A 57,671-nucleotide genomic window follows, 5' to 3' on the forward strand; every position below is an offset into this window, starting at 1 on the left:
TGAAAGCCACAAAAAATGTATTAACGAATGGTTTTCAATGCTGCAACAAAGGTCATATCCTTTTAATGGTGGCACCCATAATGGGCGAAAATTACAAGCTGAATTACGTCGGGCGACATTACCTTTTGGGGTCATGTTACATGAAGGGTATTTTTGTTTAGCCAACGCATTATTTAACGATACTCACGGATTAACTCCAACCCCTGCTCATCAGCAGGCATTAGCAATATTTGTTGCAGTTGCTGCTTTTACACGTGCTAATAATGAGAAAGTTCCCTTTGCTGCACAATTAAGCGAAAGGGCAAAAGGCGGAGAGCGTAATATTCTGTCTCCTTTACGATTTCAGCAATTACAAGCCAGCGAAACACCTGAAGAGTTTTGTCGACGATTAATTCGTGCCGTCAAATTACGTGGTGAACAGGGGATAAACCTTTTTTCACTTGCTGATGGCATCTTTTTGTGGGTGCAAGAGCAGCATAATCGACCACGAAATTTATCTCCAGAAATCAATCCATTTGAACGCCTTTCCGTTCGTTGGGCGATGGATTACTATTCGACTAAAAAATTACCTAAGGAATAACAACAATGACAACATTTATTCAATTACACTTATTGACTGCTTATGCACCATCTAATTTGAACCGTGATGAACTTGGTCGACCAAAAACTGCAAAAATGGGCAACACTGATCGATTACGCATTTCATCGCAAAGTTTAAAAAGAGCATGGCGAACCTCGGATTACTTTTATCAATCATTAAGTGACAATATAGGTATACGTTCGCGTCGATTTGCGCGAGATTGGGTTTATAAAAATATGTTTGATCAAGGCATTTCTGAAAAAATTGCGAAAGCGAGTGCCATTAAAATTGCTGCACAATTTGGTAAAGTAAAAAATGAAAAATCCCCCAAAGATCCACTGGATAATTTGGAAATTGAACAATTGGTGCATATTAGTAGCAATGAAAAACAAGCCATTGATCAATTAGTAGACGTATTAATTAATGAAAATCGTGAGCCGACCGATGCAGAAGTTAAATTACTTCGCAAAGAAAATAGTAGTGTTGATATTGCTTTATTTGGACGAATGTTAGCCGATAGCCCGGCATTTAATGTTGAAGCTGCCTGCCAAGTCTCTCATGCTTTAGGAGTTAGTACCGTCACTATTGAAGATGACTTTTTTACCGCAGTGGATGATTTAAATAAGAATGAGGAAGATGCCGGCTCAGGGCATTTAGGTGAACGTGGTTTTGCTTCAGCCCTGTTTTATACTTACATCTGTATTAGCCGTGATTTATTGTTAGAAAATCTAAATGGCGATGAAGTATTGGTTGAAAAAACATTAAAAGCCTTAACCGAAGCTGCGACGAAAGTGGCACCAACCGGTATGCAAAATAGTTTTGCATCAAGGGCTTATACTTCTTACTTATTGATTGAAAAAGGTGCTCAGCAACCTCGTTCGTTAGCGGTTGCCTATTTTAACCCAATTCGTAGCGACGATATGGTTAATGATGCGATTGCGCATTTAGAACAACAACTTGATAAATTTGATAAAGTGTATGGTCAATGTGCTGATAGCCGTTACGTGCTCAATACTGAAAAATGTGAAGGAACCTTAACTGCTGCACTAGATTTTGTTGCACAAAAATAAGGAGCAACCAAGGTGATAAAACATCTTATTTTTCAAATTTATTCGCCATTAACATCATGGGGTGAACCTGCTATTGGCGAGGTTCGCCATAGCAACGATATACCTTCACGCTCGGCTTTATTAGGCCTAGTTGCGGCGGCATTAGGTATTCGGCGTGAAGACAATAAACTCGATATTTTTAATCAGCATTATCAATTTGCGATACGTCCATTTAAAGCAAAGAGCAGTTGGTTTAGAGATTTTCAAACCGTCCAAGTCCCCAGAGCAAATAAAAAACAGTTATTATATACCCGTTTTGATGAAATTCGTCGCAATCCTAATGAATTAGAAACCCTACTTTCACAGCGTGAATATTATAACGACATTTATTATCAAATTGTGATGACAGAAACCAAAGGTGCTCCCTACGGTGTGCAGCAAATACAACAAGCATTATTAACACCTATTTTTCCATTATATGTAGGCAGAAAAAACTCGCCATTGGCACTACCTTTATCGCCTGTGCTCTATGAAGGAACGCTTGGTGATGCGTTTATTTTTGCGGATAAACATTATCAACAATATCATCAACGCGATCCTGTCATTAGTGATTTGTTAAACAGTATTGCTGATGAGTATTATTGGGAACATAAAGATCAAGATGCCGATTTTGAGATAATAAAAATTCAGCGTCGGCAAGATCAACCAATAAAGCGTAATTGTTGGTATTTTGAACCACGCCTGCAATATTCAGGATATTTAAAAAGGAGCAAATAGATGTATTTTTCTCGAGTTACCCTAAAACTAGATCGGCTCCCTTACGTCATGCAGCAAAAGATGCAGTATGCTGGTCAATATGCGATTCATCAATGGTTATGGCAACTGTTCCCTAATCAAGAAAAACGGACATTCTTGTTTCGCGAAGAAGCAACAAGACAAAGTAGATACTACTATCTGTTATCTGAGGTTGCACCGATAAAAGATCATCAACTATTTGTTGTTGAAACAAAGCCCTATGCCCCACAATTAACCACCGGAATGAAATTAATGTTTTCACTGCGTGCTAATCCTATTATTTTTAAAAATGGTAAACGCAGTGATGTGATGATGAATGCCAAATTTTTGGCAAAACAGCAAGGGCAATCATCGTCAATAGAGATAAACGTTTTACAGAATCAAGCCGCATTAAATTGGTTAGTTAATCAAGGTGAAAAAAGAGGATTTTCACTTATGCAAAGGACAGGGCAACAACCTAAATGTAATATTATTGGTTATTATCAACATCGATTTAAAAAGAAAGCAGATGCTAAACCTATTACTTTTAGTAGTGTTGATTTTCAAGGGATTTTAACGGTCACGCATCCTGAACTTTTTTCAGATACGCTCTATCAAGGAATTGGTAAAAGTAAAGGGTTTGGTTGTGGCTTATTCTTGATCAAACGCTATCAATAGGGAAACTAAAATGGTATATGTTCCACTTAATCCTATTCCACTCAAAAATAGAACATCGATGATATTTTTACAATATGGACAAATTGATGTGTTAGATGGTGCATTTGTTCTGATTGATAAAACAGGCGTTAGAACCCATATTCCCGTGGGTTCTATTGCTTGTATTATGTTGGAACCCGGCACAAGAGTCTCTCATGCAGCTGTCAAATTAGCTGCAACGGTAGGAACATTGCTAGTTTGGGTTGGTGAAGCCGGCGTTCGAATGTATTCATCTGGACAGCCCGGTGGTGCGCGATCGGATAAGCTGCTTTATCAAGCAAAATTAGCGTTAGATGATGATTTACGTTTAAAAGTCGTCAAAAAGATGTTTGAACTTCGTTTTGGCGAACCGGCACCAACTAGACGCTCGGTTGATCAGCTCAGAGGTATAGAAGGGGCACGCGTACGCGAAACCTATTCATTGCTAGCTAAACGCTATCATGTGAAATGGCATGGTCGAAAGTATGACCCTAAAGATTGGGAAAAAGGTGATAAAGTCAATCAGTGCATTAGTGCCGCAACATCTTGCTTATATGGTATCACTGAAGCTGCAGTTCTGGCTGCCGGCTATGCGCCAGCGATTGGTTTTGTGCATAGCGGAAAGCCACTCTCTTTTGTTTATGACATAGCAGATATTATTAAATTTGATACGGTTGTGCCCAAAGCATTTGAAATAGCCGCTAAAAAAATCCCTGATCCCGATCGTGAAGTACGTATTGCATGCCGTGAAATTTTTAGAAGTCAAAAAACATTATCTAAATTAATCCCATTGATTGAAGATGTCTTATCAGCCGGAGGAATTGAACCGCCATTACCACCTGACGATGTTCAGCCTCCAGCTATTCCTGAACCTAAATCGCTTGCCGATACTGGCTTTAGGAGTCACTAATTATGAGTATGTGTGTGGTTGTGACCGAAAATGTACCGCCCAGATTAAGAGGTCGTTTAGCCATTTGGTTGCTAGAAGTTAGAGCGGGAGTTTATATTGGTGATATATCCAGACCAATTAGAGAAATGATATGGCAGCAGATAATTGAATTAGCAGAAGAAGGCAATGTCGTACTTGCTTGGGCAACGAATACCGAATCCGGATTTGACTTCCAAACCTATGGTACCAACAGAAGAGTTCCGGTAGAATTGGATGGGCTACGGTTAGTTTCTTTTTTACCTATTAAAAATTAATAAGTTAGAGTTCTTTAAAAATTAAAAAAATCTGGTAGAATTTACCAGTCGATATAACTCTAAATAAAACAAATAGCTATGTTTAGAGTGTTCCCTGTACCCACAGGGATAAACCGGATATATAACCAAGAGATTTTTACCAAAAAAGGTGTTCCCTGTACCCACAGGGATAAACCGCCAGAATGATTATTGATATAGCAGAAGCGTACGTGTTCCCTGTACCCACAGGGATAAACCGCCATCTAACTGTGCAATTGCACCTCCACCGTTGTGTTCCCTGTACCCACAGGGATAAACCGAATTGATTAGTGATGTTTGTGATAAAAATGTGGTGTTCCCTGTACCCACAGGGATAAACCGAATGGGTAGAACTGGAGAAAGAAAATGGCAAAGTGTTCCCTGTACCCACAGGGATAAACCGTCCTAAATTAATTAAATAGTTTTTCATAATCAGTGTTCCCTGTACCCACAGGGATAAACCGGGCGTACATTTGTTCGCCCTGATTTAGTTTGTGTGTTCCCTGTACCCACAGGGATAAACCGTCGAACAAATTAAAATGAAAGTGATAAACGAATCTTTTACCTATATGTAAGTCATTAGGTCATTAAATATATATTTTATTTGTCCGTCATATTTTTACTGATACATAATAGATTAATTGATACTAAATATAAAAAATTAAATAAAATCAATGGTATTTCTGACATTTTTTATTAATTATTCTATTGTTTCATTAAACATTTAAAATGAGGTAGTCATTATCTTAATTGTTTTTTAATAAAGTCTTTATATGAAAACAACGTATAATCAATTAATTAAAACCCTAAAGGCATTTTTTTATTTATTGTAATGTGAAACTGAAAGAAAGCATTAATAATGCTGGCTAAAATAATTGGCAAAAATAGCGTACAATAGTGCAATATTTAACACAGGTTTATCATAAATAGTTTAGGAATTTAGTATGGCAGGCAAATTTATTGTCATCGAAGGGCTTGAAGGGGCAGGCAAAACAACGGCTATTAATACCGTTGCTCGCATTTTAAATCAACACGATATTGGCGATTTGCAATTTACACGTGAGCCGGGTGGAACGCCGATTGCTGAAGCATTACGCCATATTATTAAAAATGGTTTAGATAACGAGCCTTTGACTGATAAAGCCGAATTGCTGATGTTATATGCTGCACGTATTCAGCTGATTGATAATGTGATTAAACCAGCACTTAAAGTAGGTAAATGGGTGATTGGCGATCGCCATGACTTATCGACGCAAGCTTATCAAGGTGGTGGACGCCAGTTAGATAAAGCCCTTATGACGACATTAAAAGAACACGTGTTAGGTCATTTTAAACCTGATCTTACTTTATATTTAGATATCGATCCTGAAATGGGTTTAATGCGTGCACGCTCTCGAGGTGAACTTGATCGCATTGAACAGCAATCATTGCCATTTTTTGAACGAGTTCGTCAACGCTATTTAGAGCTTGCCAAGCAAGATAATACCATCATGACTATAAATGCCGCAAAATCACTCGACAATGTGACTAGACAAATTGAACAAATTTTAACAACATGGTTAACAAAACAGGTTAATATTAAATGATCTTAAATGACTATCCTTGGCTTTGCTTACCTTATCAGCAACTAGCAGCTGGAATTATGCATAAACGGACTCATCATGCTTTATTAATTAATTATGTTCAAGGCAGTGGTGAAGATGAACTTATTTCAAAACTAGCAAATCGGTTATTATGCCAATCTGCCCAACAACTGGAACCGTGCTTAAAATGCCATAGTTGCCAATTGTTTTTATCTCACCATCATCCTGATTATTATGTGATAACCAATGAACAAGGTAAACAGTCAATAGGTATTGATCAAATACGTCATATATCAAGCAAGGTTTACGAAAAATCCCAGCAAGGTGGCAATAAAGTCATTTGGATAAAACGCGCAGCTTTAATGACCGAAGCTGCCGCCAATGCATTACTAAAAACGTTAGAAGAACCGCCAGAAAATACCTATTTTATTTTAAGTGATGAGCATAACAGCCAATTATTAGCAACCATTCATAGCCGTTGTTTTTCTTATTTTTTACCTATTCCTAAATTGGAACAGTCTATTGAATGGTTAAAAAAAAAATACAATCAGCAATATAGCGATAATGAGCTTGCCTCGGCGTTATTATTGAGTGAAAATGCGCCGCTAAAAGCGTTTGCACTATTAGTGCCAGAAAAGTGGCAACAGCGAAAAGCATTTTGTGAGTATCTATTAGAACTGGTACCACAAAATAATTATTGGCAGCTAGCTAAAATTTTTGATAATGAAGACTTCATTGAACGAATTGTTTGGTTTTGTGCCTTGTTAAGCGATGCGCTAAAAGCGAAGCAAAAAGTCGGGCGTTTTATTGTTAATCGTGATCAGGTTCCATTAGTTCGGCTACTTGCAACTAAAAGTAATGAAAAGATTTTTGCGCTTTATCATTTATGGTTGCAAGCAAGGCGTCAGCTGTTAACGATTACCGGGTTGAATAAGGAACTTATTGTTTATAATGTACTTGCTCAATCCGAATTAATTAGTGAAACAAACAGTTAAGTAGTTTATAAAGAGTTTTGGAAATAAGCTTCAGGAAAGTATACGTTAAAGTAACAAGGGATGTAGTGGATTCTTTATCTATTGAATTTGGTTTACTGATATATGGGTGATATTTTTTGTTGTCAGCAAGCGTATCATACCGATTTGTTTAATAATGCGCTTGCGGTTTAAAAAAGCTCAAGAATATGCAATAACACAAAAAACAACTTCCCCCTTGCTTAGCAGATCGATATTGTATTACCTATTACCGCAAATAAAACTTCTAAATTAGTAATAGCCAAACGTGAAGAGATAAAAGAAAATTAAAAGTTGAAACAATAACAAATAAAGAAGGTTGTGAAATCAGTTCCAATTTATAAAAACCTTTTGACCCTATCACTTACAATAAGCTAGAAATCTAGCCCATACGATATGATGAGCAAAAAAATACAAAAGGATATAGAGCTACACCATAGGCTAATGCAGTGTATTAACAAGTAATGATAAAGTGTTTTCAGCAAGTGATTCTTTAATACAAAGTGTTGCGCCATATGTTAAAAAATGCTATTTAAGCAGTATAAAATAGAAAGCCTTGATTTACGTAAACACAGATCAGTGCTTACTTATCCAAGTACTTTTGACGGGTCAAAAATAATGAGTGATAATTTAATTATTGAGCTTTCTATTAAGTTGTTTGTTATTTTTTCTTGGCGCAAAGTTGTTCATCGAAATTAAATTTTTTAATGTAAATGAATTCTTTAGGAAAAATAACTAAAAATTTTGATTAAAAGGAATAAATGAGTTATGGCATCACCAATTATTGTTGCAGTTGATTTTGCGGATGTTAAATCAGCATGGAATTTTATTGATCAAGTTGATCCCAAAGATTGCCGTCTTAAAATCGGTAAAGAGCTTTTTACGCATACAGGACCTGATTTTATTAAACAGATTATGCAAAAAGGTTTTGATGTTTTTTTAGATCTTAAATTTCATGATATTCCAAATACTGTTGCAAAAGCAGTTGCCGCAGCTGCTGACCTAGGTGTTTGGATGACTAATGTTCACGCTAGCGGTGGCTCACGCATGATGACAGCAGCTAAAGATGCACTTTATTCTTATGGTAAAGATGCGCCAATTTTGATCGCTGTGACAGTATTAACCAGTATGGAATCAACTGATCTTCAAGAAATCGGTATCAACGTATCGCCTTTAGAACAAGCCTCTAGATTAGCAATACTTGCTAAAAACTGCGGGCTTGATGGCGTGGTATGTTCAGCTAAAGAAGTACAAAGCTTTAGAACACGCTTGGGCAGTGATTTTAAATTGGTGACTCCTGGCATTAGGCCTGCAGGTGCTAATCCTGATGATCAACGTCGTATTATGACACCTCAACGAGCTCAAGCGGCAGGTTCTGATTATTTAGTTATTGGACGCCCAATTACTCAATCTGAAGAACCTGCTAGGGCATTACAAGCAATTTTAGCAACACTTAATTTAAGTAAGAGTTAATTACATTATGTCAGATAATCCACTTGTTTATTCAACCGATAAAGGTCGAATTAAGCCTACTGAAACAGTTATCTCACGTCCTAAAGGGGATGGTATTATTCGGATTCAACGACAAACATCTGGCCGTAAAGGTAAAGGCGTTTGTGTTATTACCGGACTTGATATGGATGATGCTCAATTACTACAGTTAGCCGCAGACTTGAAAAAACGCTGTGGTTGTGGTGGTTCGGTTAAAGATGGCATCATTGAAATTCAAGGTGATAAACGCGATTTATTAAAGTCATTGCTAGAAGATAAAGGATTTAAAGTAAAATTAGCAGGAGGCTGACTTAGATCTATAAAAATAGCGTCCACAATAAAAACGGACGCTGTTTATAAAATAATCGATGTTAATTAGTTCGATAGCTACGCATTTTTTTGCTAATTTCGCGGCGCTCTTTAGATATTTCGGCGTTTTTGATAATATAATCATCAACACGGTCATCATAATCGCTTTTCATATTAGCAATAATCGCTTGAAGCTCTTCGTAAGTCATATCTGGTTTAATATACTCGCTTAAGTTTTCAAGTAGTAACACTCGTTTTTGGTTGTCTCGAATTTTCTTCTCGTTATCTGATATTTCACGTTTTAATTTATTTAAACGACGTGATAAACGAATATATTCGAGTACATCTTGAAACGATGGTGCAGTTGCTTTTTCCTTGTCCATCTATAACCCCTTATCTCAAAAATGGAAAATAAACTTTTACCAATTATATATCAATAATTTGTTAAGATCATATTAATTATATTTTTAAATATAAATGATATTTTTTTAATTAGCTATTTTCATGTTTAGTGTTTTTAATTTGGGCTTTGATACAGAGTTTATCTTCAAATTGTATATTTAAATATCGTGACTTTTTGGAAAAATTACTTACAAAATAAGATAAAAATAAAAACAGCTATTAAGAATTAGTGTAAAGTATTGTACAATAGTAACCAATTTGTAAAAAGTGCCAGAATGCGAGAATCATAATGAGCTGGATTGAAAAAATTCTTAGTAAAAATAATATATCGTCAGAGCATAAAAAGGCGAATATTCCAGGCGGTGTTTGGACAAAATGTAGCCACTGTGATCAAGTCCTTTACCAAGCTGAACTTGATCTTAATTTAGCGGTTTGTCCAAAATGCGACCACCACATGCATATTCCTGCCCGAGTGCGTTTATACCGATTTTTAGACGAGGGTTCGGATGTTGAAATTGGTACAGATCTTATGCCTAAAGATATCTTAAAATTTAAAGATACTAAAAAATACAAAGATCGTTTAACGGCTGCTCAAAAAGAGACTCATGAAAAAGAAGCAATGGTTGTAATGAAAGGAACACTACTTGGCATTCCTGTAGTTGTAGCTTGTTTTGAGTTTGCGTTTATTGGTGGTTCAATGTCTTCTGTTGTTGGAGCACTATTCACTCGTGCCGCAGAGCAAGCCATTGCTGATAAATGTCCTTTAATTTGTTTTTCAACAAGCGGGGGCGCACGAATGCAAGAAGCGTTATTTTCGTTAATGCAAATGGCAAAAACCAGTGCTATCCTTGCTAAAATGCAAGATGAAGGTTTGCCTTATATTTCAGTAATGACTGATCCAACCATGGGGGGGGTATCAGCAAGTTTAGCAATGCTGGGCGATATTAATATTGCTGAACCTAAAGCATTAATTGGTTTTGCTGGACCACGCGTGATTCAACAAACTGTGCGTGAAACATTGCCAGAAGGGTTTCAACGTAGTGAGTTTTTACTTGAAAAAGGCGCAATAGATATGATTATTCATCGTAAAGATATGCGTCCTAAGATAGCTAGTTTAATAACAAAATTAATGAAACTACCTGATCCGTTTAATGATGTGAATCTTAACGAGACAGTTTAATTGAGTATGCAAAAACAACAACCAAATGCCATGTCAGATTTAAAGACATGGCTTTGTTATTTAGAGCAATTACATCCTATAACCATCGACTTAGGTTTAGAACGAGTAAAGACTGTTGCTCGGCGTCTTGAGTTATTACAACCAGCATCTTATATTTTTACCGTTTCGGGTACCAATGGCAAAGGAACAACGTGCCGAACGCTTGAAATGATATTGCTTGAAGCAGATTTGCAAGTCGGCGTTTATAGTTCTCCTCATTTATTACGTTTTACTGAACGGGTACGTATTAATAATCAAGAATCGAATGAACAAGATACCGTAAAAGCTTTTGTGGAAATAGAAAAAGCTAGAGGTGAAATATCGCTTACTTATTTTGAATATGCAACACTTGCTGCACTTTATCAATTTAAACAAGCAAAGTTAGATGTTGTTATCTTAGAAGTTGGACTTGGTGGCCGCCTAGATGCAACCAATATCGTTGATGCTGATGTGGCAGTAATTACCAGTATTGGTATTGATCATGTTGATTATTTAGGTGATACCCGTGAAAGTATAGGGCGTGAAAAAGCAGGTATTTTTAAATCTAAAAGTATTGCTATTGTGGGCGAACCAGAAATACCTGCATCTATTTTAAATGTGGCTAAATCTGTTGGCTGTCCTGTTTATGCTGTGAATTTAGATTTTTATTATCAACAAGTTAACAAAGATCTATGGGCGTTCGAATCGACAATAAAGCAGTATAACAATCTACCTATTGCTAATGTTCCTTTACCTAATGCTGCAACCGCAATTGCAGCCCTAAGTTATTCATCTCTTGAAATAACGCAAGATGAAATAACTAAAGGTTTGTCAAAATCCAATTTGGCTGGTCGTTTTCAAATTATTCGAAGATCGCCACTTGTGATCGTTGATGTAGCACATAATTCGCATGCAGCAGCTTATTTAAAGCAACAATTGGAAAAACTCAAAGCCGAATATTTGAATGTTGGTAAAGTTAGATTTGTCGTTGGGATGCTTAAAGATAAAGATATTAAAAGTACCTTATCCATCTTAAAGGGGGACAAATGGTATTGTGCTTCACTTTATGGTGAACGAGGTTGTAGTGCAGAAGTATTAAAACAACACTTATTGAATGATAATGCAGAGATTGATGTATCTACATTTGATTCAGTTTCTAATGCTTATAATAAAGCAATACAAGATGCTAAAGACGATGATATTATTGTAGTATGTGGTTCATTCCAGACCGTATCTGCTGTTTTAGCTGAAACTGACTGTTAAGCGAAATTAAACATGACGAATAATCAACAAATTAAACCTAAAATTCAAGATAGAATAAGAAATCGTCTTGTCGGTTTTGCTACCTTATTGCTTATTATCGCAGCAATTGCACCATTAGTCATAACAGATAAGTCTAATTTACGAACATCAACAACGCCTATATTGCAACCAGAAGTTGTTACTCAGCAAAATCAGCCAGTATCATCATTGAATAGTGATGAAGACAATTTCACTAATAATATAACAGATTTTCCTTACATACCTGATTTAGATCAAAATCCAAGTGTATTAGTTTCACCTGATATTATTGATGATGAAGATATCAAAATAACAACATCTAAATCGTCAAATTTACAACAAGATTCTAAACTCTATATGATCCAGCTTACAGCATTAAAAAATAGGCAAAAAATAGAAGAGCTAGTTGCATTATTAAGACTAAATAATTATAGCGTTAGAACAATACCTCAGAATCCCGAACCTAATCAGCTAATTAAGTTACAGGTTGGCCCTTATGCTAAAAAAGAGCAAGCAGAACAAATCATTATTAACTTAAATAATTTAACAAAATTAAAAGGTATTATTGTTACTAATTAATTGTTGTTTTATTAGTTTTATGTTGTCAACAGTAAGTAAAATAAAATATTTTCAATATAAAATTGTGAATTATTATGATGAATTGGGTTGATTTTACAATTATTGGAGTGATTGCTTTTTCTGCAATAATTAGTACTGTTCGAGGCTTTATAAAAGAAGCATTATCACTCATTAGTTGGATTTTAGCTTTTTTTGTATCTAGCCGATTTTATATTTATATTACTGGTTATTTAACTTATTTTGATAGCGAGATGATACGTACTGCAGTAGCAACTGTTATCCTTTTTATTGCTACATTATTAATTTGTGCAATTGAGTCTTATATTATTGGTCAATTAATCGAAAAAGCGGGATTATCTGGCGTTGATCGTATATTAGGTATCTGTTTTGGCGTACTGCGAGGAATTTTAGTTGTTGCTGCTGTGCTATTTTTTGTTGATGCGTTTACGCGTTTATCACAATCACCATATTGGACTCAATCACAGCTAATTCCACAATTTCATTTTATTATTCGGTGGTTTTTTGATTATATACAACAGTCTTCTTCTTTTTTAGTACAATAAATTTGAGGTAATCATAGTATGTGTGGTGTTGTTGGTATTGTAGGATGTAGTACTGTTAATCAATCTATTTATGATGCATTGACTGTTTTGCAACATCGTGGACAAGATGCAGCAGGTATAGTAACTATCGATAGTCACAATCGCTTTCGTTTGCGTAAAGCGAATGGATTGGTCAAAGATGTGTTTCAAGAACATCACATGCAACGGTTACAAGGTAATTTGGGCATAGGTCATATTCGCTACCCAACAGCCGGTAGTTCCAGTCCTTCCGAAGCGCAACCATTTTATGTCAATTCACCTTACGGAATTGCACTTGCCCATAATGGTAATTTAACAAACACTGAGCAGTTGAGTAATAAAGTGTTTGAGCTGGCTAAAAGGCATATCAACACTAATTCTGATTCAGAAGTACTGCTTAATATTTTTGCCAATGAACTCGACAAATTCCCAACTTATCCACTTACTGCGAATAACATTTTTACAGCAATACACAATGTACATAATATAATCAAAGGGGCATATGCTTGTGTTGCGATGATTATTGGTCATGGTCTTGTTGCCTTTCGTGATCCGTATGGAATTCGTCCTTTAGTTGTAGGTAGACGTGTGCTTGAAAATCAAAAAATTGAATATATGGTTGCATCTGAAAGCGTGGCTTTAGATATTCTTGATTTTGAAATTATGCGTGATGTCCAACCGGGCGAAGCAATTTATATTACTCAAGAAGGACAATTATATTCTCAGCAGTGTTCCGATAACCCTCAAAATTATCCATGTATTTTTGAGTATGTTTATTTTGCAAGACCAGATTCCTTGATGAATGGTGTATCGGTTTATCAATCACGAGTTTTAATGGGGCAAAAACTAGGGAAAAAAATAGCAAGAGAATGGAAGGATGTTGATATTGATGTTGTCATTCCTATTCCCGAAACATCATGTGATGCTGCGCTTGAAATTGCAAGTATTTTAAATAAACCTTACCGACAGGGATTTGTTAAAAATCGTTATGTTGGTCGCACCTTTATCATGCCAGGGCAAAGCGCTCGTAAATTGTCAGTAAGAAGAAAACTTAATGCTAACCGTATTGAATTTGAAGGTAAAAATGTCTTATTAGTTGATGATTCTATTGTGCGAGGCACAACCTCAAAAGAAATTCTTGATATGGTACGTTCAGTTGGTGCCAAAAAAGTTTATTTAGCGTCTGCTGCACCAGAAATTAGACACCCAAATGTTTATGGTATTGATATGCCTGTTGCCGGTGAACTTATTGCTTATAATCGAACGGTTGATGAAATCGCGAAAGACATTGGTGCTGATAAACTCATTTTTCAAAGCTTATCTGATTTAATTGATTCAATCACAGCACAAAATCCACACATTCATCATTTAGAGTGTTCTGTTTTTGATGGAAAATATGTTACTGAAGGGATTGATGGTAATTATTTGTCATTATTAGAACAAAAAAGAAGTGAAAGTAAAAAGTCTCCAGCCTGTAAAGAGTCAGAAAACATAGAGATTTATAACGAAGGTCAATAGATGACAAAAATATTATATAAAGACCTAAAATTCCAAATTTAGGTCTTTTTTATTTCATTAAAGTATTTTTATTTAGCTCGTTGCATGCAACACTTTCTCATTTATCAATATAAATAGTAATATTATTCAATCTCATTCATATTTATCAAAGCAAAATTAAACTTATCATAATAAATAAATTACAATTAACAAAAATTAACAAAAATTAACAAATTAACCAGTTGAGTAATAATGACAAATATCAAATTTACAAAAAAAAATCAAAAAAAGTAATAAATAATTTTGCTAAATGACTTTTTTGTAATAAAATTGGCAAAGTAAAAGAAAACATTGTAAAGAAATTTAAATTATAAAGATAAGCAGTAATATAAAAATATATATACTATAAAAATTAATAATTGCTCAGGTTGATATTTAATAAACTAAATTAATATTAGCTGTAAGTTTTATGTTATACGCTTCCTAACTGAAATATAAGGAATATTAAGATGAAAAAGAATCTTAATTTAACAGTTATCTCTGCATTTGTAATTGCCACATTAGGATGGCAATCTGCTTTTGCGGTTAATGCTCAGGTATCGCAAGGTTCTGTTGATAGTAATAAGGTAATTGAATTAAAAGATGGCTCGAAAGCTCGCGAGATGATAAATAATCAACAGCGCAGTCTTTATCAAATTGCACTTTTAAGCAGTATCTCTATTTTAGAATTACGCGCCATGAATGCAGGGCACTTTGATAAAAGAGATGTAGTTGAGGTTGGTGAGCGTATAGTTCTGCCTGAAAATTCACCATTATTGCCTGCAATTAAATTAAAAGATGATGAAAAAGATAACTATTCCAATTTACCTAAATTGGGTTCAGATGATAAATACGATGTAAAAAAAGATAAAGAAGCTCTTTCAACTCAAGTTGCTTCAACATTACAAACCTTAGCTAGTCAAGACTGGAAACAAATAACATCGTCAGAAAATGGTGGTCTATCTGGACATTTAAAAAATAGAGGTAAAGATTATACAGAGAATTATTTGCGTAATAGTGTCAAAAACCAAGTTGTTGATCCTGTTCGCAGCGCTGTGCAAGACTTTTTAGGTCGTTTTGGTACTGCTCAATTACAATTTGATTTGAGTAATAAAGGGGAATTTAATAACGTTAACCTAAAGTTATTTAGCCCATGGTATGATACAGAGAATACATTAATATTTAGCCAAATGTCGTTTCAAGAATATGAACATAATCGTCGAATAGGTAACATTGGTATTGGTCAACGTTGGGATGTGGCCGATAAAAAATGGTTACTCGGCTATAACGTGTTTTTTGACCATGATTTTCAACGTGATCACAATCGTTTAGGTATTGGTGCCGAAGCATGGACTGATTACATGAAATTCGCTGCAAACTATTATCATCCTTTATCTGATTGGAAAGAATCTAAAGATTTTGATGATTACTTGGAACGCGCAGCAAAAGGTTTTGATATTCGATTCCAAGGCTATTTACCGCAATATCCGCATTTAGGTGGATCACTTATGTACGAACAATACTATGGTGATAAAGTTGCCCTATTTGGAAAAGATAATTTACAAAAAGATCCAAGAGCAATTACTGTTGGTCTTGATTATACTCCTGTTCCTCTGTTTACTGTGAAGGCCGATCATAAACGAGGTCAAGATAACAAAAAGGCAACTAAAGCTGAATTAACGATGAACTATCGCATAGGAACCCCATTAAAGGACCAGCTGGATCCAGATATGGTTCAATCTGCTCGTTCTTTAAAAGGTAGCCGTTATGATTTAGTTGATCGTAATAACTATATCGTACTTGAATATAAAGAAAAGAAAATGTCTGTCGATTTAGGGCTTGAACAAACTCAGTTAATCGAAGGACAATCTTATCCGTTAAGTATTAGTGTCCATAATGCTAAAAATTTATCAAGCATAGCATGGTCTGGTGATATGTTAGAAATTGATGCTGGTGGTGGTTTCTTATGTGCGGCAACAGGGGTATGTACTGCTTCATCGTGGCTTAATCCACCAGTCGATACAAATAACTGGCAAATTGTTGCGCCTAGCTATGTTGACCAAAATGGTCAGCGCCACCCAGCAAGTTCCAATGGTAAATATTCTTTATCGTTAACGGTAACGGATGGCAGAGGTAAAACAGCGACATCTAATGCCGTTCTTTTTGAAGTTTTACCAAATCCTATTATGCGTAAGATTGGTGTATGGGCAGTAGACAAAAATGGAAATAAAACAACCATGGCGGAGAATATAGCCGATGGTGTAAGTTCAATGACAGTATTGGCTACTTTGGTAAAACCTAAGGTACAAAATGGCTCGATTACGTCAATGCAAGATGTTGAGGGCTTTAGTGATGAAGATCTGATGAATCGTATACCCGATACTTTTGAGTCAGTATTAAAAGGTTGGACAGCAACCAGTAATGGTAAAAAATTAGTATTGATTGATGGTACTTCCGGTAATGTGAATGATTGCCCAGCTCAACAGCCTTGTGTCATTGTTAAGTCTTTTGAAAAAGTTAAGATGGGACAAAAAGTGTCTAATAAGGCATCTACTGCTGCAGGTTTTGAAGTAATCGGTGATAGTTATATTTTAGATGTTGCCTCAAACATTAATGGTGTCGTTGATTTTTCTGTCGAAATTGATCAATTTGGACCATCATTTAACAAAGCAACGATAAATTTTTCCGGTGGTAAAGCTGGAGCAGTAAAAGTTTATAGAGCTGATGGCACGTTAGTTGCTAAACAAGTAGGTAATTCGCTTGTATTTGATTCTTCAGGTCCACAAGAATGGAAAGTCGATAATGAGTATTATGTTAAGGCATATACTACTGATGGAGCAGAAATTGTGAATCCTTTCATCATCTGGTCATTGGTAGGCTCAAATGAAGAGGCTTGTCCTGGACAGGCGGCAACGGCTAAATTGCCTGATGCATCATCAGATGCTAATGGTCCATGGTTTAACGTTGCGATGGGTGTTGATGCTCGCTACAAAATAAGAAGTTTGAAAACAAATAGTTATGCATCATCGGGTACAAGTATTGCGGGTGTTGCAGGTGCCCCAGCGCATTTAGATCTAAGCCAAATAAGTGCATTGCCACCAGCATGTGCAGGCGATCAAGGATTTAAACTACAAGTAGTTATTAACTAATAGATAGTAAAAATATCATTGTAATAGGTTCTAGACTAACGAATACTTTCGGTAGTCTATGATAGTGGACATCAACAGAAGTGTTGTATTTATATAAATATAACGTGTTAATTTATAAATAAAATAGGAAGTTAAACATGAAAAATTTAACAATAAAAAAAGTAGCATTAGGCTTATTTTTAGCTGGTTATGCAGCAAGTAGTGCATTTGCATTAGATGCAACTACTGCAGCTATCAATGGTAATGCACCAGTATTGAAATCTGCAGCCGGTGCAGCTGACCATACTGTGGCTGTTCGAGTAGCTACAGATGCGGAAGGTAATAACTTAATCGGTAATCGTGCAGCTAAAGTAAATGACTATGTGGTTATTAAATTTAATGTAGACGATAAAGATGGCGATCTTGACACGGGCAAAATCAAAGACACATTAAAAGTTTATATAAAAAGAGATGTAAATGATCCTTGGACTGAGATCGCAAATCTTAGCGACTTAGTTGCAACCAATAATGATGAAAATGGTCAAATATCTTTTAAATTAGATAATCAATTCAGAGGCGCACAAAAAATTGGTTTTAAACTTTTAGAAAGAACTGACTTTGGTCTTCCTTATGCTGGTAAATGGTTACAAGTAAACGATATTTGGGCGCAAAACTCTAGTCCAATGGTTGAAGAACCAGCAGACCCTAATGCTCCAGAAAGTACTGGTCCTGCTGATCCAGGTTCAACTACAGAGCTTCATGGTCCTGGCGATACTACTGTTGATAATGGTTACGGTCCAGTTGCGTCTGGTGTTGAAACAGTTGGTATCTTCAAGGTTGTAAATGGTGTACCAGATAAGTCAGTAAACTATGCTAATGCGGGCGCTCCAGCTCCAGTGTATGGCGAGACTTTCGCGGCTATCGCATGGGATGATGCTGACCAAAATAATGCATTAGATTCAGGTGAAACAGAGATAACAACAAATTATACTTTTGCATGGCATCTAGCTGGAAGTTATGAAGGCGTAGATGCTGATGTTGAAGAGATCACTCAGGGTGTAACAAATGGTGAAGCAACCAACAGTGTTATTACTCTAGGTTCAGCAGATGGTGCGGCTAAACATAATGCTCTGTACTCATCAGCCTATAAAGCTGGTGCACAAGGCTATAAGCTTAAAGTTATTACTAACTAATTTTAAATTTAGTTATATGCAATGTAAAACCACTCTCTGGAGTGGTTTTTTTATTAAATATGAAGCATGACTGGTTCAGCTTCATATTGTTTAAGCTTTGTTATAAAATAATAACAACTTTTAATTCATCGTCATAAATTATGATTATTCCTTGGCAAAATCTTGATCCACAAACATTAAATAACCTAATTGAATATTTTGTATTACGTGAAGGTACTGACTACGGTTTACAAGAAAAATCTCTACAAGAAAAGGTTGATGATGTTAAACTTCAATTAGCAAATGGTTCAGCAACAATCTTTTGGTCGCAATTACATGAAACAATTGATATTAAGCTAACCAAATAATGGTTATAATGGTTGTTTGTTAGTATATGATTTATTGTGTAACTTTGTTATAGTGTCATAGTTGTAAATTAAATGGAGAGGTAGGAGTAATGATTGGTAAACAGCAATCGGATACAACGTTAGAATGGTTTTTATCTCATTGCCATATTCACAAATATCCAGCTAAGAGTACCCTTATACATCAAGGCGAAAAAGCAGAAACTCTCTATTATATTTTAAAAGGTTCTGTAGCAGTATTGATTAAGGATGATGAAGGTAATGAAATGATTTTGTCTTATTTAAATCAAAATCAATTTTTAGGTGAATTAGGTCTTTTTGAAGAAGGTACCGAGCGAAGTGCTTGGGTTAAAGCTAAAACAAGTTGTGAGGTTGCTGAAATTTCATACAAAAAATTTAAGCAACTCGTTCAAGTTAATCCTGATATTTTAATGCATCTTGCAAGCCAAATGGCAAGCCGATTACAAGTAACATCTGAAAAAGTCAGTAATTTAGCATTTTTAGATGTTGCTGGGCGTATTGCGCAAACACTTTTAAACCTTGCTAAACAACCCGATGCAATGACACATCCCGATGGCATGCAAATCAAAATTACGCGTCAAGAAATCGGTCAAATTGTGGGATGTTCACGTGAAACAGTTGGTCGAATCTTAAAAATGCTTGAAGACCAGCATTTGATTTCAGCTCATGGTAAAACTATCGTAGTTTATGGTACACGTTAATTGGTCAAAATAATATTATTAACAAAATGATTGATACAATACGAGATATTACATGACTCAAGAAAGAAGTATTCCAAGTCATGTGGCTATAATTATGGATGGTAATGGTCGCTGGGCTCAGCAACGTAATCAATTACGTGCTATTGGTCACCGTGCGGGTTTAAAAGTTGCACGAAAAATTGTTACTTATGCGGCAAGGTTAAAAGTAAAAGTTCTTACTTTATATGCCTTTAGTAGTGAAAATTGGAAGCGCCCACCGAATGAAGTCTCGGCGTTAATTTCTCTTTTTATTTATGCATTAAATAGAGAGATAAAAAACTTGAATAAAAATAATGTTCGCTTGAATATTATTGGTGATATTTCGCGTTTTAGTGAGCATTTGCAAAATATGATTATCAACGCACAAAATTTAACTAAAAATAATTCAGGACTAGTGTTGAATATTGCCGCAAATTATGGTGGCCGTTGGGATATTTTGCAATCTGCAAAAAAAATGGCTATGCAAGTTACAAAGGGCGAAATCACTTTAGATGAAGTGACAGAAGATCGTTTTGGTTCAACCATGAGTATGAGCGAATTTCCAGAGGTTGATTTAGTTATTCGTACTGGTGGTGAATATCGAATCAGTAATTTTTTGTTATGGCAAATTGCTTATTCTGAACTTTACTTTACCGATACCTTGTGGCCCGATTTTAACCAAAATTTATTTGATGAAGCAATCAAGGCATTTAATGCTAGAGAACGTCGATTTGGCGGAATTCATAATAAGGAAAATTCATGTTAATCCATCGTATACTTACTGCAATTGTGCTTATTCCACTTGTAATTATTGTATTTTTTTGGGTACCACTACCGATATTTGCCAGCATTATGATTATTATTGGCGGTTTAATAGCGTGGGAATGGGCTCAGTTTTTACTTATTACTAGAACTGCGTCACGATTGATGTTTGCAGTTTTTGTTGCTGTTTTATTTAGCTTGCTTTACTTTATGCCAATTTCAATGGAGTTAAGATCAAAATTATATACTATTATATTTTCACTATCGATTATCTGGTGGTTAGTTGCATTATATTTGGTGCTAAGTTATCCTAAAACCAAGCATTATTGGTCTAATTCAATGGTTGTAAAGTTGTTATTTGCTTTTCTTACTTTAGTCCCATTTTTTGTTAGTATGATTGAATTAAGAGCTATTAACTATAATGCAAATACTTGTACTGGTGCAATTTGGTTACTTTATGTCTTTGTGCTAGTATGGGCAACGGATTCAGGTGCTTATTTTGCAGGACGAGCTTTTGGTAAACATAAGCTGGCACCTCAAGTATCGCCGGGTAAAACAGTAGAAGGTTTTATTGGTGGCGTCAGTGTGGCAATTGGGATTAGTATAATTACCTATTTTTACAATTTTTTTAACATGTCCTTTGCGATGTTTTTAATTAGCTCTTTGTTAGCTATATTGGCATCGGTGTTAGGCGATTTAACAGAAAGCATGTTCAAACGAGAGGCAGGTATTAAAGATAGTGGTCATCTGATTCCTGGGCATGGTGGTATTTTAGATCGTGTAGATAGTTTAACTGCTGCAGTTCCTGTTTTTATGGCATTCTCTTTTCATTTATTATAAAAGGCTATAGATTTTGCTTTGGTCGTTGTTATTATTTATCATTACTATAAGTATATTAGTCATTGTACATGAGTCTGGACATTTTTTTGTTGCCCTTCTATGTAAGGTTCGTGTTGAATGTTTTTCGATTGGTTTTGGTAAAAAATTGTGGTCACATAAATTTTCAAATGGAACAGAATTGGCAATTGCTATGATTCCACTTGGAGGATATGTTAAAATGCTACATGCTGGGGCACAAAAATTATCAACTGATGATGAAAAGTTTGCTTTCAGTAGCAAAAAAATTTGGCAAAGGGCATTGATTATATTTGCTGGGCCTTGTGCTAATTTTGTATTGGCTATGATTATTTATTGGATTATCTTTTTGAACGGTGTGGTAATTTATCCCATAAAAGTGCAAGAAACCATTCCCAATACACCTGCTTCTACGATAAATATTCCAGCGGATGTAGAGTTAAAAACAATTAACAATATCAAAATTGAAAGTTGGAATGATGTAAATTTAGCGTTGATATCCGCTATGGGGAAAAATAACCTATCTTTATCATATTTAGATTCAACGGGTAATAATAATCCACAAAAAGTTGAAAAAGTTGTTGATATTAATCATTGGCATTTTGATATAGAAAATGAATCAGCTATTACTGCTTTTGGTTTTGTTCCTAAAGCACAAGAAATTTATCCAATTGTAAGTAAAATCGTACCACAATCGGCTGCTGAAAAAGCAGGATTACAAGTGGGTGATGAAATCATCTGTTATAATAATAAGTCTTACACAAATTGGAATGAATTTTCTGCTGAAATTAAAAAAGCAGCTCCGATAACATTAAAAGTTAAAAGAGAAAATAATGATATTTATCTTAACCTTAATCCAACTATTCAAAAAAATGGTGAAGGGGTCGCAGGTTTATACCCCACATCTAATGCAATAATTAAGCAATATGGGTTTATAGAAGGATTTGGTAAAGGTATAGCACAAACAGCATTAACTACACAAGTAACTGTTCGTTCGCTTTATCAGTTAGTGTCAGGTGTTATTGGCATAAAACATTTATCGGGACCAATAACAATAGCAAAAAGCGCAGGGCAAACAGCAAGGTATGGTTTTACTCCTTACTTATATTTTCTAGCCTTTATTAGTATAAGTTTGGGAGTTATCAATCTTGTCCCATTGCCAATGTTAGATGGCGGACACCTTGTCATTTTATTATTTGAAAAGATAAGAGGAAAAGCCTTATCAGATAAAACACAACAGCATCTTTTTCGTATTGGTTTTGTTTTATTAATGATAATAATGGGAACTGCACTATTTAATGATATTTTACGATTGTAATGGGATGAGGTTATAAACATTTACGATGAAAATAAATAAATTACTTATAGCATCTTTGCTGTTTAGCACTACAGCGGTCTATAGTTCCAATGCATTTTGTGTTGAAGATTTTGTGGTAAAAGATATCAAATTCGAAGGTTTACAGCGTGTTACTCTTGGGGCTGCACTACTTGAAATGCCAATCCAAGTTGGTGACTATGTTAATGAAGCTGATTTAGGACGAATCATCAAATCACTTTATTCTAGTGGTAACTTTGATAATATTACCGTCTCTCGTGATGGTGATAGGCTAATTGTTCATGTGCAAGAGCGCCCCACTATTTCTAGCATAACTTTTTCTGGTAATAAATCTGTTAAAGATGACATGCTAAAGAAAAATCTGGATAGCTCTGGTATTCGTGAAGGCGAAGCATTGGATCGAACTATGCTTTCAGCTATAGAAAAGGGTTTAGAAGATTTTTATTACAGTGTCGGTAAATATAACGCTCAAATTAAAGCGGTTGTAACTCCTCTGTCTCGTAATCGAGTTAATTTAAAAATAGTTGTTGCTGAGGGTAAGTCGGCATTAATTGATCAGATCAATATTGTTGGTGCTAAAGCTTTTTCATCAGAAGAGCTTATTTCTCGTTTTACTTTACGTGATGAAGTGCCTTGGTGGAACATGCTTAGTGATCGTAAGTATCAAAAACAAAAATTGGCTTCGGATTTAGATGAGTTGCAAAGTTTTTATTTAAATCGAGGTTATGCTCGTTTTAATATTGAGTCAACGCAAGTTAGTTTAACGCCAGACAAAAAAGGCATTTACGTAACAATTAATATTCATGAAGGTGAACAGTATAAGTTATCACAACTTGAATTTATAGGTAATTTTGCTGGGCACAAAGAGGCTATTGCCAAAATTGCTAATGAAAAAGTAACAGTTGGTGAGCTGTATAATGGTAAAAAAATTACTGAAATTGAAGATAATGTTAAGCGTTTACTTGCTAATTTTGGTTATGCCTACCCTAGAGTTTCAATTCAACCTGAAATGGATGATGTAGCTCATACTGTGAAATTAGCTGTTCTTGTTGATGTAGGTGAGCGTTTCTATGTTCGCAATATTAAAATAGTAGGCAATACAGTAACCAGCGAAAGCGTAATTCGTCGTGAATTTCGACAAATGGAAGGCGCTTGGTTAAGCAATGGATTAGTCGAATTAGGTAAAGAACGTTTAAATCGTCTAGGTTTTTTTGATACTGTTGAAGTAAATACCGAACGAGTGTCAGGAGTAGATGATCAAGTTGATATTATTTATAAGGTCGCTGAGCGTAATACAGGTAGTATCAAATTTGGTGTTGGTATCGGTTCTGATAGTGGTCTTAGCTTTAATGCTGGTATTTCTCAAGATAACTGGTTAGGTACCGGTAATAGCGTCTCATTTGACGTTAATACTACAGATACTGATAAAACTGCGTCTGTTTCTATCGTTAATCCTTATTTTACCGTTGATGGTGTGAGTTTAGGTGGTAGTATTTACTATAACACCTATAAAAATGACGATAAAGATGATGAGTCAGAATACTCCAGTAAGACGTGGGGGGCATCAGCGAATTTAGGTTTTCCAATTAGTGAAAATAATTTTATTCGATTTGGTTCCGAATTTGCTAACCATAAGTTATCTGACATGCAACCTCAGTATGGTATGTGGCGTTATTTTGATTCGATGGGCAAAAATGTAAAAAATAGAAATTCTATTTCTTTCGATACTAATGATTTATTATTAAATGCTTATTGGATATATAATTCTTTAGATCGTGGATTCTTTCCAACTGATGGCTTAAAAGTGACTGCTAGTGCTAAAGTCACAGCGCCTGTATTTGATAATCGATTCTATAAATTAGTTTCAGATGTGTCTTACTATTATCCAATTGACAATGATCATAATTGGATCTTCTTAACTCGTGCTCGATTAGGTTATGGTGGAGGTTTAGGAGGTAAAGAGTTGCCATTCTACGAAAACTTCTATGCTGGTGGAGCGTCAGTGCTGCGTGGTTTTAAATCAAATACTGTGGGTCCTAAAGCAGTATATCTGAATAAAAGTGGGGTCTGTGATAACTTAGATAATACATCTGGATGCACAAAATCAAAAGATGCAGTAGGGGGTAACGCTATAACTTTTGTTAGTACAGAATTGATTGTTCCTACTCCATTTGCTGGCGAAAAATATGCCGATAATATTAGAACCTCACTATTTTTTGATGCAGGTACTGTATGGGATACCAAATGGGACTTAAAAGGGAATAATATTCCAGATTATAGTTCTTCATCGGATATTAGAATGTCAGCAGGGCTTGCTGTACAGTGGATGTCGCCCTTGGGTCCTTTGGTCTTTTCTTATGCTCAACCATTTAAGAAATATGACGGTGACTCATCACAACAGTTCCAATTTAATATAGGCTCTACATGGTAATTCCATGTTATACATTAAAAACACATAGGTGATTAAAGTGAAAAAAATTATATCTATTCTTGGTATCAGTGTTGCATTGCTCTTTGCAGGTTTTGCAAACGCTGAAGTTAAAATTGGTGTGGTTGATGTTATGTCAGTACTACAACGTATGCCTCAACGTGAATCAGTAGGTAAAGCATTAGATAATGAATTTGAAGCAAGAGCTAAATCATTACAGGCAGAAGAAAAGAGAGCAAGTGAAGCAGCTGCTCGCCTAAAGAAAGATGGTTTAACCTTGTCTTCTTCTGAAAAAAGTAAATTAAATAAGATAATTTCTGATTTTGAAAATAAAGCTAAGGCATTTTCTGATGATTATCGTAAACGTGAAACTGAAGAAGCTGGTAAATTATTAACTAAAATTCAAGAAGCTGTGAAAGATATTGTTACAACAGAAAAATACGATATTATCTTAAAGGCTGAAGCGACATTATCATCTTCAGATGCTGTTGATATTTCAGATAAAGTGCTAGAAAAGGTAAAAAAATAATGTTTGCTTTCCGTTTAGAGCAACTAGCTAAGCAACTTAATGCTAAGTTATATGGTGATGGTGGTTTGATTATCACCGGCATAGCATCAATGAAAAGTGCAAAATCAGGTCAAATTACATTTTTGTCTGATAAAAAATTACAAAATAATTTATTAGAATGTAAAGCTTCTGTTGTCGTAATGACAGAAGAGTGCCTTCAATATTGGAATGGCGCGGCGCTCATTGTAAAAAATCCATATCTTGCATACGCAAAATTAGCACAAATCCTTGATACTACGCCAACGCCAGCAAAAGATATTGCACCAACAGCAGTCATTGATTCAACTGTTCAGTTAGGTAGCAATATTTCGATAGGAGCTAATGCAGTTATCGAAAGTGGTGTTGTATTAGGTGATAATTGTATTATTGGTGCTGGTTGCTTTATTGGTAAAAATACAACAATAGGTGCAGGCACAAAATTGTGGGCTAATGTTTCTGTTTATCATAATTGCGTTATAGGCGAAAATTGCTTAGTTCAATCAAGCACTGTAATTGGTGCAGATGGATTTGGTTATGCAAATGATAAAGGGAAATGGATTAAAATTCCCCAATTAGGTCGTGTTATTATTGGTAATAATGTTGAAATTGGTGCCTCAACAACAATCGATCGAGGTGCGTTAGATGATACTGTTATAGGGAATGGTGTAATTATTGATAATCAATGCCAAATAGCGCATAACGATATTATTGGTGATCATACAGCGGTAGCGGGTGGTGTTATTATGGCTGGAAGCCTAACCATTGGACGTCATTGCTTAATTGGTGGTGCTAGTGTTATTAATGGGCATATGGAGATATGTGATCAAGTTACAGTAACCGGTATGGGAATGGTGATGCGTCCAATAACTGAGCCGGGTGTTTATTCATCAGGTATCCCACTACAAAAAAATAAAGCATGGCGAAAAACGGCATCATTGGTCTTACATATTAACGAAATGCATAAACGCTTGAAAGCGCTTGAGAAGAAACTGTTAAATGTCTCGACGTAGACGATTACGGTCGGTATAATGCATGCCTATTTTTTAAATTTTTTAGCTCAGTTATCGTTTTATATAATTATGGGCAGATAATATTCAATAATTTCGAGGTATAAAGATGCAAGTTTCGGTAGAAACAACACAAGGTTTAGGTCGACGTTTATCAATTACAATTAAAGCTGAAGATATTACAAAAGCGGTTGATAAAGAACTTATTAATACAGCCAAAAAAGTACGTATTGATGGTTTCCGAAAGGGAAAAGTGCCTTTAAAAATTGTTGAACAACGTTATGGAGCTTCTATTTTACAAGATGCATTGAGTGACTTAATGCAACGAAATTTTGTTGAAGCAATTATTCAAGAAAAACTAAATCCAGCTGGAGCCCCAACTTATACTCCACCACAAGAATATAAAAAAGGTGAAGATTATACTTTTACTGTTGAATTTGAAGTTTACCCAGAAATCAAAGTTGAAAATTTAGATAAGATTGAAGTTGAAAAACCAGTAGCGGAAGTTGCAGATGCTGATATCGAAACAATGATTGAAACATTACGCAAACAACAAGGTGCTTGGAAAGAAGTTAAAAAAGCAGCTAAAGAGCAATATCGTGTTACTTTGGATTTTGTTGGTCAAGTTGATGGTGTTGAATTCGAAGGTGGTAAGGCTAATGATTTTGCATTGGTATTGGGTCAAGGTCGTATGATTCCTGGTTTTGAAGATGCAATTATTGGTCATCAAAAAGGTGATCAATTTGATATTAATGTGACTTTCCCAGAAGATTATCATGCTGAAAATTTAAAAGGTAAACCAGCTGTATTTACGGCAACACTTAAAAAAGTAGAAGAACTTGAATTACCAGAACTTACAGAGGATGTTATTAAACGATTTGGTATTGCTGATGGTAGTGTTGAAAGCCTGCGAGCTGAAGTTCGTAAGAACATGACACGTGAGCTCAATGCAACAATCCGTAATAAAGTCAAAGTACAAGCTATTGATGGTTTAGTTAAAAATAATGAAATTGATGTACCAGTGGCATTAATTGATCGTGAAGTTGATGTATTACGTCAACAAGCGTTATCTCGTCTTGGCGGTAATGTAAAACAAGGTATGGAACTACCTAAAGAACTATTTGAAGCTGAGGCCAAAAAACGAGTTGCTACTGGTTTATTATTTAGTGAAATCATTGAAAGTAATAAACTAACTGCGGATGAGGCGCGTGTTCAGGCATTAATTGATGAAATTGCAACTGCATATGAAGATCCAAAAGAAGTTTTAGAATATTATCGCAAAGATAAGAAAGCGATGGAAAATATTCGAGCTGTAGCATTAGAAGATCAAGTGGTTGATCTATTATTAGCTAGTGCAAAAGTAACAGAAAAGAATTATTCGTTTTCTGAATTAATGAACCAGCAAATTGCTTAATCTATTAGCTTTTTCATTTAATTTAAAAATCATCAAAGCCCAAATAAGGATCGTCTGTTTGGGCTATTTTGTTTAATTAGGAGATAAAAATGCCTTTAGAACCATATATGGGTGTGATTCCAATGGTTGTTGAGCAAAGCTCTCGTGGTGAGCGAGCTTACGATATTTACTCACGATTGTTAAAAGAGCGAGTTATATTTTTGACTGGGCAAGTTGAAGATAATATGGCAAATCTTATTATCGCTCAAATGTTATTTCTAGAAGCTGAAAATCCTGATAAAGATATCTATTTGTACATTAATTCGCCAGGCGGTGTTGTTACAGCTGGCTTGGCTATTTATGACACAATGCAATTTATAAAACCAGATGTCAGTACTATTTGTTTAGGACAGGCGTGTTCAATGGGATCATTACTTTTAACTGCTGGCACTAAAGGTAAACGCTATTGTCTACCTAATGCTCGCGTAATGATCCATCAACCATTAGGTGGTTTTCAAGGACAAGCTTCAGATATTCAAATACATGCGCAAGAAATTTTACAGGTAAAAAATCGCTTAAATAATATTTTAGCAATGCACACAGGCCAAGATATTAGTGTGATTGAAAAAGATACTGATCGTGATAATTTCATGTCTGCCGATAAGGCTGTTGAATATGGCCTAGTTGATGCCATATATAGTAAACGCTCTTAATATTAGGTAGGTAGAAAAAGTGAATAAAGAAAATTCAGAAAAATTACTCTATTGTACTTTTTGTGGTAAAAGTGAGCATGAAGTCCGTAAACTCATTGCTGGACCATCATCTATTTATATTTGTAATGAATGTATAGGATTATGCAATGATATTTTAAAAGAAGAGACAAAAAGCTTTTTTTCACATGAAGAGTTTATTAGTAAACCATTACCAACACCGCATGAAATTAGACAACATCTTGATGAATATGTAATTGGTCAAGAACGAGCAAAAAAAGTTTTATCTGTTGCTGTTTATAATCATTATAAACGATTACGTAATTATACGAGTCACAATGATGTTGAATTAGGCAAAAGTAATATTTTGCTCATAGGACCTACTGGTAGTGGTAAAACGTTATTAGCTGAAACATTAGCTCGTTTTTTAGATGTGCCTTTTGCAATGGCTGATGCAACAACGTTAACTGAAGCTGGTTATGTTGGCGAAGATGTAGAAAATATTATCCAAAAATTATTACAGAATTGTGATTATGATGTCGAAAAAGCGCAGCATGGCATTATTTACGTTGATGAAATAGATAAAATTTCACGAAAATCGGATAATCCCTCTATTACTCGAGATGTATCAGGCGAAGGGGTTCAACAGGCCTTATTGAAAATTATTGAAGGTACTATTGCTTCAGTTCCACCAAAAGGTGGGCGTAAACACCCTCAGCAGGAATTCTTACAAGTTGATACTTCAAAGATTCTGTTTATTTGTGGTGGTGCATTTAGTGGCTTGGATAAAGTTATTGAAAATCGAGTGTCAATTAATACTGGAATAGGTTTTGGTGCTGATGTAAAAAGTACTAAAAATAAAGTTTCTGAGTCAGAATTATTAACACAAATTGAAGCTGAAGATTTAGTTAAGTTTGGCTTAATTCCAGAGTTTATTGGAAGGTTACCCGTTATTGGTACATTATCTGAATTGGATAAAAATGCTTTAATTAATATTTTAACTGAGCCGAAAAATGCCTTAACTAAACAATTTCAAACTTTGATTGAATTAGATGGTGTTGAACTTGAGTTTACTAAAGAAGCTCTGGATGCTATTGCTATAAAAGCGATGCAACGAAAAACAGGAGCGAGAGGTTTGCGTTCAATTGTGGAAAATATACTATTAGATACAATGTACGATTTACCATCAATGAATACTATTAAAAAAGTGATTGTAGAAAAAGAAACTGTTGAGTGTTCCCAAGCACCGAAATTAGTGCTTTGTGAAGATGCTGAATTATCTGCTTGAAATACAAACTTGCCATCATAAATATGATGGCAAGAAGAACTATAATTTCGAATTAATACTAAAGTAAAATTTCTATAAATACTGTCAAGATGATCCAGAAATAGTGTATGTTTAAATCAAAAAAGATAGGCTTGAATATCTAAAAACAATCCCAATATCTATCTAATGGGGTTGTACTACTAGAGATAATAAAATGAAAATAAAACGAACTAAACACATGATTATGCCTATTTTACCATTGCGTGACGTTGTTGTATTTCCACATATGGTAATCCCTCTTTTTGTTGGTCGAAGTAAATCAATACGTTGCTTAGAAGGTGCAATGGAAATGGATAAGCAAGTCTTTCTTGTAACCCAAAAAAATCCTTCACAAGATGATCCAGCTATAGATGATTTATATGAAGTTGGAACTGTGGCTAATGTTTTACAGTTACTTCAATTACCTGATGGGACAGTAAAGGTTCTTGTTGAAGGTGTTGAACGAGCTAAAATGATTGATGTGGTTGAACATGAAGGCAATGAATTTTTTATTGCAGAAGTTAAGCCATTAAGTGAAGTAAAAAAGGCTGCTGATATAAGTGAAGCTATGATTCGCTTGACTTTATCTAACTTCGATGAATATTCAAAGCTTAACAAAAAGATAACTCAGGAAGTTGTTGATTCTATCCGTTTACTTAAAGAGCCATCTCGTTTAGCTGATTCTATTGCAGCTACTCTATTTTTAAAAGTCGATCAGAAACAAGAGATTTTAGTAACAGCGAATCTTGTAAAGCGATTTGAATTGCTTATTTCTTTGATGGAATCAGAAATTGAATTACTACAAGTCGAAAAAAATATTCGACAACGTGTTAAACAGCAAATGGAAAAGGCTCAAAAAGAGTATTACCTCAATGAGCAAATTAAAGCTATTCATAAAGAGTTAGGCGATATAGATAATAAGCCAGATGAATACGAAGAGTTAAAAGAAAAAATCATTAAAGCTAGAATGCCAAAAGAAGCGACAGACAAAGCATTATCTGAACTTAATAAGCTAAAGATGATGCCAGCAATGTCTGCAGAAGCAACAGTTGTTCGAGGCTATATTGATTGGATGATTCAAGTTCCTTGGTATAAGCGTAGTAAAGTTAAAAAAGATATTGAAGGTGCACAAAAAGTTTTAAATAAAGATCACTATGGGCTTGAACGTGTAAAAGATAGAATTTTAGAATATTTAGCAGTTCAAGGTCGTGTTAATAAAGTTAAAGGCCCTATTTTATGTTTGGTTGGACCTCCTGGCGTGGGTAAAACGTCACTGGGTCAATCGATAGCTAAAGCAACAGGACGTCAATATATTCGCATGGCACTAGGTGGAGTGCGAGATGAGGCTGAGATTCGTGGGCATAGACGCACTTATATTGGTTCAATGCCAGGTAAATTAATTCAACGTATGGCAAAAGTAGGGGTCAAGAATCCATTATTTTTATTAGATGAAATTGATAAGATGGCATCCGATATGCGTGGTGATCCTGCATCAGCATTATTAGAAGTACTTGATCCAGAGCAAAATAATGCCTTTAGCGACCATTATTTAGAAGTCGACTATGATTTATCTGATGTGATGTTTGTGGCAACAGCTAATTCTATGAATATCCCTGCACCATTGTTGGATAGAATGGAAGTTATTCGTCTTTCTGGTTATACGGAAGATGAAAAATTAAATATAGCTAAACAACATTTACTTACTAAGCAAATAGAAAATAATGGCTTAAAACCAAAAGAAATTAGTATTGATGATTCTGCTATTATCGGCATTATTCGTTATTATACAAGGGAAGCTGGTGTAAGAAACCTAGAAAGAGAGATCGCAAAAATTTGCCGTAAAATTGTTAAACAATTAGCATTAAATAGCAAATTGAAAAAAGTAACGGTAAAACAAGATAACTTAAAAGATTTCCTAGGGATACAACGTTTTGATTATGGAAAAACAGATAATCAAAACCGCATCGGTCAAGTTATTGGACTGGCGTGGACAGAAGTGGGGGGAGATTTACTCACTATTGAATCCGTAAGTGTAATAGGTAAAGGGAAATTAACTTATACAGGTTCATTAGGTGATGTAATGCAAGAGTCAATTCAAACGGCATTGACAGTTGTTCGATCTCGTGCAGAAAAATTGGGTATTAATAATGATTTTTATGAAAAACGCGATATCCATGTTCATGTGCCTGATGGTGCAACGCCAAAAGATGGACCAAGCGCAGGTATTGCAATGTGTACTTCACTTATTTCCACATTAACCGGTAATCCTGTTCGTTCTGATGTTGCTATGACGGGTGAAATAACATTACGTGGCGAAGTTTTACCTATTGGTGGGCTAAAAGAAAAGTTATTAGCTGCGCACCGCGGTGGAATTAAAACTGTATTGATTCCAATGGATAATGTTAAAGACTTGGAAGATATCCCCGATAATGTGAAATCTGAAATTGATATACATCCAGTAAAATGGATTGATGAGGTGTTAACAATTGCACTGCAAAATAATCCATTTGGTATAGAATCAATAGATAAAAAAGAAACATTAAAACAACCCGCTAAAAAGGCTATTAAGAAATTAAAAAATAGATCTGGGAGTCCTGCCAGATTAAATTAAATATTTTTTAATTTAAAAAAGATCAACTTAAAGTTGATCTTTTTTTTAGGCTTAATATTCTGACAATAGCCAATTTAGTTAAATATGTTATACTTTTAAAATGCAACATTAGGTATATGGAGAATCGCAAGATATGATGGAAACAATCCGAACAGCAGCAAATAATATTGTTGTTAAAATTATTTTTGCAATAATTATTGTATGTTTTATTTTCACTGGAGTCGGATTTTTAGGCTTTACTAGTGGTGGTCACAGCGCACGTGATCAGCAACAATACATTGCAAAAGTTGATGGTAATGGTATCAGTCGAGCTGAATTTGAAGCCCAAGCTAGAACAGTAACAGCTAATGCTGGAGGTGATAGCTCTTTTATTAAACAGCTACGTCGTAATGTATTATCTTATCAAATTGATAATTATTTAGCTTATAAATTTTCGCAAAAGATTGGCGTAGCTATTAGTAATGATCAGATTAAAAAGTTTATCAAGAAACAGAAAGATTTTTTCAAAAATGGTAAATTTGATAATCAAACATACTTAAACCTTCTTGCTGAAAATAATTTTACTCCAGATAGTTATGCCGAAATTATAAGAACTGTATTACAACAACAACAGGTTATTAGTGCGCTAACAAATAGTAATTTTGTTTTGCCAATTGATTTAGAAATATCTTCACTCAAAAATCAAACTAGAAATATATATGCTGCCACTGTCAATACCTCGATAAGTGATATTGATGAGGCGAATATAACATTAGAAGACGAACAAAAATATTATAACGAACATTCAAAAGAGTTTTTCAAAAATGAGCGAGTGAAGGTTAAATATATTGTTATTTCTCAAGATATATTGGCAAAAAATATTAACGTTACTACAGACGAGGTTAAAAATGAGTATAATAAAAATATTAGAGCTTATTCATATCCTGCCAAGAAAGCTTATAGTGTAATTTTTGTTACTGATAAAGACCAAGCTTATGATATTGCCAAAGATATTTCTTCCGGAGCTGATTTCGAAGATATTGTTAAAACTGTTAACAAAAATAATGATATTTCGCCATATGGTAAGAATGGTTCATTGGGGTGGTTTGCTGATGATGAATCTTTACCTCAGGTTTTTAAAGATGCTCAGTTGAAAAAAGTAGGAAAAATTTCATCACCAATCACTGTTGATGGTGGTTATGTGATAGTAAAATTAGATGGTATACAACCTAAAAAATTTATGAATTTTGATTATGCTAAGCATCAAATTGAGTCAAAACTCACTAAACAAAAAATACAACAAGTTTTAGAAAGTGAAGAAAATAAAATTAGAACTGCATTGAGTAATTCCCCTAAGAATATCGAAGAGCTTGCTAACAAAGTTGGACGTGAGGTAATTAGCACTGATTGGGTATCTTTCAATGATAAGTTTTCAATTGCTACTCATCCTGAAGTTAGAGATGTAATTTTTAGTGAAGAAATGATAGTTGACGGTAAGGTAACTGATAAAATTTCTGATTTAATACCTGTAGACAGAAATTATGGAAAATATGATTTTGTTGTACAAACAGTTGATTATCGTCCTGAAGGTATAGCGCCATTTGATGAAGTTAAAGATGAAATCCATAAAAAGCTTTTTACAAAAATGGCTAATAGCCAATTTAAATCGAGTGTCGATAATATATTGACTCAATTAAATGAAACTGGAAATGCTAAAAATGTGCAATTTGCAAAAAGATATACTTTGAATCGAAATTCAACAGAATTAGATCAAAAAGTTGTTAATATGGTATTTAATTTAAATCTTTCAGCAGCAGGCAAACCTATTTATGGTGCGGAATTTTTAGATGATAAAAATGCTTATATTGTTGCACTAACTAAGGTTGATACACCAAAAGAATATGAAGATATTTCTTCTGAGTTGTTACCTTTATTCATTAATGATACGCATTATTATCTTGCTACAGATATACGTTCTAAGGCTAAGATTGAAATTATGCCTGATTCTAATTTGTGAGTTAACTCCCAAAATAGTGGTAATAATTGAAAAAAAGAAAAGTCACTTGAGTGACTTTTCTCATTTTTATTATTCATGAAATTTTTTTATTTGATTAGGTGAGATAGTTATAAAGCAAATTTACTTGCGTAACTATTTTTAGAGGTTGATCAAATGAAAGTATTTTCACTATTATGTATTTTGTTATCAAGTTTTATTTTTTCCAACACGAGCTTTGCCGATTCGGCTCCTGCAACGTCAACACCAATTAAACAAGAACAAAAACACATTGTTCAAGTAAATATCAATACTGCAACAGCAGAAGAATTATCAAAAATGTTGACTGGGATTGGATCGAATAAAGCTCAGAAGATTATTGATTACCGAGAAAAATTTGGACCCTTTGTTTCCATCGAGCAGTTAAAAGAAGTTTCAGGTATTGGACAGGCAACACTAGCTAAAAATGCTGGTAAAATAATATTATAATTTATTATTTCCACCAATTAATATTGGTGGAAATAATATCGCTTTAATTATCAATAGGATCTACATCAATACTCCATCTCACTTTAGACGTTTCACTCCAATTATCGATTGTTATTAATAGTTGATCCAATATCTGTTGTAACTGTTGCCTATTTGTATGTTGAAGGAGTAATTGCCAACGATAATATCCTGCTTTCTTTGGTTGATTTGCAGGCATTGGTCCAAGTTGCCATAAAGCATGATCACAATGCACTTTTAGCCAATCATGTATATGTTTTAAAAATATTGGAGCGTGATGATTATTACGATCTGCAGCACGAATTAATGTTTGGTAACTAAATGGTGGTAATTGTGTTTGTTGCCGTTCTTGTAACGTTAGCTTGGCAAAATTTTGATAGCCTTTAGTTAGTAACACATTAAGTAAAGGGTGATCGGGATGATACGTTTGTAAAATCACTTGCCCTGCTTTAGTTTCACGTCCTGCTCTACCTGATACTTGAGTATAAATTTGAGCAAATCGCTCAGTTGCTCGAAAATCACTTGAAAATAGAGCACCATCAACATCGACAATTCCAACTAAAGTTACATCAGGAAAATGATGCCCCTTAGCTAAAATTTGTGTACCAACTAAAATGTGTGCTCCACCTTGTTGGATACTTTGTAAATAGTTATCTAATGCACCTTTTTTACTCACTGTATCTCGATCAATACGACTAATCTTGATATTAGGAAAAAGGTTCTCAAGCTGTTGTTCGAGTTGTTCAGTTCCAAATCCAATTGGCATTAAATGAGTTGAACCACATTTTGGACATTGTTTGGGAACAGTTCTTGGTGTATCACAATAATGGCAAATTAGTTTGTGTTTTTTTTGATGTAATGTATAAGGTCTATCACAACGAGGGCATTCAGCAATCCAACCACAATCATGGCATATTAATAACGGTGAAAAACCTCGACGATTTAAAAATAACATTACCTGATTATTATTGGATAAATGCTTTTTTACTTGTTGAATCAATGGTTGAGATAAACCTGCAGTAAGTGCCAATCCTCGCAGATCCAATATCGACTGTTTGGCAAGTCTTGCTTTACCGGCTCTTTCGGTTAATTGTAATAAATGGTACTTGTGATTTTGTGCATTATTGAGTGTTTCAAGTGAAGGCGTCGCAGAGCCTAAAACAATAGGAATATTGTCAAATTTAGCTCGAATAATTGCTAAATCTCGAGCATGATAACGCCAACCTTCTTGTTGTTTATAGGAACTATCATGTTCTTCATCAACAATAATCCCTCCTAAGTCTTTAAATGGAGTAAAAAGTGATGAGCGAGTGCCAACAACAATAGCATTCTCTCCATTTTTACTTCTTAGCCAAACAGATAGTCTTTCTTTATCAGTTAATCCTGAGTGTAAAATATCAATTGGCGCATTAAAACGTTGTTGAAAACGTTTAATTGTTTGTGGTGTTAATCCAATTTCTGGAACTAGCACTAATGCTTGTTTACCAGTAGCTAAAATATTAGATAGTATATTTAAGTAAACTTCTGTTTTACCCGAGCCAGTTACTCCTTCCAATAAAAACACCTCAAATTGGTGATTTTTTTTATTGACTGTTTCTATGGCATAGGTCTGCTCTTTATTTAACTGAATTGAACTAGTGTTAGTCGAAAAGTTTGTTTGCCATTGAATATTATCTGGTTGGCAGCTTACTTGTTCTATAAGATTTTTTTTCTGTAATCCGTGATAGGTGGCACTACTTCCATTAGATTCAGAAATAGTATTATTTCTAAATGATGATAATAATAATTTTTGTTTCGGAGCACGTGATAGCGATTTCAAATCAATATTTTTACCCAGCTCGGTTAATTGCCATTGTTTGAGTTCTTTTTTGACTGCTTCTCTCCCTTGCCGTAATAAAACAGGGATAGAATGAAATAAAACTTCACCAATGGGATAATGGTAATAACCAGCAGCCCAGTTTAATAACTGCCAAATAGAAGGGGTAAAAACAGGTTCTGTATCAATAATTGTAGTAATAGTTTTTAAATTTTGAATATCAAATTTAGTTTTTTCATCAATACTAACAATAATTCCTATTGTGTGACGTTTGCCGAAAGGAACTTTAACTCGCATTCCAATTTGGGCTGGCTTTGTTAATTGATAATCAAATATTTGGTAAAGTGGTACAGGTAAGGCTATATGAGCGATAAGCATTAAAAAATCACAAATATTATAATTAATATAAAGCTATATTGTACGCAGTTTTTACTTAACCTGCAAAAACTATGAATAATAATCTCCTTTTTTCAAAAGGATTACGGTCTAGTATGTTTTTATTGTTATTAAAAAGTTTTAATTATTGGTCGGTATTTATTACTTTAATAAATTAAACTGAATAGTGGTAACTATTGGTAAAATTTGCTATCTTGGCTATAAGTTGATAATTTATAAATTGCTAAGGATTAAAAGATGTTTGAGTCATTTTCGCATATTAATCAGCGCGGTGATGCTCATATGATTGATATTTCAGATAAACAGATAACAACGCGACAAGCAAGTGCTGAATCAATAGTCTTAATGAATGCTAAAACACTGAATATGATTATTGAAGGTAAACATCATAAAGGTGATGTTTTTGCAACAGCAAGAATTGCAGGTATTCAAGCTGCTAAGAAAACTTGGGAGCTTATTCCACTTTGTCATCCCCTTTTTTTGAGTAAAATTGAAATTAACATCGAAACGGATCGAATAAAAAATTGTGTTAGAATTCAATCTTTTTGTCGATTAAACGGGCAAACCGGTGTAGAAATGGAGGCGATGGTTGCCGCATCGATTGCAGCCTTAACAATCTATGACATGTGCAAAGCCGTTCAAAGAGATATTATAATATCTCAAGTAAGATTATTGTCTAAGAGTGGTGGTAAGTCAGGTAACTTTGTAGCCGAAAAAGTTTAATAGAGATAAGATGAATAAAGTTATTTTTTTTGCTCAAATTAGAGAATTAGTGGGGACTGAGTATATTATGTTAGATGCTAATCAACTTTCAGTTTCTTATCTTATTGAACAGTTAAGAGATCGTGGTGATCTATGGTTATTGGCTTTCAAAGAAAGTTCTGTTTTATGTGCTGTAAATCAAACATTAGTTGATTTTGATTATATTGTTCAAGATGGCGATGAAATTGCATTTTTCCCTCCTGTGACAGGTGGGTAATATTATGGAGATTATCAAAATCAGCAAAGAGCCTATTAATGTTAATAAGCTAAACGATTGGCTTTCACAATTACCACAAGATGGTGCTGTTGTCTCTTTCATGGGTAAAGTACGTAGTAATGAAAAACAAACGATAAGCCTCTTTTTAGAACATTATGCTGGAATGACTGAAAAGGTATTAGCCAATATTGTAATCCGAGCTAGAGAGCGATGGCAATTAAGTCGAGTTGTGTTAATCCATCGGGTAGGAGAAATTAATGCAAATGAACAAATTGTCTTTGTAGGAGTAAGTAGCGCACATCGTTCAGATGCGTTTGCAGCTACAGAGTTTATTATGGATATATTAAAGAGCGAAGCACCTTTTTGGAAGAAAGAACGAACGTCTCAAGGAGAAAATTGGGTTCAGGCAAAAAAAACGGATAAAGAAGCATTGAAAAAATGGTATTAGTATTTATTTAGGATATAATAATACCAAGTTATATCATTCTTTTTTAATGAGAGGTAATTAATGAAAAATTATTCACCTAATGGTTCAATTATTGAACAAACAGGTAGTCGAATTCAAACGTATATGAGCCATGTTTATGGTTGGATGACTGTCGGTTTAGTCTTAACAGGGATTGTTGCTTGGTTTGCCTCGTCTAGCCCTGCAATGATTCAATTATTGTTTACTTTCAATCCAAGAGGTTATATTTCTCTTAGTGTATTTTCTTGGATTTTAATTGTAGCCGAATTAGGTTTAGTTTTTTTCTTGTCTGGTATGATCGGGCGTTTGTCAGGTAGTACTGCAACAACATTATTTATGCTTTATTCAGCTGTCAGTGGATTAACATTAACTTCTATTTTTATTGTATATTCTCATTCGTCTATTGTTAGTGTATTTTTTATCACGGCAGGCATGTTTGCCGCATTAGCTTGTTATGGTTATACTACTAAACGTGATTTGTCTGGTTTTGGTCGTTTTTTATTTATGGGATTAGTGGGTATTGTAATCGCTTCACTAGTTAATATCTTTATGCAAAGTCAACCATTAATGTGGGCAATTACTTATATTGGAGTATTTGTTTTTGCTGGGTTAACAGCTTATGATACGCAAAAACTGAAAGAATTAGGTAATCAATTATCACAAGATGATCCTAATATGTTTAGACGATTTGTTATTTTAGGTGCATTAACCCTTTATCTTGATTTTATTAACTTATTTTTAATGTTATTAAGAGTTCTTGCAGACCGTCGATAATTTTATTTAAACTAAGATAAGAGGGCTCTAAATTGGGCCCTTTTTGTTAAGATATTATTAGTAATTTATTTCCGTAGTGCTAGTTTGTTAAAAAATTTGAGGAAAGCGCTAGGGTTAAGTATAAAATGCTGTAAGATTCTTATATGTAGAGTCAATTATTTAATAGCAGATACTATGAAAAAATTATACCTCTTTGTTCTAATTAATATCTTGATTTCATCAGTAATAGCAATTCGTTTCTTCCTTGTCCCTGGAATTGCATTTTATTGGGTTGGGGTAACATTTTCTGTGCTTGCTGTTTTGGGGCATTTTTTCTCAGCCTATCTATTACTTTTAATTGTTTGTATCCCTTTGCTGTGGTTACAACAATCTGTGCGTACTATTATTCTTGCTATACTCTTCAGTTTTTTTCAAATTGGGTTATATGTTGATACTATTGTTTTCCAGCAATACCGTTTCCACATCAATCAATCTGTTTTATCAATGGTTTTTTCTGGGCAGGTTGTTGACTTTTCGATGTTTACTTACTTTTTAATGTTTGTTCTTATTGTTGCTTCATTTTGTCTTGAGTATTTTCTTCTTTACTTAATCAACAATAAATTGATTTTACCACATAAAAAATCCAGAATTGTATTGCTATCAACAATCTTTCTTTTTAGCTCATTTTTAATTAGTCATATTATGCATATGATTGCCTTTTATTATGCTTATTCGCCTATTATGGTCGTGAAAGAATATATTCCACTTTATCGACCATTTACTTCGAAAAAAATTATGACTTTTTTTGATGAAAAAGGGCAACGAAAAGTTGTGTATAGTAAGGAGAATAGCAATGCTAGCGTTGATTATCCGAAAAATCCATTGGTAATTAATCCAGAAAATAATAAACTTAAAAATATTATGTTTATTGTCTTAGATTCTTGGCGATATGATACGTTTAGTAAAGACGTTTCGCCTAATACATTTCGTTTTGTTAAGCAAAATAATGGGGTAATTTTTGATAACCATTACTCAACTGGTAATGCAACGCGTACTGGTATTTTTGGGTTGTTTTATGGTATTCCTGGCACGTATTGGGATTCATTTTTACGAAATAGTATTCCTTCACTCTTTATCACAACGTTACAGAAAGAAAACTATAATATCGGCATCTTTACTTCAGCTAAAGTTACCGCTCCAGAATTTGACCGAACAGCATTTGTCACTATCAAAAATTTAAGAATCAGTAGTAAAGATAGTTCAGCATCTAATCGAGATAAACAAATTACGGATGATTGGCTAGCATGGTATAAAATACGTGATAATTCTAGACCAACATTTTCCTTTTTATTTTATGATGCGCCTCATGCTTATGACTTTCCTGCCGATTTTGCAGTGAAATTCAAACCTATTGGTGAGCTTAATTATATGACATTGAATAATGATACCGATCCTTTACCAATTTTTAATCGTTACAAACAGAGTGTTTATTATGATGATTATTTATTACAAAATGTCTATGATGAACTGACTAAATTAGGTTCGTTAGATGATACAATATTAATTATTACTGGTGATCATGCTCAAGAGATGAATGATAATAAACTAGGTTTTTGGGGGCATAATGGTAATTATACGGATGCGCAAACAAAGGTGCCTTTTATTATTATTGGTGGCAGAGAGCTAGAAGCTCTTAAAAATAATAGTGCAAAAATGACCAGCCATGAAGATGTCATTCCTACTTTAATGAAACATTATTTATATGTGAAAAATGATATAAGCGATTATTCGACAGGGTATGACTTATTTAATCCTATAACTAATCGTAACTGGCTTTTAATGTCAAATTATAGCTCTTATGCGATTAGGACATCTGATAATATTTATCTTGTGAATCGATTAGGTATTAGTCATTATATGGATTTACATAATCGTGAGACTGATGAAACACCAAATTATCAATACATTCAAGAAGCGATGAATCATATGCGTTATTTTTCCCAATCAGGGCAAAAGCTTAAAAAATAGAATCAATAAGTTATAAAATTGTTAGGAAAGGAGAATCATTATCTACCCACAAATAGTAGATAATGATCAAAGTATTTAATGCACATCAGCACAATTTAGGCAGTAAATATAGCGATTTTGAGGATCGTGAAATTTATTCCATAAAGAAACATGTTGTTGAAGCTGTTTGGCTTCTGGCAATTGTTCAAAAAATATTTCTGCAGTTGATTTAGGTAACATCGCTATCACATCTGAATAAAATGCATTAAACCAATTTCCCTGTGGTTTTTGCCAATCAATTTCATAATCTGCTACATTAGCTAATGTGGCAGCAATTTCAATGGCATCATCAAAATCACCTAACTTATCAACGAGTCCAATTTTGCTGGCTTCTGAACCTAACCAAACTTGCCCTTGTCCTATTTTATCCACTTGTTCGATTGTCATATTTCGAGCTTTAGCTACTAACGAAATAAATGTTTGATAGCCATTATCAATGCTAGTTTGAATCAATTGGTTCATTTCGATAGGTAGATTTTGCGTCGAGGTATTATTAGCTAATGGTGATGTTGTTACACCATCGCTATAAACACCAATATGAGATAAAGAGTTCTCGAATGTTGGAATAATACCGAAGATACCGATAGACCCTGTAATGGTATTTGGACTTGCAACTATATAATCAGATGCGGTTGATATCCAATATCCCCCCGATGCAGCCATTCCTCCCATCGAGATAACAATAGGAATTTGATAACTACGTAAGGCTTCTAGTTCACTACGAATTGCTTCTGATGCATCTACGCTACCCCCAGGGCTATTTACTCGTAATACGACTGCTTGTATATTATGTACGTTTAAGTTCTTACGGATTTTTCTGAGCTGTTCAACAATATCTTGGCTACCAGCGACATTACTACTATTTTCACCATCGGTAATAGTGCCATTGACAAATACAACGGCAATCAGTGGTTTGTTGCCCTCGTTGTCATCACTATCTAAATTTTTATTTTTTGACTTAAGTTGATAATCATAAATGCTGATATGATGTTGATGAGTAAACTCCGATTCAAATTGGTAATTAGATGCAATGACATCGACTAACCCATTAGATATAGCATATTGAGCCATATTGCCATTAGTCGCTTTTAAATTTGCCAACATAGTATCTGGTGCCGGAACTAATTGTGTATCGGCTTTTTTTCGTTGTGATGAAATGTCATTAAGATAGTTGTTCCACATAAGTGTTAACCAACGTGTTGTATTGCTTTTTGCTTCTTCTGACATATCATCCCGAATAAATGGTTCAATGGCTGACTTGTAGGTTCCCACTCTAAAAACGTGTGTATTAATTTTTAAATTATCAAGTAAGGTTTTATAGTATAGGTTGTTCGCTGCTAATCCATATACATTAACAGCCCCAAGTGGTGTTAAATAGATTTTATTAGCATAGCTGGCTAAATAATATTGGCTTTGATTGAAATTCGATCCATATGCATAAATTGGTTTATTTGCCTCACTAAATTTAGTTAAATATTTACCGATATATTGCAGCGAACTCATATCTGCACCAACAAAATTATCTAATTTTAGAACTATGCTTGTAATCTTTGGGTCTGCAGCTGCTTGAGCTATTTTCTGAGTTAATTCAAACAAACTATTTTCGCGTGAGGTATTTACTTTTTTACCATAAATTTTATTCTGTAAAGCATAGATTTCATCACTGTAAAGAGTAGTGTCAACAATAACCCCTTCAATATCTAAAACCAATGCACCATATTGTGGAATAATTTCTTTTTTTTGTGCTTCTTTGACTAATGTAATACCACTAAAAATTAAAATAATAATAATTAAGAAAATTAGGTTAAGAAATATTTCTCTAATAAAGTTAATCACTTTCCATATTGATTTAATGGCAGATAAAGCAGACATAATAAATGATCCTTTCATAGTAGTTGAGCTAATTTTTTGCTTCAATATTTTTCTTTTTAAAATATTTTTTATCTTCAAATCGTAAGCATGTTAATTTTCCACCCCAACAACATCCTGTATCAAGTGCATAAATGTTTTCTGGTGTACCTTTTCCTTTTAATGCTGCCCAATGTCCAAAAGCGATGCTATATTCGTTTGGAATTTTACTAGGTAATAAAAACCAAGGTTTAAGTTTAGAAGGTGTTTGCTCAGGCGATTTTTTATAATAAAAATCTAACCGACCATTTTCATAGCAAAAGCGCATACGAGTTAATGCATTAGCAATATAGCGTAACCTATCTAAACCTTGTAAGTTAGGCAACCATTCATCAGGAAAGTTACCATACATTTTATCAAGGAATAGGAGATAGGAACCGCTAGATAACATAACATGCAGATCGTCAGCACATTTTTTTAGTGTTTCAAGATCCCATTGTGGTGGGATACCAGCATGGGTCATAATTAACTTGAGTGATTCGTCAATTTGAACCAATGGCTGTTTACGGAGCCAATTCATTAATTCATCAAAATCTGCTGCATGAATGATATCATCTAGATTATCCTTCTTTTTGGAAGGTGTGACATTGGCATAAATCGATAATAAATGTAGGTCATGATTACCTAATACCAATCGAATTTGCTTGGCATTATATTTAACAAATCTTAGGACTTCTAATGATTTTGGACCTCTAGCAACGAGATCACCTGTTAGCCATAAAGTGTCCGATGACGAGAATTTTGCTTTTTCAAGCAATCGCATAAATTCATCATAACAACCATGAATATCACCAATCAGTAAATTTGCCATACTGTTAACCCCATAAGTTTGCAAGTTGACAATATTGTTGTACTGTTAAGTTTTCAGCACGTAAATTGGGGTCAATATTTAATTCTGTTAATTGTTCAACAGTAAACATATTACTTAAACTATTACGAATAGTTTTACGTCGTTGATTAAATGCTTCTGTCGTCACACGAGAAAGTATTTTTATATCATTAACAAGATAAGGCTTCTCTTTATAAGGTATTAATCTAACGACTGCCGAATCAACTTTTGGTGCAGGTTTAAATGATGTTGGGGGGACTTCGAGAACCGGAATAATCTGACAATAGTATTGAGCCATAACGCTCAATCTACCATAATCTTTACTGTTAGGCGCTGCAACTAAACGGGTTACCACCTCTTTTTGTAACATAAAATGCATATCAGTAATGATATTTGCATGTTCAAATAAGTGGAACATCAAAGGTGTTGAGATATTATAGGGTAAGTTACCAAATACTCTTAATGGTTTACCTAATTGATTTGCTAATTGATTAAAGTTAAAGGTCAGCGCATCTTGTTCAATAACAGTTAATTTATTGTTTAAAAATGGATTTTTAATTAATCTACTGGCTAGATCTCTGTCGATCTCTATGACTGTTAAATGATCAATATGTTTACTTATAGGTACTGTTAAAGCTGCAAGCCCAGGACCAATTTCAACCAATGCTTGATCTGTTTTAGGCTGTATCGCCGCGACAATACTTTCGATAATATAATCATCATGTAAAAAGTTTTGTCCGAATCTTTTACGAGCAAAATGCCCTTGGTGAATACGACTATTCATCTTTATCGTCACCTGTAATTTTTATATAAGCATCACCTTTTATTTCTTGAACCCATACCTGAGCTTCTTCGGAAAATTTACGATTAAAAATAAGCCGATAAGCGTGATCTTTATTTATAGCATTTGTTCCATCTGCTTGTCTTGAATCAATTAATTGAATTAAATGCCAGCCATAAGATGACTTTATGGGCTGGCTAATTTCGCCTTTTTTTAGCTGAGTTAGAGCTGTTTTAAAACCATTATCATAAACTTCAGGACGATTCCAACCTAAGTTGCCTCCTTTACTTGCTGAACCAGTATCTTCAGAATTAGCCTTAGCTGCAGCTTCAAAGGTTGTTGCGCCACTGGTAATGGATTTGCGAATATCGGTTAATTTTTGTTTAGCTATTTGGTCAGTGATTAATACATTTGTTTTAATCAAAATATGGCGTGCATTTACTTCTTGAATTTTGACAGTTTTTTGGGCTTCTGAACGTGTATCATCAACTTTTAGAATATGTAGGCCAACTCCAGAACGGATAGGACCAATAATACTACCTTTTGGTGCACGAACTAAACGTTCTTCAAAGATAGTTGGTAATTCATTAAGTTTATGCCAACCCATATTACCACCTTTTAAAGCAAGATCGTCATTTGAATATGTAGTGGCTAATTTGGCAAAATTCTCACCTTTTTGTGCTCGATTAATAATATTTTGTGCTTTATTTGTCGCATTGTCGATTTGCTGTTTAGAAGCTTTTTCTGGAATGGAAATCAAAATATGACTGATTTTTACTTCAACATTGTTGGTAGGTTGGCGAGCAATACTTTGAGCTAAATTTTCCACTTCTTTTTCTGAAACCCTGACTCTAGATCTAACTTCATGCATTCGAGTTTTATCAATCAACATGTCATTATGGATTCTTTCTCGATAGGCTTCATAACTAATGCCCATTATCGATAGCCTGCTTCGAAGTTGATCGATAGTCATATCATTTTCAGCAGCGATTCTATCAATGGCACTGGTTACCTCATCATCACTTATAGTGATTTGAGCTTTAGCTGCTTTTTGTAAAATTAGATTTTCAATAATTAAACGATCAATAATTTGTTTTCTTAGTACTTTATCCGTAGGTAAATTTTGTGGATCAGTACTCGCTTTAATCGTTTTTAACATATCATTAACATCACTTTCTAAAATGACATTGTTATTAACAATTGCAGCAACTTGTTCTACAACTTTAGGTGCGGCATTTGCAGATAATGAAGTTATCATTCCTAAAGTTAAACTTAGGTTTAAAACGATAAATAGTTTTAATAATTTCATATTCACTTAACTCATTTTGTTGTGCAGCATTGATAGCATGCAATAAATTTATCGGTAATATATTTGCAGAAATATTTTACTCAAATGTTGTGGTATATGGTAGCTTGCCGAAGTTTAGCATTTTAGCTTTGGCGTCTTTGTTGTTGCCTAATCCTTGCAATTCGAAATTAATCGACAGTTTATTTTCATATTTACTTTTGAGAGAAATATTGTCCCAATCTGTTAGTTTTCTTCCATATTGTACTGTTGTTCCCCAACAACAGTCACTATAATGTAATCCGACAAAACTATCAGTGGTTTGTCCTAATTTAACGTCATAGTAATATGAACCAACAGCACTAACAGTTTGTGACAATGGCCAAGCAGTCATCATGCCTGCTTGAGAAATATCTTGCCGATAACCTCTATAAAAAGGATTTTTATCAACAGTGTCAATATAGTTACGATTTGCATAACGATAAGATAATTGTATTAACTTATCACTCGATGCGCGATACTCGAATACTACATTGGCTAATGAAATTGTATCAATTCGAGTATCATATTGGACGCCACTTCTAAAGATCATATCATTATTTATGCGCCAAAAATTATCTGATGCCCAAGTAATACTGCCTGTATCAGAATTTTCGTCTAGATCATTATTGTGTTCACTCGTTTTTGATTTAGTAAAATAAGTGATTTGTCCAATTGATAGGTTAAATTTTTCAACCTTGCTATTATCATAAAACCGTGTGGTTACTCCTGTTGATATTTTATTGGTTGAAGCAATTCTATCTAGGCCACTATATGGCTGATCTCTAAACAGACCAATATAATCTGATTGTAATATAGTAGAATCATAGGCACCAATATTCGATTGTTTTCGGTATGGAATATAGATGTATTTTACTCGTGGCTCTAAGGTTTGTGTATAGCCATCAATAAAAGGCATATTACGCTCAAAGATGACTTTACCATCAATACTAAATTTTGGTAAAAAACGATTTACGTTTTTATCTAAATCTTTATATTGATCAATGTTTTTTCTAATATTATCTTGATTATAATGAGTTGCCATAAACCCCATTTCAGTGGCTAATGATGACCAAGAATTGGTTAAGGTATAATTAAGTGTAGGTTCAAAATGTGCTCGCCATGCTTTAGGTTTATTTTGCCCAGATGTCAAAAAGCGAGACACTTGAGAAAATGCTCTAAATTTGAAAGGACCCAAATCATTATTATAATAACTCATATCCAACTGTGGTTCGGTTTGGTAAAGTGAATTTTTTAATTCTGAGTGAAATGGCTGAAAGTGTTTATAGCCTAACGTGATATCCCAATGCTCGTCATTATAAGCAATTTTATAAAACTGCGTTAAATACCCAGCAGTTTGGGAAGCATATTTAGAGCTTAGATTTGTCAGATATTGATTGTCACTAACTCGAGTTGTATCAGCATAAAAACGCCAATTATAGTTTATTAATTCTTCATTTTTCCAATGAAATAACCAACGGTGACGATTGTCATCATAATTATTGCCATTTAAATGAGTGGTTCTATCTTTATCATATTTACTATCATGTTGTAGCCAGTCAAACGCAAGTGTGCCTAAGCCTATTTCATTTAAATAGCGAAATTCTGTTTGTAGTTGTACACCACGCTCTTGCAAGAATCTTGGCGTAAAGGTGGCATCATAATTTGGTGCAATATTCCAATAAATTGGTATTGAAAAATCAATACCATCAACACTATCATAGCCTAAATTAGGCATTAACAATCCTGAACGACGTTTATCACCGGTTGGTAATTGTAAATAAGGTGAGTATAGAACGGGTATTTTGCCAATACTAAATATGGCATTCCAAACTTCTAGTAACTGTTCTTCGTTATCATGAATAACTGTTGATCCCTTAATATCCCATGTGCTGTCATTAACAGGACAAGATGTAAAGCTGCCATTTTTTAAAATAACATATCTATTTTTTTTTAGTTTCATCTGATCAGCATTGCCACGTCCAAGTCTATTGACAAGTTGATACTGACTTGGAGTCATGTTTGCATCATTATTATTTAGATTCATTGATGCATGATCGCCTTTCATTTTTATTAAATTATCTTGATAAGTAATATCACCTTCTAATGTTACTACTCGATTATTATTATCTTCAGTATTAATTGTTACTTTATCTGCTTGAACTGTACGGTTACCTTGTTTTATTAATACTTCACCTTTATATATGGTAATGCTTGGATAGATTGCCTCAAATTGATTGGCTTCAGTATTTATAGGTAAGGTACTTATATCTCCATTGACTAAAGGGCGATCAAACCTAGGAACGTCTATAAGACATTGCGGATTATTGCTAATAGCTGCTTTAGGTAAATCTATAGCATAACTCGAGTTGTTATACAAAGAAAATGTGACGGCAATTGCAATAAGAGTGGGCGCTAATTTTTTCATCAATGATTAAAAAGTTATTATGATTATTTTAATTGCAGCATTATAGCGGTTATTTACAAAAGTGCGAATTAAAAATTAACGTTTCACTTTGCGTTTATTCATTTTATTAAGTTGTTTTACCATCGCTATTCTTTTTTCGACTGAAGAGTATTGAAACTCATCCCACCATTTAGCTAATTCCAAAAGTTCTCCCTTTTCAATCGAGGCTCTCATTTCTAAAAGGTCATAAGCAGCTCGAAATTTAGGGTGTTCTAAAATAACGAATGCACGTTTACCATCTCGTTTTTTCATACGTAGCTGCAAACGCCAAATATCGCCCATTATGGTGGTTAATCGTCTAGGTATGGCAATATTTTTACATTGTTCAGTTAGCACTTCGTTAATTGCCATGGAAAAAGAATCATGAAATGGCAATCCACTTTCGATACATGTTGTCTGTGTTTGTTCAATAATTGGGTACCAAAAAAAGGCTGCAAATAAAAATGCAGGATTGACTCGTTTGTTGTTAGTAATACGATAATCAGTATTTTTTAAGACTTGCTCAATGATTTTTTCTAAATAACCATTTTGATTGTTGACAAACAAACGCTCAATAACAGGAAACAATTGTTCAAAAAGACAATATTCTCTTAGTAACGTGTAAGTTTTATATCCATTTCCTGTTTGTAACAGTTTAAGCGACTCATCAAAAAGTCGAGCAGAAGGTACATTTTTTAATAATGGGGCAAGGTGTTTAATTGGTGCAGCAGTAGCTGGTTCAATTTTCATATTCAATTTTGCGGCAAAACGAATAGTCCTTAGCATTCTAACAGGATCTTCTCGGTAACGTGTTTGTGGATCGCCAATTAATCGAATAATACCTTTTTGTAAATCTTTTAATCCTCCGCAATAGTCACGTAATGTAAAATTATTTACATTATAATAAAGCGCATTCATTGTGAAATCGCGACGAATAGCATCTTGTTCAATGGATCCATAAACATTATCGCGTAATAACATACCTGTCTGTGAACGTTTAGAAATATTGGTTTGTCCTTCTTGCGAACCGTGGTCGCCACGGAAAGTCGCGACTTCAATAATTTCTTTACCAAACATAATATGAGCAAGACGAAATCGTTTTCCCACTAAGCGACAGTTACGGAAAATTTTCTGAATTTGTTCTGGGGTTGCATTGGTTGTGATATCAAAGTCCTTTGGCGTTTTGCCTAAGATGAGATCTCTGATACATCCACCAACCAAATAAGCTTCGTATCCCTGTTTGTTTAATCGGTGAAGGACTTTTAATGCATTTTCACTAATCTCTTTACGGGATATATTGTGCTCATTACGTGGGATAGTAACATAGCCAACTTTTTGTTTTTTTTCATGACGAAAAAACTTTCGATAAAAGTTTGAAACTTGATTAAAAATAGCGCACCTCAAAAGTGTTTTTGGCATAATAACAATATAGCGCGCGATTATAGCGTAATTGCTAATAAGTTTCCATGTTTCTTAGAATTGGCAATTTTTCGCTCAATAAAATTATATTTTCCAAGTTGGCTTAAATATTATATTTGATTTTTTTAACATAATTATCAACAATAGTAGTTTCTATAGTAATATTAGCAATATCTAATAAAAGTAATAAACTTTGTTTTGCTCTGGTTAGTATATTTTAACTAGCTGATTAAGATGAAATAAAACTATATTCAGAACTTCTTTTTGCTTATTTGTTTCACAGAATATAATTTATAAAGCATGATAATTTAATAAATTATGAAGAGCTTTTTAATGTTATTTGTTATAACGTTACATATAGAAGTTGTTTGAGTATATATCATTAACTAATAACTTATTGGGGACATTATGAATATTCGTGATTTGGAATATTTTGTTTCGTTAGCTGAATTTCGCCATTTTCGTAAAGCTGCTGATGCTTGCAATGTGAGTCAACCAACTCTTAGTGGTCAAATTAGAAAATTAGAAGATGAATTAGGCGTAATGTTATTAGAGCGTACTAGCCGAAAAGTATTATTTACACAAACGGGTATGATGTTAGTTGAGCAATCCAAAGAGATTTTACGTAATATTCAAATTTTAAAAGAGATGGCAAGCCGTCAAGGTGAAGAAATGTCAGGACCAATGCATATAGGATTGATTCCTACCATAGCACCTTACCTTTTACCACATGTTATTACAGTGTTACATGAATCTTTTCCTCAATTAGAGCTTTATTTACATGAAGCACAGACTGCTAGTGTTGTTGCTCAGCTCGAAAGTGGAAAACTTGATTGTGCTATTGTTGCACAAGTTAAAGAGACGGCACAATTTATTGAATTGCCATTATTTGATGAACCTATGTTTTTAGCTGTTCGAGCTGATAACGAGTTAGCTAGCAAAAAGACAGTTAAATTATCTGGTTTAAAAGGACATAAATTCTTAATGTTAGAAGATGGTCATTGTTTGCGTGATCATGCAATGGGGTATTGTTTCCAAGTCGGTATTGATGAAGATAAACAGTTCAAAGCAACCAGTCTTGAAACGCTTAGGAGTATGATTTCTGCTGGTCGTGGTATCACTTTATTTCCAGAGCTAGCTGCACCAAATGAGCGAATTCGTGATAATATTTGCTATATCCCGTGTACTGATCCAGTACCATCACGTAGTATTACTTTGATTTATCGCCCCGGTTCACCATTACGTTCTCGTTATGAAACAATAGCTAAAACTATCCGTGAACATATGCCTAAAGTATTTGCTGAAAAAGAGCGATTATTAAAAACAGCAAATTAATGGTAGATTACGTATAAAATATTCAAACTAAACTATCAAATGAAAAACATCAAGGCAGGCGGAATTCGAGCTCAACAGAAAGAAAGAACCCGCCGTACTTTAATTGAAACAGCATTTAATCAACTCAATGCTGAACAAGGTTTTGCTAGTTTAAGCCTGCGAGAAGTTACGCGTGAGGCTGGAATAGCAGCTACTTCATTTTATCGCCATTTTCGTGATATGGATGAGTTGGGTTTAGCCATGGTTGATGAAAGTGGTTTAACTCTTCGTCAATTATTACGTCAAGCACGTAAACGTATCGAAAAAGGTGGTAGCGTATTACAAACGTCAGTAACTACATTTATTGAGTTTATCGATAAAAATCCAAAAGTCTTTTTATTACTTCTTCGCGAAAAAGCTGGGACGTCCTCAGCTTTTCGAGCTGCTATTGCGCGCGAAATTCAACACTTTATTGTCGAGCTTGTTGATTATCTCGATAATGCTAATCAAATGCCTCACCATTATAATGAAGCTCAAGCTGAAGCGATGGTTACTATTGCATTTAATGCTGGCGCTGAAGCGATTGACTTTGACACAGTACAGCGCCAAAAATTAATTGAAGATCTTATTTTTCAACTGAAAATGGTATCTCGAGGTGCTTATTATCTCTATCATAAAGAACAAATTAAAAAAAGATAATCATTAATATAACGACAATTTTATACTAAAACACCGACTTTCCTGAAAGTTTTGAAAAAATAAACAGTTGTTTCGTTAGTATTAAATAGATGAGATTGATATTATTTGGTGGGCATATTTATTACAAGTAATATGTATTTTTATTATTAAAGTTTATAAATAGGTGATGAAGACATATTTTTGATTAATTACTGCGGCAAAAGCCGCAGTAATATTTGTAGCGATTAATTAAAGATTTTGTAATACTTTTTCAACACTATCTTTCGCGTCACCGAATAACATATAGCTGTTTTCTTTAAAGAATAGTGGGTTTTGTACACCTGCATAACCGGTATTCATTGATCGTTTAGAAATAATTACTGTTTTTGCTTTCCAAACTTCAAGAACAGGCATGCCAGCAATTGGACTATTTGGGTCTTCTTCTGCAGCTGGGTTTACTGTATCATTTGCACCAATAACCCAAACAACATCCGTATCAGGGAAGTCATCATTGATTTCATCCATTTCAAGAACGATATCATAAGGCACTTTGGCTTCTGCGAGCAATACGTTCATATGACCAGGTAAACGTCCAGCAACAGGATGAATACCAAATCTTACTTCGATATCCATTGCGCGTAGTTTTTCGGTAATATTACTTACGGCACCTTGTGCTTGTGCAACAGCCATACCATAGCCAGGAACAATGATAACAGAACGCGCCTCTTTTAATGTTTGTGCAACTTCGGCTGGTTGCATTTCACGGTACTCACCTTGTTCTTCATCAGATGAACTAGCTGCGCTACCATCACTACCAAATCCACCCGCAATAACGCTGATAAATGAACGGTTCATTGCTTTACACATAATATATGACAAAATTGCGCCTGATGAACCAACTAATGCACCAGTTACAATGAGAAGATCATTACCTAGCATAAAGCCTGCCGCTGCTGCAGCCCAACCCGAATAAGAGTTTAACATTGAAATAACCACAGGCATGTCAGCCCCACCAATTGAAGCAACAAGATGGAAACCGAACACAAAAGCAATAATCGCCATGATTAACAAGCTAATTGTTGCACCAGCACCACTTTCTACATCAACGAAAGTAAACATTAAAATGATTGAAACAATAATTGCCGCCAGGTTCCAATAATGTTTATTTGGAATTGATAATGGTTTTGAACTAATTCGTCCATTTAATTTACCGAAAGCGACAACAGAGCCTGAGAAGGTTACTGCGCCGATAAAGACACCAACAAAAATCTCTACTAAATGTACAGTTAGTTCGCCGCCATGAAACTCTTGAATGTGAGGATCTAAAAAGCTGTTTAAGCCAACAAGGACCGCTGCCATTCCCACAAAACTATGAAGTAGCGCAACAAGTTCTGGCATTTGTGTCATTTCAACTTTTTTAGCAAGATATAAGCCAATAGTTGCACCAATAATCATTGCTATAACTATCCAGTGTAATCCGCCTTTAATACTAGCAACTGCTGCGATAAGAGCGATTGCCATACCAATCATACCATAGATATTTCCTGATTTGGCTGATTCTTGGTTAGAAAGGCCACGTAAACTAAAGATAAAAAGTAATGCAGCAATTACATAAGCTGCCTGAATAATTCCATTACTTAACATAATTTATGCTCTCCCTTACTTGCCACGTTGGAACATTTTCAGCATTCTTTGGGTAACAAAGAATCCACCAAAAATATTGATACTAGCAATCAAAATAGCAACAAAGGCAATTGCCGTAGTTAAGCCATTATCATCACCGACTTGTAATATTGCACCGACTAATATAATCCCAGAAATTGCATTAGTGACCGACATCAGTGGTGTATGTAAAGAGTGTGTGACATTCCATACTACGTAGTAACCAACAACACAAGATAATGCAAATACGGTAAAATGTCCTAAAAAGCTTTCTGGAACCGAGTTAGCAAGCCAAAAGAAAGCAATGAGAGCCAATGCTAAAATACCATATTTTTTTCGAGGTTCCATTGGTTTCGGTTCAGGCTTAACAATTGGCTCAGCTGCTTTTTTCTGCGGTTGAGCAGATACTTGAATTGGGGGGGCAGGCCAAGTGATTTCTTTATTTTTGACCACCGTTACACCACGAATTACAACATCTTCAAAATTGATATCAACATTCCCGTCTTTTTCTTTTGCAAGTAGTTTTAATAGGTTAACAATGTTCGTACCATAAAGTTGTGATGCTTGTGCTGGCATACGATTAGCTAAATCAGTATAACCAACAATCTTTACATTGTTATCTGTTTCGAAAACTTCTCCTGGTTTAGTCAATTCACAGTTACCGCCAGTTAATGCCGCTAAATCAACAATAACACTACCTGGTTTCATGGATTCAACCATCTCTTTAGAAATAAGCTTTGGTGCAGGTTTTCCCGGAATTAAGGCCGTGGTAATAATGATATCAACATCTTTCGCTTGCTCAGCAAACAGGGCCATTTCAGCTTCGATAAAGGCGGCTGACATCTGTTTAGCGTAGCCGTCGCCAGAACCGGCTTCTTCTTCAAAATCTAGCTCTAAAAAGTCGGCTCCCATGCTGTTAATTTGTTCAGCAACTTCAGGGCGGGTGTCAAAAGCACGAACAATCGCACCTAAACTCACCGCTGCGCCAATAGCAGCTAGTCCAGCAACACCAGCTCCAATAACTAATACTTTAGCCGGTGGGACTTTACCAGCAGCAGTAACTTGACCGGTAAAGAATCGACCAAATTGATTTGCTGCTTCGATAACTGAACGGTAACCAGCAATATTAGACATTGAACTCAATGCGTCTAAAGATTGTGCTCGTGAAATACGTGGCACACAGTCCATTGCCATAACAGTAATATTTTTAGCTGCTAATTTTTCTAATAATTCTTTATGCTGAGCTGGATAAATATAACTGATAAGGGTTGCTCCCTCTTTCATTAAAGCAATTTCATCGTCGGTTGGTGCATGAAATTTCAATATTAAATCACTTTGCCAAATATCTTGTGTATTTTGAATTGTGGCTCCAGCATCAATAAAAGCTTGGTCTTCAAAATGAGCTGCATGACCTGCGCCTTGTTCTACGGAAACTGTAAAGCCCAATTTTAACAGTTGTCCAACAGTCAGGGGAGTTGCAGCAACTCGAGCTTCATTGGTTAACCGTTCTTTAGGTATACCGATATGCATTTCGTTACGTCCTTATGTTAGTTTATAAAATGTATATTGATTTTAGCATAAATAGGTTTCTGTGCGAGTAGGGAATCTATTTTTTATTCAAGAAATAAGATTTTTAAATTATTTGAGTGATATTTATTAATTAATATTATTATAAGGCTGTAACTAAATAGCCCTAATTTAAATAATACAGTTTGAACTCTTTCCTCGAATTCCATTACAAATTTACTGTATATTGTTATATAATTGGTGGCATTTTTATTCATACCGCACAGAGATAAAACCTCTGAGGTATGTTTCGATTTTGTTCTCCTTGAATTAAGGATTCTTTATGATTGATTTTTCCCAATCAGTGCCAGAATTGGTTGCTTGGGCAAAAAATAATGATTTTTCGATCTCATTACCAGTTGAACGGCTTGCTTTTTTATTAGCAATAGCAGTATTAAATAGTGAACGGTTTGATGGTGAAATGACGGAATCTGAATTAGTTGATGCCTTCCGCCATGTATCGCAAATTTTCGAACAGAGTGAAGAAACGATAACGGTTAGAGCGAACAATGCGATAAATGATCTCGTTCGCCAACGTTTTATTACTCGATTTACGAGTGAAATGACTGATGGGTTTTCTATCTATCGTTTGACACCATTGGGAATAGGTATTACTGATTATTATATTCGTCAGCGAGAGTTTTCCACCTTACGTTTATCTCTCCAACTTTCTATTGTTGCACAAGAGTTAAAACGAGCTGCCGATGCTGCGCTTGAAGGCGGTGATGATCTGCATTGGCATCGAAATGTTTTTGCGCCGTTAAAATATTCCGTTGCTGAGATTTTTGACAGTATTGATATCACGCAACGTGTTATGGATGAGCAGCAGGCAGATGTGAAGCAAAATATTTCAGCCTTATTAAGCCAAGATTGGCAAGCTGCAATTAGCAGTTGTGAAGGTTTACTTACCGAAACATCGCAGACATTGCGTGAGTTACAAGATACTTTAGCTGCTGCAGGGGATAAGCTACAAGCTAGTCTTCTTTTGATCCAAGATGCAATATTGGACAATCCTGATCTTGATAAGATTAACAATGTGATTATAGATTTACAGGGCAAACTTGACCGGATTATTGGTTGGGGGCAAAAGGCGATAGATCTTTGGATAGGTTATGATCGCCACGTGCATAAGTTTATTCGTACCGCAATTGATTTAGATAAGAATCGCGTTTTTTCGCAGCGTTTACGTAAATCAATTCAAAATTACTTTGATTTGCCTTGGTCACTGACTTTTGCTAATGCTGATCGTTTGCTTGATATGCGTGATGAAGAATTAGTCTTACACGAAGCAGAAGTAACCGGCGAATTACCAGCAGAGCTCGAATTTGAAATGATTGAAGAACTTCAAGAGCATATTATTGCGCATATTGAACAAAATCTACTGATCTTTAAGCAAGAAAATAAACCACTTGATATGGGTATTGCCATTCGCAGTTATTTAGCGCAGTTCCCACGCGAACAACATTTTGATATTGCAAGGTTATTTATCGATCACGCTATTCGTTTAGGTATTGCCGAAGACGATTTGCTAGGTATCCCTGCCGAATGGAAACTGATTAACGATTATGGAGCTAAGGTACAAGCACATGTCATCAATAAATACTAAAAATTTAGAAATAGAATCAACCGCTCATCACCTTGATAAAGTTATGGGGCGTATTGCAGCCAGTTCTCAAGCATTAATCGATAAATATATGCCTGTAAAATTAGCGCAGGCGATTGCTAATCCAATTTTTCCAGAACTTGATAGCTTACTACGATCAGGGCGCCATATTGGTATTGATGAGCTTGATCATCATGCTTTTTTAATGGATTTCCAACTTGAGCTTGAGCAATTTTATCAACGTTATAATGTTGAATTGATTCGAGCGCCAGAAGGCTTTTTCTACTTGCGTCCACGCTCTACAACATTAATTCCTCGTTCAGTATTATCGGAATTTGATATGCTTGTTGGTAAAGTACTTTGTTATCTATATTTGAGCCCAGAACGATTGGCTCATGAAGGCATTTTTACCTTACAAGAGCTATTTGATGAACTGGTTTCGTTAGCTAACGAAAATAAATTACTGAAATTAGTTAACCAGCGTTCAACCGGTTCAGATTTAGATCGCCAAAAACTCTTTGATAAAGTAAAAACA

50 protein-coding genes and 1 CRISPR repeat array (2 of these 51 cut by a window edge) are annotated in these 57,671 nt (G+C 34.5%); of the genes, 40 read left to right on the forward strand and 10 right to left on the reverse strand.

Translation table 11 applies throughout. The features are described from left to right. The 10 genes from casB to yciH all read left to right on the forward strand — a co-directional run. Window positions 1–580 carry the 3' portion of a type I-E CRISPR-associated protein Cse2/CasB gene (casB, locus tag A9G23_RS00260; protein ID WP_065585712.1) on the forward strand. 38 nt of this gene lie to the left of the window's left edge, so the window shows 580 of its 618 coding nt (coding positions 39–618); its start codon lies off the left edge, out of view; the stop codon is at window positions 578–580. Window positions 581–585: 5 nt separating this feature from the next. Next, window positions 586–1,650, forward strand: a complete 1,065-nt coding sequence (gene cas7e, locus A9G23_RS00265) for a type I-E CRISPR-associated protein Cas7/Cse4/CasC (protein ID WP_065585713.1) — start codon at window positions 586–588, stop codon at window positions 1,648–1,650. A 12-nt stretch (window positions 1,651–1,662) separates the two neighbouring features. Next, on the forward strand, window positions 1,663–2,406 hold the full coding sequence (cas5e, locus tag A9G23_RS00270; RefSeq protein WP_065585714.1) for a type I-E CRISPR-associated protein Cas5/CasD: 744 nt from the start codon (window positions 1,663–1,665) through the stop codon (window positions 2,404–2,406). Then, window positions 2,407–3,081 (forward strand): type I-E CRISPR-associated protein Cas6/Cse3/CasE, encoded by a 675-nt coding sequence (gene cas6e / locus A9G23_RS00275; protein ID WP_065585715.1) that lies wholly within the window; start codon window positions 2,407–2,409, stop codon window positions 3,079–3,081. A 10-nt stretch (window positions 3,082–3,091) separates the two neighbouring features. Next, window positions 3,092–4,009, forward strand: a complete 918-nt coding sequence (cas1e, locus tag A9G23_RS00280; RefSeq protein WP_065585716.1) for a type I-E CRISPR-associated endonuclease Cas1e — start codon at window positions 3,092–3,094, stop codon at window positions 4,007–4,009. 2 nt (window positions 4,010–4,011) lie between these two features. Beyond that, complete coding sequence (cas2e, locus tag A9G23_RS00285) at window positions 4,012–4,302, forward strand: type I-E CRISPR-associated endoribonuclease Cas2e (RefSeq protein WP_065585717.1); 291 nt, start codon at window positions 4,012–4,014, stop codon at window positions 4,300–4,302. Between the two features lie 87 nt (window positions 4,303–4,389). Then, window positions 4,390–4,845: direct repeats of the CRISPR family, unit length 29 nt; unit sequence GTGTTCCCTGTACCCACAGGGATAAACCG. Window positions 4,846–5,264: 419 nt separating this feature from the next. Further along, window positions 5,265–5,906 carry a dTMP kinase gene (gene tmk / locus A9G23_RS00290; RefSeq protein ID WP_065585718.1) on the forward strand — a complete coding sequence of 214 codons (642 nt, stop codon included), beginning with the start codon at window positions 5,265–5,267 and terminating at the stop codon, window positions 5,904–5,906. After that, window positions 5,903–6,898, forward strand: a complete 996-nt coding sequence (gene holB / locus A9G23_RS00295) for a DNA polymerase III subunit delta' (protein ID WP_065585719.1) — start codon at window positions 5,903–5,905, stop codon at window positions 6,896–6,898. Before tmk ends, holB begins: the two co-directional genes overlap by 4 nt. A gap of 783 nt (window positions 6,899–7,681) precedes the next feature. Beyond that, window positions 7,682–8,386 (forward strand): orotidine-5'-phosphate decarboxylase, encoded by a 705-nt coding sequence (pyrF, locus tag A9G23_RS00300; protein WP_065585720.1) that lies wholly within the window; start codon window positions 7,682–7,684, stop codon window positions 8,384–8,386. A 4-nt stretch (window positions 8,387–8,390) separates the two neighbouring features. Continuing rightward, the gene (gene yciH / locus A9G23_RS00305; protein WP_176700265.1) at window positions 8,391–8,714 is read left to right on the forward strand and encodes a stress response translation initiation inhibitor YciH; all 324 of its coding nucleotides are present in this window, start codon (window positions 8,391–8,393) and stop codon (window positions 8,712–8,714) included. Between the two features lie 61 nt (window positions 8,715–8,775). Here yciH and tmaR read toward each other — a convergent pair whose 3' ends face one another. Beyond that, window positions 8,776–9,096, reverse strand: coding sequence for a PTS system regulator TmaR (gene tmaR / locus A9G23_RS00310; RefSeq protein ID WP_065585722.1), 321 nt, complete (start codon window positions 9,094–9,096; stop codon window positions 8,776–8,778). Window positions 9,097–9,404: 308 nt separating this feature from the next. Between tmaR and accD the strand changes: the two genes are divergently transcribed. From accD to A9G23_RS00415, 21 genes are all read left to right on the forward strand, one after another. Next, on the forward strand, window positions 9,405–10,295 hold the full coding sequence (gene accD, locus A9G23_RS00315) for an acetyl-CoA carboxylase, carboxyltransferase subunit beta (RefSeq protein WP_065585723.1): 891 nt from the start codon (window positions 9,405–9,407) through the stop codon (window positions 10,293–10,295). A gap of 6 nt (window positions 10,296–10,301) precedes the next feature. Next, window positions 10,302–11,576 carry a bifunctional tetrahydrofolate synthase/dihydrofolate synthase gene (folC, locus tag A9G23_RS00320; protein ID WP_065585724.1) on the forward strand — a complete coding sequence of 425 codons (1,275 nt, stop codon included), beginning with the start codon at window positions 10,302–10,304 and terminating at the stop codon, window positions 11,574–11,576. Between the two features lie 12 nt (window positions 11,577–11,588). Further along, complete coding sequence (locus A9G23_RS00325; RefSeq protein WP_065585725.1) at window positions 11,589–12,173, forward strand: SPOR domain-containing protein; 585 nt, start codon at window positions 11,589–11,591, stop codon at window positions 12,171–12,173. A gap of 77 nt (window positions 12,174–12,250) precedes the next feature. Continuing rightward, the gene (locus A9G23_RS00330) at window positions 12,251–12,736 is read left to right on the forward strand and encodes a CvpA family protein (RefSeq protein ID WP_065585770.1); all 486 of its coding nucleotides are present in this window, start codon (window positions 12,251–12,253) and stop codon (window positions 12,734–12,736) included. A gap of 18 nt (window positions 12,737–12,754) precedes the next feature. Beyond that, complete coding sequence (gene purF / locus A9G23_RS00335) at window positions 12,755–14,272, forward strand: amidophosphoribosyltransferase (protein ID WP_065585726.1); 1,518 nt, start codon at window positions 12,755–12,757, stop codon at window positions 14,270–14,272. 488 nt (window positions 14,273–14,760) lie between these two features. After that, the gene (locus tag A9G23_RS00340) at window positions 14,761–17,439 is read left to right on the forward strand and encodes an inverse autotransporter beta domain-containing protein (protein ID WP_065585727.1); all 2,679 of its coding nucleotides are present in this window, start codon (window positions 14,761–14,763) and stop codon (window positions 17,437–17,439) included. 137 nt (window positions 17,440–17,576) lie between these two features. Then, window positions 17,577–18,611, forward strand: a complete 1,035-nt coding sequence (locus tag A9G23_RS00345) for a hypothetical protein (RefSeq protein ID WP_065585728.1) — start codon at window positions 17,577–17,579, stop codon at window positions 18,609–18,611. Between the two features lie 140 nt (window positions 18,612–18,751). Beyond that, window positions 18,752–18,958: a YheU family protein gene (locus tag A9G23_RS00350; RefSeq protein WP_065585729.1), complete on the forward strand. Its 207-nt coding sequence runs from the start codon at window positions 18,752–18,754 to the stop codon at window positions 18,956–18,958. A gap of 89 nt (window positions 18,959–19,047) precedes the next feature. After that, entirely contained in the window at window positions 19,048–19,677 is a 630-nt protein-coding gene (crp, locus tag A9G23_RS00355) for a cAMP-activated global transcriptional regulator CRP (RefSeq protein WP_065585730.1), read from the forward strand. Window positions 19,678–19,729: 52 nt separating this feature from the next. Next, entirely contained in the window at window positions 19,730–20,461 is a 732-nt protein-coding gene (locus tag A9G23_RS00360; protein ID WP_065585731.1) for an isoprenyl transferase, read from the forward strand. After that, window positions 20,455–21,297 (forward strand): phosphatidate cytidylyltransferase, encoded by an 843-nt coding sequence (locus A9G23_RS00365; protein WP_065585732.1) that lies wholly within the window; start codon window positions 20,455–20,457, stop codon window positions 21,295–21,297. Before A9G23_RS00360 ends, A9G23_RS00365 begins: the two co-directional genes overlap by 7 nt. Before the next feature lie 13 nt (window positions 21,298–21,310). Continuing rightward, complete coding sequence (gene rseP, locus A9G23_RS00370; RefSeq protein WP_176700242.1) at window positions 21,311–22,630, forward strand: RIP metalloprotease RseP; 1,320 nt, start codon at window positions 21,311–21,313, stop codon at window positions 22,628–22,630. Window positions 22,631–22,655: 25 nt separating this feature from the next. Beyond that, window positions 22,656–25,079: an outer membrane protein assembly factor BamA gene (gene bamA / locus A9G23_RS00375; RefSeq protein WP_065585734.1), complete on the forward strand. Its 2,424-nt coding sequence runs from the start codon at window positions 22,656–22,658 to the stop codon at window positions 25,077–25,079. A gap of 37 nt (window positions 25,080–25,116) precedes the next feature. Next, a complete protein-coding gene (locus A9G23_RS00380; protein ID WP_065585735.1) occupies window positions 25,117–25,605 on the forward strand; it encodes an OmpH family outer membrane protein in 489 nt (162 codons plus the stop codon). After that, window positions 25,605–26,633, forward strand: coding sequence for a UDP-3-O-(3-hydroxymyristoyl)glucosamine N-acyltransferase (gene lpxD / locus A9G23_RS00385; RefSeq protein ID WP_065585736.1), 1,029 nt, complete (start codon window positions 25,605–25,607; stop codon window positions 26,631–26,633). Before A9G23_RS00380 ends, lpxD begins: the two co-directional genes overlap by 1 nt. Window positions 26,634–26,739: 106 nt before the next feature. Then, entirely contained in the window at window positions 26,740–28,044 is a 1,305-nt protein-coding gene (gene tig / locus A9G23_RS00390; RefSeq protein WP_065585737.1) for a trigger factor, read from the forward strand. An 89-nt stretch (window positions 28,045–28,133) separates the two neighbouring features. Next, window positions 28,134–28,736 (forward strand): ATP-dependent Clp endopeptidase proteolytic subunit ClpP, encoded by a 603-nt coding sequence (gene clpP, locus A9G23_RS00395; protein ID WP_065585738.1) that lies wholly within the window; start codon window positions 28,134–28,136, stop codon window positions 28,734–28,736. Between the two features lie 19 nt (window positions 28,737–28,755). Further along, window positions 28,756–30,021 carry an ATP-dependent protease ATP-binding subunit ClpX gene (gene clpX, locus A9G23_RS00400; RefSeq protein WP_065585739.1) on the forward strand — a complete coding sequence of 422 codons (1,266 nt, stop codon included), beginning with the start codon at window positions 28,756–28,758 and terminating at the stop codon, window positions 30,019–30,021. 193 nt (window positions 30,022–30,214) lie between these two features. Beyond that, complete coding sequence (gene lon, locus A9G23_RS00405; RefSeq protein ID WP_081296871.1) at window positions 30,215–32,650, forward strand: endopeptidase La; 2,436 nt, start codon at window positions 30,215–30,217, stop codon at window positions 32,648–32,650. Window positions 32,651–32,783: 133 nt separating this feature from the next. Continuing rightward, window positions 32,784–34,646, forward strand: coding sequence for a SurA N-terminal domain-containing protein (locus tag A9G23_RS00410; RefSeq protein WP_081296872.1), 1,863 nt, complete (start codon window positions 32,784–32,786; stop codon window positions 34,644–34,646). A gap of 153 nt (window positions 34,647–34,799) precedes the next feature. Next, the gene (locus A9G23_RS00415) at window positions 34,800–35,111 is read left to right on the forward strand and encodes a ComEA family DNA-binding protein (protein WP_065585741.1); all 312 of its coding nucleotides are present in this window, start codon (window positions 34,800–34,802) and stop codon (window positions 35,109–35,111) included. A 43-nt stretch (window positions 35,112–35,154) separates the two neighbouring features. Here A9G23_RS00415 and priA read toward each other — a convergent pair whose 3' ends face one another. Then, window positions 35,155–37,323, reverse strand: coding sequence for a primosomal protein N' (priA, locus tag A9G23_RS00420; protein ID WP_065585742.1), 2,169 nt, complete (start codon window positions 37,321–37,323; stop codon window positions 35,155–35,157). A 255-nt stretch (window positions 37,324–37,578) separates the two neighbouring features. Here priA and moaC point away from each other — a divergent pair, with 255 nt between their 5' ends. The 5 genes from moaC (at window position 37,579) to A9G23_RS00445 (ending at window position 41,567) form a co-directional block, all read left to right on the forward strand. After that, the gene (gene moaC, locus A9G23_RS00425; protein WP_065585743.1) at window positions 37,579–38,064 is read left to right on the forward strand and encodes a cyclic pyranopterin monophosphate synthase MoaC; all 486 of its coding nucleotides are present in this window, start codon (window positions 37,579–37,581) and stop codon (window positions 38,062–38,064) included. Window positions 38,065–38,074: 10 nt separating this feature from the next. Continuing rightward, entirely contained in the window at window positions 38,075–38,320 is a 246-nt protein-coding gene (moaD, locus tag A9G23_RS00430) for a molybdopterin synthase sulfur carrier subunit (RefSeq protein ID WP_065585744.1), read from the forward strand. 4 nt (window positions 38,321–38,324) lie between these two features. Next, window positions 38,325–38,768 (forward strand): molybdopterin synthase catalytic subunit MoaE, encoded by a 444-nt coding sequence (gene moaE, locus A9G23_RS00435; RefSeq protein WP_065585745.1) that lies wholly within the window; start codon window positions 38,325–38,327, stop codon window positions 38,766–38,768. A gap of 60 nt (window positions 38,769–38,828) precedes the next feature. Beyond that, window positions 38,829–39,560 (forward strand): Bax inhibitor-1/YccA family protein, encoded by a 732-nt coding sequence (locus A9G23_RS00440; protein ID WP_065585746.1) that lies wholly within the window; start codon window positions 38,829–38,831, stop codon window positions 39,558–39,560. Window positions 39,561–39,734: 174 nt separating this feature from the next. Beyond that, window positions 39,735–41,567 (forward strand): sulfatase-like hydrolase/transferase, encoded by a 1,833-nt coding sequence (locus A9G23_RS00445; RefSeq protein ID WP_065585747.1) that lies wholly within the window; start codon window positions 39,735–39,737, stop codon window positions 41,565–41,567. Between the two features lie 75 nt (window positions 41,568–41,642). Here A9G23_RS00445 and sppA read toward each other — a convergent pair whose 3' ends face one another. From sppA to pcnB, 6 genes are all read right to left on the reverse strand, one after another. Next, entirely contained in the window at window positions 41,643–43,478 is a 1,836-nt protein-coding gene (sppA, locus tag A9G23_RS00450) for a signal peptide peptidase SppA (RefSeq protein ID WP_218059449.1), read from the reverse strand. Window positions 43,479–43,506: 28 nt separating this feature from the next. Continuing rightward, window positions 43,507–44,325 (reverse strand): bis(5'-nucleosyl)-tetraphosphatase (symmetrical) ApaH, encoded by an 819-nt coding sequence (gene apaH / locus A9G23_RS00455; protein WP_065585748.1) that lies wholly within the window; start codon window positions 44,323–44,325, stop codon window positions 43,507–43,509. Between the two features lie 4 nt (window positions 44,326–44,329). Further along, window positions 44,330–45,127, reverse strand: a complete 798-nt coding sequence (rsmA, locus tag A9G23_RS00460) for a 16S rRNA (adenine(1518)-N(6)/adenine(1519)-N(6))-dimethyltransferase RsmA (RefSeq protein WP_065585749.1) — start codon at window positions 45,125–45,127, stop codon at window positions 44,330–44,332. Then, a complete protein-coding gene (surA, locus tag A9G23_RS00465) occupies window positions 45,120–46,433 on the reverse strand; it encodes a peptidylprolyl isomerase SurA (protein ID WP_065585750.1) in 1,314 nt (437 codons plus the stop codon). The genes rsmA and surA overlap by 8 nt, the downstream gene beginning before the upstream one ends. A 76-nt stretch (window positions 46,434–46,509) precedes the next feature. Then, entirely contained in the window at window positions 46,510–48,876 is a 2,367-nt protein-coding gene (gene lptD, locus A9G23_RS00470; protein ID WP_065585751.1) for an LPS assembly protein LptD, read from the reverse strand. Between the two features lie 75 nt (window positions 48,877–48,951). After that, on the reverse strand, window positions 48,952–50,313 hold the full coding sequence (pcnB, locus tag A9G23_RS00475; protein ID WP_065585752.1) for a polynucleotide adenylyltransferase PcnB: 1,362 nt from the start codon (window positions 50,311–50,313) through the stop codon (window positions 48,952–48,954). Window positions 50,314–50,721: 408 nt separating this feature from the next. On the opposite strand from pcnB, the gene oxyR reads away from it, so the two are divergent. Together oxyR and fabR are read left to right on the forward strand one after the other, a co-directional pair. Continuing rightward, entirely contained in the window at window positions 50,722–51,648 is a 927-nt protein-coding gene (oxyR, locus tag A9G23_RS00480) for a DNA-binding transcriptional regulator OxyR (RefSeq protein WP_065585753.1), read from the forward strand. Window positions 51,649–51,687: 39 nt separating this feature from the next. Then, window positions 51,688–52,326, forward strand: a complete 639-nt coding sequence (gene fabR / locus A9G23_RS00485; protein ID WP_065585754.1) for an HTH-type transcriptional repressor FabR — start codon at window positions 51,688–51,690, stop codon at window positions 52,324–52,326. A gap of 228 nt (window positions 52,327–52,554) precedes the next feature. Here the strand turns inward: fabR and pntB are convergent, their stop codons facing one another. Next, the gene (pntB, locus tag A9G23_RS00490; RefSeq protein WP_065585755.1) at window positions 52,555–53,949 is read right to left on the reverse strand and encodes a Re/Si-specific NAD(P)(+) transhydrogenase subunit beta; all 1,395 of its coding nucleotides are present in this window, start codon (window positions 53,947–53,949) and stop codon (window positions 52,555–52,557) included. A 15-nt stretch (window positions 53,950–53,964) separates the two neighbouring features. Next, on the reverse strand, window positions 53,965–55,497 hold the full coding sequence (gene pntA / locus A9G23_RS00495) for a Re/Si-specific NAD(P)(+) transhydrogenase subunit alpha (protein ID WP_065585756.1): 1,533 nt from the start codon (window positions 55,495–55,497) through the stop codon (window positions 53,965–53,967). A gap of 319 nt (window positions 55,498–55,816) precedes the next feature. Between pntA and mukF the strand changes: the two genes are divergently transcribed. Further along, window positions 55,817–57,139, forward strand: a complete 1,323-nt coding sequence (mukF, locus tag A9G23_RS00500; protein WP_065585757.1) for a chromosome partition protein MukF — start codon at window positions 55,817–55,819, stop codon at window positions 57,137–57,139. 43 nt (window positions 57,140–57,182) lie between these two features. After that, a protein-coding gene (mukE, locus tag A9G23_RS00505) for a chromosome partition protein MukE (RefSeq protein ID WP_081296875.1) crosses the window boundary here: on the forward strand, window positions 57,183–57,671 show its 5' portion. It continues 240 nt past the right edge of the window; the window shows 489 of its 729 coding nt (coding positions 1–489); the start codon lies at window positions 57,183–57,185; its stop codon lies beyond the right edge, outside the window.

The organism is Gilliamella sp. App4-10, assembly GCF_001690495.1.
Classification (GTDB): domain Bacteria; phylum Pseudomonadota; class Gammaproteobacteria; order Enterobacterales; family Orbaceae; genus Gilliamella; species Gilliamella apicola_G.

Excerpts from the sequence above, each read along its gene's own strand:
- bamA (WP_065585734.1), top strand. The coding sequence starts at position 22,656 with ATGAAAATAAATAAATTACTTATAGCATCTTTGCTGTTTAGCACTACA.
- fabR (WP_065585754.1), top strand. The coding sequence starts at position 51,688 with ATGAAAAACATCAAGGCAGGCGGAATTCGAGCTCAACAGAAAGAAAGA.
- priA (WP_065585742.1), bottom strand. The coding sequence starts at position 37,323 with ATGCTTATCGCTCATATAGCCTTACCTGTACCACTTTACCAAATATTT.
- tmaR (WP_065585722.1), bottom strand. The coding sequence starts at position 9,096 with ATGGACAAGGAAAAAGCAACTGCACCATCGTTTCAAGATGTACTCGAA.
- pyrF (WP_065585720.1), top strand. The coding sequence starts at position 7,682 with ATGGCATCACCAATTATTGTTGCAGTTGATTTTGCGGATGTTAAATCA.
- pntB (WP_065585755.1), bottom strand. The coding sequence starts at position 53,949 with ATGTTAAGTAATGGAATTATTCAGGCAGCTTATGTAATTGCTGCATTA.
- mukF (WP_065585757.1), top strand. The coding sequence starts at position 55,817 with ATGATTGATTTTTCCCAATCAGTGCCAGAATTGGTTGCTTGGGCAAAA.
- folC (WP_065585724.1), top strand. The coding sequence starts at position 10,302 with ATGCAAAAACAACAACCAAATGCCATGTCAGATTTAAAGACATGGCTT.
- A9G23_RS00440 (WP_065585746.1), top strand. The coding sequence starts at position 38,829 with ATGAAAAATTATTCACCTAATGGTTCAATTATTGAACAAACAGGTAGT.
- moaD (WP_065585744.1), top strand. The coding sequence starts at position 38,075 with ATGAATAAAGTTATTTTTTTTGCTCAAATTAGAGAATTAGTGGGGACT.
- holB (WP_065585719.1), top strand. The coding sequence starts at position 5,903 with ATGATCTTAAATGACTATCCTTGGCTTTGCTTACCTTATCAGCAACTA.
- moaE (WP_065585745.1), top strand. The coding sequence starts at position 38,325 with ATGGAGATTATCAAAATCAGCAAAGAGCCTATTAATGTTAATAAGCTA.
- A9G23_RS00410 (WP_081296872.1), top strand. The coding sequence starts at position 32,784 with ATGATGGAAACAATCCGAACAGCAGCAAATAATATTGTTGTTAAAATT.
- A9G23_RS00360 (WP_065585731.1), top strand. The coding sequence starts at position 19,730 with ATGACTCAAGAAAGAAGTATTCCAAGTCATGTGGCTATAATTATGGAT.
- cas2e (WP_065585717.1), top strand. The coding sequence starts at position 4,012 with ATGAGTATGTGTGTGGTTGTGACCGAAAATGTACCGCCCAGATTAAGA.
- pntA (WP_065585756.1), bottom strand. The coding sequence starts at position 55,497 with ATGCATATCGGTATACCTAAAGAACGGTTAACCAATGAAGCTCGAGTT.
- surA (WP_065585750.1), bottom strand. The coding sequence starts at position 46,433 with ATGAAATTATTAAAACTATTTATCGTTTTAAACCTAAGTTTAACTTTA.
- oxyR (WP_065585753.1), top strand. The coding sequence starts at position 50,722 with ATGAATATTCGTGATTTGGAATATTTTGTTTCGTTAGCTGAATTTCGC.
- cas7e (WP_065585713.1), top strand. The coding sequence starts at position 586 with ATGACAACATTTATTCAATTACACTTATTGACTGCTTATGCACCATCT.
- rsmA (WP_065585749.1), bottom strand. The coding sequence starts at position 45,127 with ATGAATAGTCGTATTCACCAAGGGCATTTTGCTCGTAAAAGATTCGGA.
- accD (WP_065585723.1), top strand. The coding sequence starts at position 9,405 with ATGAGCTGGATTGAAAAAATTCTTAGTAAAAATAATATATCGTCAGAG.
- sppA (WP_218059449.1), bottom strand. The coding sequence starts at position 43,478 with ATGTCTGCTTTATCTGCCATTAAATCAATATGGAAAGTGATTAACTTT.
- clpP (WP_065585738.1), top strand. The coding sequence starts at position 28,134 with ATGCCTTTAGAACCATATATGGGTGTGATTCCAATGGTTGTTGAGCAA.
- A9G23_RS00330 (WP_065585770.1), top strand. The coding sequence starts at position 12,251 with ATGAATTGGGTTGATTTTACAATTATTGGAGTGATTGCTTTTTCTGCA.
- crp (WP_065585730.1), top strand. The coding sequence starts at position 19,048 with ATGATTGGTAAACAGCAATCGGATACAACGTTAGAATGGTTTTTATCT.
- A9G23_RS00350 (WP_065585729.1), top strand. The coding sequence starts at position 18,752 with ATGATTATTCCTTGGCAAAATCTTGATCCACAAACATTAAATAACCTA.
- tig (WP_065585737.1), top strand. The coding sequence starts at position 26,740 with ATGCAAGTTTCGGTAGAAACAACACAAGGTTTAGGTCGACGTTTATCA.
- A9G23_RS00340 (WP_065585727.1), top strand. The coding sequence starts at position 14,761 with ATGAAAAAGAATCTTAATTTAACAGTTATCTCTGCATTTGTAATTGCC.
- tmk (WP_065585718.1), top strand. The coding sequence starts at position 5,265 with ATGGCAGGCAAATTTATTGTCATCGAAGGGCTTGAAGGGGCAGGCAAA.
- purF (WP_065585726.1), top strand. The coding sequence starts at position 12,755 with ATGTGTGGTGTTGTTGGTATTGTAGGATGTAGTACTGTTAATCAATCT.
- pcnB (WP_065585752.1), bottom strand. The coding sequence starts at position 50,313 with ATGCCAAAAACACTTTTGAGGTGCGCTATTTTTAATCAAGTTTCAAAC.
- lon (WP_081296871.1), top strand. The coding sequence starts at position 30,215 with ATGAAAATAAAACGAACTAAACACATGATTATGCCTATTTTACCATTG.
- lptD (WP_065585751.1), bottom strand. The coding sequence starts at position 48,876 with ATGAAAAAATTAGCGCCCACTCTTATTGCAATTGCCGTCACATTTTCT.
- A9G23_RS00345 (WP_065585728.1), top strand. The coding sequence starts at position 17,577 with ATGAAAAATTTAACAATAAAAAAAGTAGCATTAGGCTTATTTTTAGCT.
- lpxD (WP_065585736.1), top strand. The coding sequence starts at position 25,605 with ATGTTTGCTTTCCGTTTAGAGCAACTAGCTAAGCAACTTAATGCTAAG.
- A9G23_RS00415 (WP_065585741.1), top strand. The coding sequence starts at position 34,800 with ATGAAAGTATTTTCACTATTATGTATTTTGTTATCAAGTTTTATTTTT.
- apaH (WP_065585748.1), bottom strand. The coding sequence starts at position 44,325 with ATGGCAAATTTACTGATTGGTGATATTCATGGTTGTTATGATGAATTT.
- A9G23_RS00365 (WP_065585732.1), top strand. The coding sequence starts at position 20,455 with ATGTTAATCCATCGTATACTTACTGCAATTGTGCTTATTCCACTTGTA.
- cas1e (WP_065585716.1), top strand. The coding sequence starts at position 3,092 with ATGGTATATGTTCCACTTAATCCTATTCCACTCAAAAATAGAACATCG.
- A9G23_RS00325 (WP_065585725.1), top strand. The coding sequence starts at position 11,589 with ATGACGAATAATCAACAAATTAAACCTAAAATTCAAGATAGAATAAGA.
- cas6e (WP_065585715.1), top strand. The coding sequence starts at position 2,407 with ATGTATTTTTCTCGAGTTACCCTAAAACTAGATCGGCTCCCTTACGTC.
- moaC (WP_065585743.1), top strand. The coding sequence starts at position 37,579 with ATGTTTGAGTCATTTTCGCATATTAATCAGCGCGGTGATGCTCATATG.
- A9G23_RS00445 (WP_065585747.1), top strand. The coding sequence starts at position 39,735 with ATGAAAAAATTATACCTCTTTGTTCTAATTAATATCTTGATTTCATCA.